General features: G+C 69.3%; 35 protein-coding genes. 20 read left to right on the forward strand and 15 right to left on the reverse strand.

What is annotated here, in order from left to right:
* Nucleotides 1-302: 302 nt before the first annotated feature.
* From EOINJALH_RS21010 to glpD, 7 genes are all read right to left on the reverse strand, one after another.
* Complete coding sequence (locus EOINJALH_RS21010; RefSeq protein ID WP_088283732.1) at nt 303-2,111, reverse strand: ABC transporter substrate-binding protein; 1,809 nt, start codon at nt 2,109-2,111, stop codon at nt 303-305.
* Between the two features lie 100 nt (nt 2,112-2,211).
* Nucleotides 2,212-2,520, reverse strand: coding sequence for a DUF2160 domain-containing protein (locus tag EOINJALH_RS21015; RefSeq protein ID WP_088283734.1), 309 nt, complete (start codon nt 2,518-2,520; stop codon nt 2,212-2,214).
* Nucleotides 2,521-2,539: 19 nt separating this feature from the next.
* On the reverse strand, nt 2,540-3,349 hold the full coding sequence (locus EOINJALH_RS21020) for a carbohydrate ABC transporter permease (protein ID WP_088283736.1): 810 nt from the start codon (nt 3,347-3,349) through the stop codon (nt 2,540-2,542).
* A 71-nt stretch (nt 3,350-3,420) separates the two neighbouring features.
* Entirely contained in the window at nt 3,421-4,305 is an 885-nt protein-coding gene (locus EOINJALH_RS21025) for a carbohydrate ABC transporter permease (RefSeq protein ID WP_088283738.1), read from the reverse strand.
* On the reverse strand, nt 4,302-5,357 hold the full coding sequence (locus tag EOINJALH_RS21030; protein WP_088283740.1) for an ABC transporter ATP-binding protein: 1,056 nt from the start codon (nt 5,355-5,357) through the stop codon (nt 4,302-4,304). Before EOINJALH_RS21030 ends, EOINJALH_RS21025 begins: the two co-directional genes overlap by 4 nt.
* Before the next feature lies 1 nt (nt 5,358).
* Nucleotides 5,359-6,405 carry an ABC transporter ATP-binding protein gene (locus tag EOINJALH_RS21035; protein ID WP_088283742.1) on the reverse strand — a complete coding sequence of 349 codons (1,047 nt, stop codon included), beginning with the start codon at nt 6,403-6,405 and terminating at the stop codon, nt 5,359-5,361.
* Complete coding sequence (gene glpD, locus EOINJALH_RS21040) at nt 6,396-8,003, reverse strand: glycerol-3-phosphate dehydrogenase (RefSeq protein ID WP_199873448.1); 1,608 nt, start codon at nt 8,001-8,003, stop codon at nt 6,396-6,398. Before glpD ends, EOINJALH_RS21035 begins: the two co-directional genes overlap by 10 nt.
* 303 nt (nt 8,004-8,306) lie before the next feature.
* Here glpD and EOINJALH_RS21045 point away from each other — a divergent pair, with 303 nt between their 5' ends.
* The 4 genes from EOINJALH_RS21045 to EOINJALH_RS21060 all read left to right on the forward strand — a co-directional run bounded on the left by EOINJALH_RS21045 (nt 8,307) and on the right by EOINJALH_RS21060 (nt 11,497).
* On the forward strand, nt 8,307-9,113 hold the full coding sequence (locus tag EOINJALH_RS21045) for a DeoR/GlpR family DNA-binding transcription regulator (RefSeq protein WP_088283746.1): 807 nt from the start codon (nt 8,307-8,309) through the stop codon (nt 9,111-9,113).
* On the forward strand, nt 9,110-10,603 hold the full coding sequence (gene glpK / locus EOINJALH_RS21050) for a glycerol kinase GlpK (protein ID WP_088283748.1): 1,494 nt from the start codon (nt 9,110-9,112) through the stop codon (nt 10,601-10,603). The genes EOINJALH_RS21045 and glpK overlap by 4 nt, the downstream gene beginning before the upstream one ends.
* A gap of 269 nt (nt 10,604-10,872) precedes the next feature.
* On the forward strand, nt 10,873-11,283 hold the full coding sequence (locus EOINJALH_RS31350) for a hypothetical protein (protein WP_144290114.1): 411 nt from the start codon (nt 10,873-10,875) through the stop codon (nt 11,281-11,283).
* Between the two features lie 13 nt (nt 11,284-11,296).
* Entirely contained in the window at nt 11,297-11,497 is a 201-nt protein-coding gene (locus EOINJALH_RS21060; RefSeq protein ID WP_088283752.1) for a hypothetical protein, read from the forward strand.
* A 228-nt stretch (nt 11,498-11,725) separates the two neighbouring features.
* On the opposite strand, the gene EOINJALH_RS31910 is transcribed toward EOINJALH_RS21060, so the two are convergent.
* The 3 genes from EOINJALH_RS31910 to EOINJALH_RS31355 all read right to left on the reverse strand — a co-directional run bounded on the left by EOINJALH_RS31910 (nt 11,726) and on the right by EOINJALH_RS31355 (nt 13,756).
* On the reverse strand, nt 11,726-11,902 hold the full coding sequence (locus tag EOINJALH_RS31910) for a hypothetical protein (protein ID WP_158219841.1): 177 nt from the start codon (nt 11,900-11,902) through the stop codon (nt 11,726-11,728).
* Nucleotides 11,903-12,001: 99 nt separating this feature from the next.
* Nucleotides 12,002-13,231, reverse strand: coding sequence for an NAD(P)/FAD-dependent oxidoreductase (locus EOINJALH_RS21065; RefSeq protein WP_088283754.1), 1,230 nt, complete (start codon nt 13,229-13,231; stop codon nt 12,002-12,004).
* Nucleotides 13,232-13,519: 288 nt separating this feature from the next.
* Complete coding sequence (locus tag EOINJALH_RS31355) at nt 13,520-13,756, reverse strand: substrate-binding domain-containing protein (RefSeq protein ID WP_404872784.1); 237 nt, start codon at nt 13,754-13,756, stop codon at nt 13,520-13,522.
* A 211-nt stretch (nt 13,757-13,967) separates the two neighbouring features.
* On the opposite strand from EOINJALH_RS31355, the gene EOINJALH_RS21075 reads away from it, so the two are divergent.
* The 7 genes from EOINJALH_RS21075 (at nt 13,968) to EOINJALH_RS21105 (ending at nt 22,654) form a co-directional block, all read left to right on the forward strand.
* Complete coding sequence (locus EOINJALH_RS21075; RefSeq protein ID WP_088283758.1) at nt 13,968-14,906, forward strand: LysR substrate-binding domain-containing protein; 939 nt, start codon at nt 13,968-13,970, stop codon at nt 14,904-14,906.
* A 106-nt stretch (nt 14,907-15,012) separates the two neighbouring features.
* Entirely contained in the window at nt 15,013-16,020 is a 1,008-nt protein-coding gene (locus EOINJALH_RS21080; protein ID WP_088283761.1) for a D-cysteine desulfhydrase, read from the forward strand.
* Nucleotides 16,021-16,108: 88 nt separating this feature from the next.
* Nucleotides 16,109-17,722, forward strand: a complete 1,614-nt coding sequence (locus EOINJALH_RS21085; RefSeq protein ID WP_088283763.1) for an ABC transporter substrate-binding protein — start codon at nt 16,109-16,111, stop codon at nt 17,720-17,722.
* 46 nt (nt 17,723-17,768) lie between these two features.
* A complete protein-coding gene (locus tag EOINJALH_RS21090; RefSeq protein ID WP_088283765.1) occupies nt 17,769-18,752 on the forward strand; it encodes an ABC transporter permease in 984 nt (327 codons plus the stop codon).
* 10 nt (nt 18,753-18,762) lie between these two features.
* Nucleotides 18,763-19,590: an ABC transporter permease gene (locus tag EOINJALH_RS21095; protein ID WP_088283767.1), complete on the forward strand. Its 828-nt coding sequence runs from the start codon at nt 18,763-18,765 to the stop codon at nt 19,588-19,590.
* On the forward strand, nt 19,587-21,248 hold the full coding sequence (locus tag EOINJALH_RS21100; RefSeq protein ID WP_088283768.1) for an ABC transporter ATP-binding protein: 1,662 nt from the start codon (nt 19,587-19,589) through the stop codon (nt 21,246-21,248). Before EOINJALH_RS21095 ends, EOINJALH_RS21100 begins: the two co-directional genes overlap by 4 nt.
* Nucleotides 21,245-22,654: an amidase gene (locus EOINJALH_RS21105; protein ID WP_088283770.1), complete on the forward strand. Its 1,410-nt coding sequence runs from the start codon at nt 21,245-21,247 to the stop codon at nt 22,652-22,654. The genes EOINJALH_RS21100 and EOINJALH_RS21105 overlap by 4 nt, the downstream gene beginning before the upstream one ends.
* Nucleotides 22,655-22,783: 129 nt before the next feature.
* Here the strand turns inward: EOINJALH_RS21105 and truD are convergent, their stop codons facing one another.
* Both truD and EOINJALH_RS21115 read right to left on the reverse strand, forming a co-directional pair.
* Entirely contained in the window at nt 22,784-23,797 is a 1,014-nt protein-coding gene (gene truD / locus EOINJALH_RS21110) for a tRNA pseudouridine(13) synthase TruD (protein WP_088283772.1), read from the reverse strand.
* A gap of 278 nt (nt 23,798-24,075) precedes the next feature.
* A complete protein-coding gene (locus tag EOINJALH_RS21115) occupies nt 24,076-24,972 on the reverse strand; it encodes an AraC family transcriptional regulator (protein WP_088283774.1) in 897 nt (298 codons plus the stop codon).
* 137 nt (nt 24,973-25,109) lie between these two features.
* On the opposite strand from EOINJALH_RS21115, the gene EOINJALH_RS21120 reads away from it, so the two are divergent.
* The 7 genes from EOINJALH_RS21120 to EOINJALH_RS21150 all read left to right on the forward strand — a co-directional run bounded on the left by EOINJALH_RS21120 (nt 25,110) and on the right by EOINJALH_RS21150 (nt 36,075).
* Nucleotides 25,110-26,780, forward strand: coding sequence for an alpha-amylase family glycosyl hydrolase (locus EOINJALH_RS21120; protein ID WP_088283776.1), 1,671 nt, complete (start codon nt 25,110-25,112; stop codon nt 26,778-26,780).
* Between the two features lie 72 nt (nt 26,781-26,852).
* Nucleotides 26,853-27,677: a phytanoyl-CoA dioxygenase family protein gene (locus tag EOINJALH_RS21125; RefSeq protein ID WP_088283778.1), complete on the forward strand. Its 825-nt coding sequence runs from the start codon at nt 26,853-26,855 to the stop codon at nt 27,675-27,677.
* Nucleotides 27,678-27,688: 11 nt separating this feature from the next.
* A complete protein-coding gene (locus EOINJALH_RS21130) occupies nt 27,689-28,849 on the forward strand; it encodes an alcohol dehydrogenase catalytic domain-containing protein (RefSeq protein WP_199873447.1) in 1,161 nt (386 codons plus the stop codon).
* Nucleotides 28,850-28,874: 25 nt separating this feature from the next.
* A complete protein-coding gene (locus EOINJALH_RS21135) occupies nt 28,875-29,687 on the forward strand; it encodes an alpha/beta hydrolase family protein (RefSeq protein ID WP_088283781.1) in 813 nt (270 codons plus the stop codon).
* On the forward strand, nt 29,684-31,897 hold the full coding sequence (locus EOINJALH_RS21140) for a GH92 family glycosyl hydrolase (RefSeq protein ID WP_088283783.1): 2,214 nt from the start codon (nt 29,684-29,686) through the stop codon (nt 31,895-31,897). Before EOINJALH_RS21135 ends, EOINJALH_RS21140 begins: the two co-directional genes overlap by 4 nt.
* Nucleotides 31,894-34,536, forward strand: a complete 2,643-nt coding sequence (locus tag EOINJALH_RS21145; RefSeq protein WP_088283785.1) for an alpha-amylase family glycosyl hydrolase — start codon at nt 31,894-31,896, stop codon at nt 34,534-34,536. Before EOINJALH_RS21140 ends, EOINJALH_RS21145 begins: the two co-directional genes overlap by 4 nt.
* Nucleotides 34,537-34,545: 9 nt before the next feature.
* Complete coding sequence (locus EOINJALH_RS21150) at nt 34,546-36,075, forward strand: MFS transporter (RefSeq protein WP_088283787.1); 1,530 nt, start codon at nt 34,546-34,548, stop codon at nt 36,073-36,075.
* A 396-nt stretch (nt 36,076-36,471) separates the two neighbouring features.
* Here the strand turns inward: EOINJALH_RS21150 and EOINJALH_RS21155 are convergent, their stop codons facing one another.
* Nucleotides 36,472-37,320, reverse strand: a complete 849-nt coding sequence (locus EOINJALH_RS21155; protein WP_158219842.1) for an AraC family transcriptional regulator — start codon at nt 37,318-37,320, stop codon at nt 36,472-36,474.
* Here EOINJALH_RS21155 and EOINJALH_RS21160 point away from each other — a divergent pair.
* Both EOINJALH_RS21160 and EOINJALH_RS21165 read left to right on the forward strand, forming a co-directional pair.
* Nucleotides 37,319-37,747, forward strand: a complete 429-nt coding sequence (locus EOINJALH_RS21160) for a DUF4345 family protein (RefSeq protein ID WP_088283799.1) — start codon at nt 37,319-37,321, stop codon at nt 37,745-37,747. The genes EOINJALH_RS21155 and EOINJALH_RS21160 overlap by 2 nt on opposite strands.
* 8 nt (nt 37,748-37,755) lie before the next feature.
* Complete coding sequence (locus tag EOINJALH_RS21165; protein WP_088283791.1) at nt 37,756-38,142, forward strand: phosphopantetheine adenylyltransferase; 387 nt, start codon at nt 37,756-37,758, stop codon at nt 38,140-38,142.
* A gap of 352 nt (nt 38,143-38,494) precedes the next feature.
* On the opposite strand, the gene EOINJALH_RS21170 is transcribed toward EOINJALH_RS21165, so the two are convergent.
* Nucleotides 38,495-40,336, reverse strand: a complete 1,842-nt coding sequence (locus EOINJALH_RS21170) for an alpha-amylase family glycosyl hydrolase (RefSeq protein ID WP_088283792.1) — start codon at nt 40,334-40,336, stop codon at nt 38,495-38,497.
* A 95-nt stretch (nt 40,337-40,431) separates the two neighbouring features.
* Nucleotides 40,432-41,538 carry a poly(3-hydroxybutyrate) depolymerase gene (locus EOINJALH_RS21175; RefSeq protein WP_144290117.1) on the reverse strand — a complete coding sequence of 369 codons (1,107 nt, stop codon included), beginning with the start codon at nt 41,536-41,538 and terminating at the stop codon, nt 40,432-40,434.
* Nucleotides 41,539-41,884 lie beyond the last annotated feature (346 nt).

The raw sequence follows: 41,884 nt of genomic DNA on the forward strand, positions 1-41,884 counted from the left end.
CATGGGGGCGGGGCGTGGGGCCCTGATTATCGACAGCGCGCGGCGCCGAGCCGGAATCACAGGTCGGACACGACGACCGCATCGCCCTGAGCGCCCATAAAAAAGCCGCTTGCGGCCGGGGCCAGGCAAGCGGCTAACTCCATCACGGAGGACACAAGGTGAACGGGCCGGCCCGCACAGGGGCCGGCGGGAACCGGTGCCACAGGCCCGAGGCCGGGACCGCGGCGTCCGGTCAGGCCGGCCCGAGGCCGGGACCGCGGCGTCCGGTCAGGCCGGCCCGCGGTGGGGCCGGCCGGAGACGGTCAGCGCACCTTGCCCGCCTTCCACGCGTCGACCAGGGTCTGGTAGGCGATGGTCTCGCCCTTCGGCTTCTCGTTGGCGAGCTTGGCCCACGGGGCGGCCTTGTCGCTGAGGTGCTTCTTGGGGTCTTCCTTCGGGTTGAGCTTGGGCGCGCAACGGGCCATGCCGGCGCGCTCGAGGCGGGCCATCACGTCGTCCATCTCGCCGGCCAGCGTGTCCATGGCCTTCTGCGGCGTCATCTCGCCCGTGACCGCCTGCGCCACGTTCTTCCACCACAGCTGCGCCAGCTTCGGGTAGTCGGGCACGTTGGTGCCGGTGGGCGTCCAGGCCACGCGGGCCGGGCTGCGGTAGAACTCGACCAGGCCACCCAGCTTGGGCGCCATGTCGGTCATGGCCTGGCTCTGGATGTCGCTCTCGCGGATCGGCGTCAGGCCGACGATGGTCTTCTTCAGGCTCACCGTCTTGCTGGTGACGAACTGCGCGTACAGCCAGGCCGCGGCGGTGCGGTTGGCGTCGTGGCCTTCGAAGAAGGTCCAGGAGCCCACGTCCTGGTAGCCGTTCTGCATGCCCTGCTTCCAGTACGGGCCGTTCGGGCCGGGGGCCATGCGCCACTTCGGCGTGCCGTCGTCGTTGACCACCGGCAGGCCGGGCTTGACCATGTCGGCGGTGAAGGCGGTGTACCAGAAGATCTGCTGCGCGATCTGGCCCTGCGCCGGCACCGGACCGGCCTCGCCGAAGGTCATGCCGGTGGCTTCCTTCGGGGCGAACTTCTTCATCCAGTCGACGTACTTGGTCAGCGCATAGACGGCCGCCGGCGAGTTGGTGGCGCCGCCGCGCGACACGCTGGCGCCCAGCGGCGTGCAGCCGTCGGCCGAGGCGCGGATGCCCCACTCGTCCACCGGCTTGCCGTTGGGGATGCCGATGTCGGCGGTGCCGGCCATCGACAGCCAGGCGTCGGTGAAGCGCCAGCCCAGCGACGGATCCTTCTTGCCGTAGTCCATGTGGCCATAGATGGGCTTGCCGTCGATTTCCTTCACGTCGTTGGTGAAGAAGGCGGCGATGTCCTCGTAGGCGCTCCAGTTCAGCGGCACGCCCAGGTCGTAGCCGTACTTCTTCTTGAACTTTTCCTTCAGGTCGTCACGGGCGAACAGGTCGGCGCGGAACCAGTACAGGTTGGCGAACTGCTGGTCGGGCAACTGGTACAGCTTGCCGTCGGGCGCGGTGGTGAAGCTGGTGCCGATGAAGTCCTTCAGGTCCAGCCCGGGGTTGGTGTAGTCCTTGCCCGCACCGACCATGTAGTCGGTGAGGTTCATGATCTTGCCGTAGCGGTAATGCGTGCCGATCAGGTCCGAGTCGCTGATCCAGCCGTCGTAGATCGACTTGCCCGACTGCATGCTGGTCTGCAGCTTCTCGACCACGTCGCCTTCCTGGATCAGGTCGTGCTTGACGGTGATGCCGGTGATCTCGGTGAAGGCCTTGGCCAGCGTCTTGCTCTCGTACTCGTGCGTGGTGATGGTCTCGGAGACCACCGAGATCTCGGTCACGCCCGCGGCCTTGAGCTTGGCGGCGGCGTCGGCAAACCACTTCAGCTCGGCGGCCTGCTGGTCCTTGCTGAGCGTGGACGGCGTGAACTCGCTGTCGATCCACTTCTTGGCGGCGGTTTCACCTGGGCTGGCGGCCGGTGCGGCGGCGGCCACCGAGGCAGCGGCCGAGGCCGCCGGCGGGGCTGCCTTGGCCGGTTCTTCCTTCTTGCCACAGGCTGCCAGGGTCAGCACCACGGCAGCGGCGAGCGCGGTATAGCGCAGTTTCATTGTGTGTCTCCTCTTCGATCGCGTGCTTCCCCGTGTGCGGTTGGGTGGACCACGGCCCCGGGGAAGCGTCGGGCCGGATTCACGGACTTCGAAAAAGGGGCTACCCGCGTCGCATGACAAACGCCAGCAGCAGCATGGACAGCACGAAGCTGATCCACACGCTGGGCTCCTGCGACAACGAGAACCATTCGGCGAACGACTTCGACAGGCCGACGAAGGCCAGGTTGACATAGGCCGCGCCGAGCAGGCCGATGAACAGCCTGTCGCCGCGCGTGGTGGCGATGGGCAGAAAACCCTTGCGCATGACGGTGGGCGACTTGATCTCCCAGATCGTCATGCCGACCAGCATCAGCGCGATGCACGTGAAGAACACGGCCACCGGCAGCGTCCAGACCATCCAGGCGAACATGCGCGATTCTCCTTTGGCGCTAGACCCGGCCCATCGCGAAACCCTTCGCGATGTAGTGGCGAACGAACCAGATGACGATGGCGCCGGGCACGATGGTCAGCGTGCCGGCGGCGGCCAGCGTGGCCCAGTCCATGCCGGAGGCACTGACGGTGCGCGTCATCGTGGCGACGATGGGCTTGGCGTTGACGCTGGTCAGCGTGCGCGCCAGCAGCAGCTCGACCCAGCTGAACATGAAGCAGAAGAACGCCGCCACGCCCACGCCGGCCTTGATCAGCGGCAGGAAGATGGTGACGAAGAAGCGCGGGAAGGTGTAGCCGTCGATGTACGCCGTCTCGTCGATCTCGCGCGGGATGCCGCTCATGAAGCCTTCGAGGATCCACACCGCCAGCGGCACGTTGAACAGCAGGTGCGCCAGCGCCACTGCGATGTGCGTGTCCATCAGCCCCACGGTGGTGTACAGCTGGAAGAAGGGCAGCAGGAACACCGCCGGCGGTGTCATGCGGTTGGTCAGCAGCCAGAAGAACACGTGCTTGTCGCCCAGGAAGCTGTAGCGCGAGAACGCATAGGCCGCCGGCAGCGCCACGGTGAGCGAGATCACCGTGTTGATGGCCACGTAGATCAGGCTGTTGATGTAGCCCGAGTACCACGACGGGTCGGTGAAGATGCGGTGGTAGTTGGCCCAGGTGAACTGCTGCGGCAGCAGCGTGAAGCTGGCGAGGATCTCCTCGTTGGTCTTGAAGCTCATGTTGACCATCCAGTAGATGGGCAACACCGCGAACACCAGGTAGGCGACGAGGAAGATCGTCCGCTTCTGAAACCGCTTATCCATGACAGCCCCCTACGCGCTGCGCGCGGTCCCCCCGAGGGGGAGCGCCTGCCTTGAGGCGGCTCGGCGGCAGGCTATCCATGTCCGGCCTCCGCCTTGTCGCCGGTGCCCACGCGCTGCATCCAGTTGTAGAGCACGAAGCACAGCAGCAGGATGATCAGGAAGTAGATCAGCGAGAAGGCCGCCGCGGGGCCGAGGTCGAACTGGCCCACCGCCTTCTGCGTGAGGTACTGGCTGAGGAAGGTGGTGGCATTGCCGGGGCCGCCGCCGGTGAGCACGAAGGGCTCGGTGTAGATCATGAAGCTGTCCATGAAGCGCAGCAGCACCGCGATCATCAGCACGCCGCGCATCTTGGGCAGCTGGATGTAGCGGAACACCGCGAACTTGCTGGCGCCGTCGATGCGCGCCGCCTGGTAGTAGGCGTCGGGGATCGAGCGCAGGCCGGCAAAGCACAGCAGCGCCACCAGCGGCGTCCAGTGCCACACGTCCATCACCAGCACGGTGAGCCAGGCGTCGCGCGCATTGCCGGTGTAGCTGTAGTCGATGCCCAGGCCCTTGAGCGAGGCGCCGAGCAGGCCGATGTCGGCGCGGCCGAAGATCTGCCAGATGGTGCCGACCACGTTCCACGGGATCAGCAGTGAGAGCGCCACCACCACCAGCACCGCGCTCGACTTCCAGCCGCTGGCCGGCATCGACAGCGCCAGCGCGATGCCCAGCGGGATTTCCACCGCCAGCACCGCCAGCGAGAAGGTGATCTGCCGCAGCAGCGCGGCGTGCAGGTCGCCGTCGCGCATCACCGCGCTGAACCACTCGGTGCCGACGAAGACGCGGCGCTCGGGCGAGATGATGTCCTGCACCGAGTAGTTCACCACCGTCATCAGCGGCAGCACGGCCGAGAAGGCCACGCAGATGAACACCGGCAGCACCAGCCACCAGGCCTTTTGGTTGACGGGCTTCATGCGGTCACCTTGTCGATGAGGGTGTCGTCGGCGGCGTAATAGCAGGTGTGCGGACCGACCAGCCCCAGCCACACGGCCTCGCCGGCCTGCGGGGCGCGGGCCTCGGCGTTCAGGCGCAGCCGCACGGTGTGGGTGTCGGCCCCCTGGCCCACCTGCGCCGTCACCAGCCAGTAGGTGCCGATGTCCTGCGCCTGCAGCACCCGCGCCGGCAGCGCGCCGGCATCGCCCTCGCGCGCCAGCGTGACGTACTCGGGGCGCACACCCAGCGTGGCCGCGCCGGTGGGCGACGCCGGCCACAACGACGCGGGCAGGAAGTTCATGCCCGGCGAACCGATGAAATGGCCGACGAAGCGGTGCTGCGGCCGCTCGAACAGCGCATCGGCCGATCCCACCTGCACCGCGCGGCCGCGCGTCATCACCACCACCTGCTCGGCGAAGGTGAGCGCCTCGACCTGGTCGTGGGTGACGTAGATCAGCGTCAGGCGCAGCTCGTGGTGGATCTGCTTGAGCTTGCGGCGCAGCTGCCACTTGAGGTGCGGGTCGATCACCGTGAGCGGCTCGTCGAACAGCACCGCGCTGACGTCCTCGCGCACCAGGCCGCGGCCCAGGCTGATCTTCTGCTTGGCGTCGGCGGCCAGGCCGGCGGCGCGCTGGTCGAGCTGGGCGCTCAGCTCCAGCATCTCGGCCACCTGGCCGACGCGGGCCTTGATCTTGTCGGCGGAGACACCGCGGTTGCGCAGCGGAAAGGCCAGGTTCTCGGCCACCGTCATCGTGTCGTAGATGACCGGGAACTGGAACACCTGCGCGATGTTGCGCTGCTGCGGCGTCTTGTGCGTCATGTCCTCGCCGCCGAAACGCACCGTGCCCTGCGAGGGCTGCACCAGGCCGGAGATGAGGTTGAGCATGGTCGTCTTGCCACAGCCCGAGGGCCCCAGCAAGGCGTAGGCGCCGCCGTCGTCGAAGCTCATCTTCAGCGGCAGCAGCGCGTAGTCGCTGTCCTGCTGCGGATTCGGCTTGTAGCTGTGCGCGAGGTCGAGGTCGATGCGGGCCATCTCAGTTGACCTTTCGCATCGGTGCGGTGACGAGCTGGCCGTCCGCGCCAAAGACGTACACCTGCGCGGGATCGAGGTGCAGCGTGATCGATGCGCCCAGGTCGAAGAAGTGCACGCCGGTGAGCTGCGCGACCAGTTCGCCCGCCGCGGTGGACACGTGCACGAAGGTGTCGGACCCCGAAATCTCGGCCAGTTCCACCTTGCCAGGCAGCGCGAGGTCGCCGGGCCGCGGGTACACGCGCAGCGCGCTAGCGCGCAGGCCGATGGTGGCGTCGGGCGCGGCCACCGACGCTGGCAGGCCCAGGCGCAGCGCGCCGCCGCTGACCAGGTTCATCGGCGGATCGCTGAAGGCGCTGGCCACGCGCAGGCTGGCCGGACGGTGGAACACCTCCGACGTGGGGCCGTACTGCAACAGCTGGCCGGCGTCCATCACCGCCGTCCAGCCGCCCAGCAGCAGCGCCTCGGTGGGCTCGGTGGTGGCATAGACCACGGTGGAACTGCCGGCGGCGAACAGCGCCGAGAGCTCGTCGCGCAACTCTTCGCGCAGCTTGTAGTCGAGGTTGACCAGTGGCTCGTCCAGCAGCATCAGCGGTGCGTCCTTGGCCAGCGCGCGGGCCAGGGCCACGCGCTGCTGCTGGCCGCCCGACAGCTCGGCCGGCAGGCGCTGCAGGAAGGGCTCGATGTGCAGCCGCTCGGCCAGCGCCTGCACGCGCTGCGCGATGGCCGCCTTGTCGAGGCCGCCGCGCAGCTTCAGCGGCGAGGCGATGTTGTCGGCCACCGTCATCGACGGGTAGTTGATGAACTGCTGGTAGACCATGGCCACGTTGCGCTGGCGCACCGGCATGCCGGTGACGTCCTGGCCGTCCACATGGACACGGCCGCGCGTGGGCACGTCCAGCCCGGCCATCAGCCGCATCAGCGTGGTCTTGCCCGCCTGCGTGGCGCCGAGCAGCACGCTCACCGTGCCGGGCTGCAGCGCCAGGTCGAGCGGGTACAGGTGCGTGAACGCCCCCACCTTGTGCTCGATGCGGGCCAGCTTCAATTCCATGCCGTCTCCGATGTCGTTGTCGTCGCCACTTCGGGGTGGCGATCGGACCACCACTGTGCCACGCGTTGGCGTTGCGCGGTGTCAAGGTGCAGGCCCAGCTTGCTGCGGCGCCACAGCACGTCGTCGGCGCTGCGCGCCCATTCGTGCTGGAACAGGTGGTCCAGTTCGGCCTCGTAGAGACCCGGCACGACCTCGTCGCCGAACGATGCGCCCGGTGCACCGGCCTGGGCCAGCAGCAGCTCGATGCGGCTGCCGTAGGCCCGCGCCCAGCGGTGCAGCAGCGCGCGGTCGACCTGCGGATGTTGCCGGGCCAGCGCCTCGACGAAGCGCGCGAAATCTTCGTCGGGCCGGCGCGCGGCACCGATCCAGGCCGACAGGTCGCCGCCGGGCAGCAGCGCGGTCTCGGTCCAGGCCGGGCGGCGTTCGCCCAGGCGGCCCAGCAGCGCGTCGGTGGCCTCCTCGGCCAGCTTGCGGAAGGTGGTGATCTTGCCGCCCCACACGGTGAGCATCGGCGCCTGGTCGGCGCTGGCGCCGGTGTCGAATTCGAGCAGGTAGTCGCGCGTCACCGCAGAAGCGTCGCCCGATTCGTCGTCCAGCAGCGGGCGCACGCCGGTGTAGCGCCACACCACGTCTGCGGGCGTGACCGCCTTGGCGAAGTAGCGGCTGGCTTGCGCGCACAGGTAGGCCACCTCGTCGTCGTCGACGCGGGCGCTGCCGGGCTCGCCGTGCACCTCCACATCGGTGGTGCCGATGAGCGTGAAGCGGCCCTCGTACGGGATGGCGAAGATGATGCGTTTGTCGGGGTTCTGGAAGATGTAGGCGTGGTCGTGCTCGAAGATCCGCGGCACCACGATGTGGCTGCCCTTGACCAGCCGCAGCGAGCGCGAGCCCGGCCGCTGCACCTGGTCGCGCAGGAACGCCGCCGCCCACGGCCCGGCCGCATTGACCAGCGCGCGGGCCTGCACGGTGACCGGCGCGCCGCCCTGCGGCTGCAGCCGCGCACGCCAGCCGCCGGCCACGCGCTCGGCGCCGACGCAGGGGCAGCGGGTCATCACCGTGGCGCCGTGCGCCGCGGCGTCGACGGCGTTGAGCACCACCAGGCGCGCATCGTCCACCCAGCCGTCGCTGTAGACGAAACCGCGGGTGAAGTCGGCCTTCAGCGGCACGCCCAGCGGGCTGGCGCGCAGGGCCACCGCCCCCGAGGCCGGCAGCCATTCGCGCTTGGCCAGGTGGTCGTACAGGAACAGGCCGATGCGGATCATCCACACCGGCCGCATCGACGGATCGTGCGGCATCACGAAGCGCAGCGGCCACATGATGTGCGGCGCGCTGCGCAGCAGCCGCTCGCGCTCGGCCAGCGCCTTGCGCACCAGGCCGAATTCGTAGTACTCCAGGTAGCGCAGGCCGCCGTGGATGAGCTTGGTGGACGACGACGAGGTGTGCGCGGCCAGGTCGTCCTGCTCGCACAGCAGCACCTTCAGGCCGCGGCCGGCCAGGTCTCGTGCGATGCCGGCCCCGTTGATGCCGCCGCCGACCACCAGCACGTCCGTCGAGATCACCGACTCGCCCGAGGCGGTGGCACCCGGCGCCGACGCCACGGGCCCGCGTGCAGCGGCAGGATCGGACGGCGCAGTGCCGCCCGCGGTGGGCTGGGTCAAGCGATGTCTCCTGGCGGGGTCGCGGCGTTCGGGACAACCCGATGCCACTGTTCGTTTTGCGTCTCAGTTTGTTCGAACAACGTTCGCTGCTGTTCGAAAAATGTTCGCTTGTGTTCTTTTTATCCCATTCGGCGCGAAAACACAATCCTGAACACCCGGATGCCGCGCCATCGAACATCGGCTACCCTGGCAGCACGATGGCCCCAGGCGCACCCCACGCCGCCGCCACTTCCACCCTCAGCGATGAGCGCGCCCACCCCCAACCCGCGCCAGGCCGGCGTGCTGCAGACCGTGCGCGAGCACGGCACCGCCACCGTCGAGGCGCTGGCCGAGCGCTTCGGCGTGACGCTGCAAACCGTGCGGCGCGACGTGAAGATGCTGTCCGACGCCGGCCTGCTGGCGCGCTTCCACGGTGGCGTGCGCCTGCCCGGCAGCACCATCGAGAACATCGCCTACCGCCAGCGCCAGGCCCTGCACGAGGACGCCAAGCGCCGCATCGCCCGCGCGGTGGCGCGCGCGGTGCCCGACGGCTGCAGCCTGGTCATCAACATCGGCACCACCACCGAGGCCATCGCCCGCGAGCTGCTGCACCACAAGGGCCTGCGCGTCATCACCAACAACCTCAACGTGGCGGCGATGCTGAGCGACAACCCCGACTGCGAGGTGATCGTGGCCGGCGGCGTGGTGCGCCAGCGCGACCGCGGCATCGTCGGCGAGGCCACGGTGGAGTTCATCAGCCAGTTCCGCGTCGACATCGGCCTGATCGGCATCTCGGGCATCGAGGCCGACGGCAGCCTTCGCGACTTCGACTTCCGCGAGGTCAAGGTGGCGCAGGCCATCATCCGCTGCAGCCGCCAGCTCTGGCTGGCCGCCGACCACAGCAAGTTCAACCGCCCCGCGATGGTGGAGGTGGGCCGGCTGGACCAGGTGGACACGCTCTTCACCGACAGCCCGCCGCCCGCCCCCTTCGACACGCTGCTGGCCGAGGCCGGCGTCACCCGCGTGGTGGCCGACGACGCCCGCGCCGCCGACCCAGGAGACCCCCCATGACCTACCTGCTCGCCCTCGACCAGGGCACCTCCAGCTCGCGCAGCATCGTCTTCGACGACAGCGGCCGCATCGTGGCGATGGCTCAGCGCGAGTTCCGCCAGATCTACCCGCAGCCCGGCTGGGTGGAGCACGACCCCGAGGAACTCTGGCAGACCCAGCTGGCCACTGCGCGCGAGGCGCTGGCCAACGCCGGCCTGGCGGCGCGCGACATCGCCGCCATCGGCATCACCAACCAGCGCGAGACCACGGTGGTGTGGAACCGCCGCACCGGCCAGGCCATCCACAACGCCATCGTCTGGCAAGACCGCCGCGGCGAGCCGCTGTGCGCGCAGCTGCGCGAGCAGGGCCACGCCGACCAGATCCGCCGCAGCACCGGGCTGGTGGTGGACGCGTACTTCTCGGGGACGAAGATCCGCTGGATCCTCGACCACGTGGCCGGCGCGCACCTGGCCGCCGCGCAGGGCGAGCTGGCCTTCGGCACCGTCGACAGCTGGCTGCTGTGGAAGCTGACCGGCGGCCGCGTGCACGCCACCGACGTGAGCAACGCCTCGCGCACCATGCTGTTCGACGTGCGCCACAACGTGTGGGACCACGAACTGCTGAAGCTGCTGCACGTGCCCGACAGCCTGCTGCCGCAGGTGCACCCGTCCAGCCATGTCTTCGGCGAATGCGATGCCGCGCTGCTGGGCGCGCCGATCCCGATCGCCGGCATCGCCGGCGACCAGCAGAGCGCGCTGTTCGGCCAGGCCTGCTTCAAGGCGGGCCTCGCGAAGAACACCTACGGCACCGGCTGCTTCATGCTGATGCACACCGGCCCGCGCTTCGACCTGTCCACCAACGGCCTGCTCACCACCAGCGCCGCGCAAGCCACGGCCACGCCCGAGTACGCCTTTGAAGGCAGCGTGTTCATCGGCGGCGCGGTGGTGCAGTGGCTGCGCGACGGGCTGCGCGCGATCAGCTCCAGCAGCCAGGTGCAGTCCCTGGCCGAGAGCGTGCCCGACGCCGGCGGCGTGATGTTCGTGCCGGCCTTCACCGGCCTGGGCGCGCCCTACTGGAACGTCGACGCCCGCGGCGCCATCGTCGGCCTGACCCGCGGCAGCACCGTGGCCCACATCGCCCGCGCGGCGCTGGAGAGCATCGCCTTCCAGAGCGCGGCGCTGCTGCTGGCGATGAGCCGCGACGCCCAGGCCAACGGCGGCGCCCCGGTGACCGAGCTGCGCGTGGACGGCGGCGCCTGTGTCAACGACCTGCTGATGCAGTTCCAGGCCGACCTGCTCGGCATCCCCGTGGTGCGGCCCCGGGTGATCGAGACCACCGCACTGGGCGCCGCCTACCTGGCCGGACTGGCCACCGGCGTGTACCGCGGGCTGGACGAGCTGTCGGCACAGTGGCAGGTGGAACGGCGCTTCCTGCCGACGATGGACCGTGGCCGCGCCCAGGCCCTGATGGCGCAGTGGGAGCATGCGGTGCGGCAGGCGGTGGCGGGCTGAGGTCCTCACCTGGCCGGCAGCGCCACCCGATGGCTGCTGCACGGGGCGCGCCGGTGGGCGCCCGCGGACGACCCAGTCGAGTCATCCAGCCTCCAGGATTGACGACCGCGAAGCAGTCAACCATGTTGAAGTCGAGGCCTGCGCGCAAGGGCTGCCAGCTGCCGCATCGATGCCATCTGCAGGATCGCTATCCTCCTGCGCAGCGGTCGGTGCGCATCGGCGACGCAAATTGCGCTTGCATTTGCCTCAGAAGTGACTAATATGGCCCAATGCTGCAGTGCAGCAATTTGGTTCTTGAGTCACTTGACCGGGGAGCGTCTGGCGTGCTGAATGCTGAACGATGCTTGGCGCCAACCGGGGCTGGCTTCGATGGTCCGACGAGGCGCCAATGGCCGGAACGGGCCGGCGCGCCGGGCGCCTCGTCGCAGGCGTTGCGAGTCGGCCTCGAAGATTTGCTCGGCGACTTGTGGCATGCGCGCCGTCAAGGCGACATGGGCCGGTTGGCCCTTCTGCTGTACTGCGAGGTGCGGCGGTGGGCGCGTCTGGCCGGCGAACAGGCGCTGGCGCAGCAGGCCTCTGCGCTGATGGTTGAGGGTCCGTTGACCGGCCGGGAAGAATTCCTGGCGAAGGTCGATCGGCTCATCGGCGAACTTGAAGCTGCGCACCGGCGGCAGGTCTGAGCGGACAAGCATCGTGGCCTACTACGCAAGCGTCGTTCTCGAGAACAAGGCATCAGCCACCGAGCGCCACGAAGACCTCGACACCGCTCGGCGCTGGATCGAAGAGGAGCGTCGGTCGAAGCCCAAACTGTTCCAGTTCGGACAGATCATCGAGGCTACCCCGGCGCGGCCCGTCGTCGCCTCCTGCAACGCCAACGGGTGGAACCCGACGTGACAACATCCTGCGCAACGGGCGTCGTCACGGTCAGCGGCCTTTGAAGGTCGGCCAGTCGCTGGCCCACTTGCCAGTCGATTCCGAATCGCCATGAACCGGCCTTTCGCGGGTGCGGAATTTGGCCGGGTGTGTGAGATCACGAACTGCCGCTTCGCAGAAGCTAAACAAGAGAAGCATTGCTCGCCGTCCGGCCGCTTTGGAGCGACCCGGCTGGCAGGTTTGGGTCGGTCACTGCCGACCGCGCACGCCGCCTCTTCGGTCGCTCAACTTGGGAGTCAGCTTTTCGGCGGTGAGATCGCTCACCCCGCTGTCGCTGGCCGACCCTCCGCTGGCGTCGACCCAGTGGGTCTGGCTGCCGCAAACCTGCCCTTCGATCGGCAGCAGCATGATCTCCAGCGGCGACATGACCAGGTGCGTGGTGCCGTCGCGCCACGGGGTCTTGAGCTTGGGCGCCGACTGGGCTGGGCGTGTCGACGAGTACGCCGGGCCTTTCCCGTGGGCCGTCTACAGCAGCCTGATGGCCTTGAGATCGGGCAGCTTACTGAAGTCGGCCAGCGACATCAGCTGCGGCAGGGCCAGCTGGCGCCAGCTCTGCCACAGCCGGCCCGCCGCGGCTGGCAACGAGGTCAGCACGCCGCCGGGTGTCATCTGCGCCATGAACACCTGGTAGACGCCTTCCTTCGCGCCCGCCAGCACCTTGCTGGCAACCACGGTGCGGCCCGCGACCAGGTAAGTCTGCAGGTCACCGAACGTGATCAGCACGGGCTTGGGCGCCGGCTTGAAGGCCTTGAGTGCGCGCCCGGCCAGGAAGCGCGTGCCATTGGCCGCGGCGAGCGCACCCATGTCGATGGCGTTGTAGGCCTGCTTGCCGACGGGCTGCGGCAGCAGCGCCGCATCGCCGACGACGAAGACGTTGTCGAAGTGGCGACTCTGCAGCGTGGGATGCACATCCGCCCAGATTTGGGGTGGCGGCGCCAGGCCCGAGTCGCGCAGCAGCGCTTGCGGTGCCAGCCCGGCCGTCCACAGCGTGAGCTCGGAACGCAGCCGCGTGCCATCGGCCAGGCGCACGCCCTTGGCCGACACGCTGGCGATCGTCGTGCTGGTACGGAAGCTCACCGCATACGGTTCGCACAGGTGGCGCAGGTCGGCATCCAGTGATGCCGGCAGGCCTGGCAGCAGCCGGGCGCTGGCCTCGATCAGGTCGATGGACAGGCCAGCATCGTCGCGGTGGCGACGCAGGATCTCACCCAGCGCCTCGATGCCCGAGAGGCCACCGCCGGCGATCACGATGCGCAACGGTTTGCCCTCCCGCAAGAGCCTGTCCAGCCGGTGCTCGATCGCCAAGCCGTCGGCGACGCTGCGGAACGGCATGGCGTGGCGGGCCACGCCCGGGACGTGGTGCGTGTTCCACAGCGCGCCCACCGCCACGATGCAGGCATCGAAGTCCAGTTCGCGGCCGCCGGCCGTGGCCAGCCGGCCCTGCGCCGGCTGCAGCACGGTCACGCGGTCGCGCAGGAAGCGGTGGCCCGCCTGCTTCACGATGGCAGTGCGGTCCAGACGCAGCCCCTGCGGCGTCTTCACGCTCGACAGGATCTCGTGGATGCCGGGCGCCCACTCGAAGTGCCGGGACGGGTCGATGACCGTCACGGCATGCCGCCGCGACAACTTGATCGCAGCTGTCAGGCCGGCGAAGTTGCCGCCGACGATCACGATGCGCTTGCGCTGGTCGGTCATGGGGTTGCGTTTTCAGGCCTCGGGGATGGTGCGAAGTATGGTGGAGCGCGAAGCAGCGGCACGTGCGCCAGCGGTCATGGGAGTTGACTGCCGGTCCGCGTCCACCCAATGCACCCCGCCGCCGCGCCCGCCGGCGTGGACCGATGGCCCGCGTTCGCCCGCTCGTCAGCTCACCCCGACGCAACGAGCCCGACGGTGTCGATGGACACTGCGGAGGCGTCAGCAATGCAGCGCGTGCGCTCCTCGGTGCAAGGCCTCTTCACAAGCAAGCAAGCCGTCGGGGCGCGCTCAACGCCCGACGGGTTGAGCACTGCTCACGTTGGCTGCCCGGCGCGCATCCCAGCCCCATCTGGCAAAGATCTTCTGCCCCTCAGCGGACTTGAGGTATTCGACAAAGGCGGCGGCTTGCGGCTCGGTCTTGCCTTTGCGCGTCAGCACGACACCGGTGTCGCGGTAGATGCGAAGGCGCTGATGGCGCAGTGGGAGCATGCGGTGCGGCAGGCGGTGGCCGGCTGAGATCCTCACCTGGTCGGCGGCGCCACTCGATGGCTGACGCAGGCCGCCTGCGTCAAGCAGGGCAGCAGTGGTGGGGTCGGGATGTCAACGGTGCGCCGAAACTGGCGCGATCCTTGCTGGCCACCAGATACTGTCCGCGGCGCGCCAGGCCGAGTCATCGCTGGACGAACCGGCGCTGCGAGCAGCCACCGCGGCCAGGTGCCGCGAACGAGGAGCGTGAATGGAAGCCAAATGGCTCGAAGACTTTCTCAGTGTGGCCCGCACCGGCAGCTTCTCGCTGTCGGCCGCCGAACGCCACATCACGCAATCGGCCTTCAGCCGCCGCATCAAGTCGTTGGAGCAGTGGGTGGGGGTGGCGCTGATCGACCGCTCGTCCTACCCCACGCGCCTCACCGCGGCGGGATTGCGTTTCCAGGCGGCGGCACGCGAGGCCACCGCAACCTTGCTGAACACGCGGCAGGACCTGCGCCAGGCCGCGCGTGCAGACCGACGGCTGTTGCGCATCGCCATTCAGCATTCGCTGGCCAGCGGCTTCCTGGCACGCTGGCTGGCCACCCTGCCGCTGGCCCGCGACGACCTGCTGACGCAGGTGCGGGCCGACAACCTGCACGACTGCGTGCGTGATCTGGAGGAGGGCTGCGTCGATCTGCTCGTCTGCTACACCCACCCTGGGCTGCCGCTGCAACTCAGCACCGAGCGCTACCCGTCGCTGACGCTGGCCCGGGACGTGCTCACCCCCGTATCCAGGCCTGGCGCCGATGGCCGCCCGACGCATGCCTTGCGGCCGGGCGCCGCTGCTGCCGTGCCCTGGCTGAGCTACAGCGCCGACGCCCAACTCGGCCGGATGGCGGCGCTGGCACTCGACACGGCCGAGCCGCCCCTGGCCGTGCACCCGGTGTTCGAGAGCGCGCTGGTCGAAGCCCTGCGCGCCACGGCACTGGAGGGGCTGGGCGTGGCCTGGCTGCCCGGCAGCCTGATCGCCGATGACCTGAACCACAAGCGGCTGGTGCGGGCCGGTCCGGCGTCGCTGGACGTGCCTTTGCGCGTCCGGGTCTTTGCAGAGCGGTCGCTGCTCAACGGGCGGCTGCAGGGGCTGTGGGACTGCGCGCGGCGGCTGGCCGAAGACGCGCCCGAGGTGCAAGCCGCGGCGGATCTATGAACGCCATGCATAGAGTGCGCCGCAAAGTCATTGGACCGCGATGCCATGCCGGGCCTACCGTCGGCATCCCTACGCCAACCCCTGGTGGCTGTCAGCTGGAACCCCGATGAACCTGCAAGATTTCCCGCGCGTCCGACTCGGACACTGGCCCACGCCGCTGGAGCCCATGAAGGGCCTGGCCGGCCGACTGAACGCTGCCCGTCTTTTCATCAAGCGTGACGACTGCACCGGGCTGGCCACCGGCGGCAGCAAGACACGCAAGCTCGAATTTCTCGTCGGCGAAGCCATGCGCCAGGGCGCTGACACGCTGCTCACCCATGGCGCGGTGCAGTCCAACCACGTGCGCCAGACGGCCGCCGCCGCCGCCTTCATGGGCCTGGCCTGCGAGGCCATCCTGGAAGAGCGGGTTCAGGATGCACCGGCCGCGTACCACGAGTCGGGCAACGTGCTGTTGGACCAGCTGTTCGGCATCCAGTTGCACCGGGTACCCGGCGGCACGGCCATGGATGCCGCGCTGGAGGCTTTGGCGCAGAAGCTGCGGCAGCAAGGCCGCAAACCCTACGTCATTCCTGGCGGCGGCTCCAATGCGCTGGGCTCGCTGGGTTACGTCGACTGCGTGCTCGAACTGCAGCGGCAATGTGAAGCCATGGGCCTGCGCAAACCGCATCTGGTGCATGCCACCGGCAGTGCAGGCACGCAGGCCGGCCTGGTGGCGGGCATCCACGCCTTGGGCCTGGACTGGCCCGTCACCGGCATCGGCGTCAGGGCGCCGCGCGAGGCCCAGGAAACCCGTGTGCATGACCTGGCGGTGCGCGTGCTGAACCTGCTGGGCGTGACCCGACCCCTGCCGCGCGAACGGGTCGTGGCCGACGACCGTTTCATCGGCGCGGGCTACGGCATACCGACCGATTCGATGATCGAAGCCGTGACCCTGCTGGCCCGCACCGAAGGCATCCTGGCCGACCCGGTTTACACCGGCAAAGGGCTGGCGGGCCTGCTGGAGATGGTGCGCACCGGTCGCTTCCACAGCGACGAGGACGTGATCTTCGTGCACACCGGCGGCTCGGCCGGGCTGTTCGGCTACGTCTCGGCCTTTGCCAAGGCCAGCGCTTGAGCCCGACCCCGTCTGCTTCGCCGCAACGCAGCGCGGTACGGCCGATCCACGCACGCCATTCCAACCCGCTTCACGCTGGAGTAATCCGATGACACCCCTGCACAGCCTGCCCCGCGGCCTGGCGATCACCGCCGCTGCCGTGGTCTTGACTCTCTCCCAGCCCACGTGGGCCCAGGGCAGCCCGCAAAAGGGCGGCACGCTGGTGATGGTGGTGCAACCCGAACCGCCGACGCTGGCCTCCTACCAAAGCACCGCCGGCCCTGTGGGTCAGGTGGCCACCAAGGTCTACGAGGGTCTGCTCGAGTACGACTTCCAGCTCAAGCCAACACCCAGCCTGGCCCAGTCGTGGACCGTCAGTGCCGACGGCAAGACAGTCACCTTCAAGCTGCTGCCCGGCGTGAAGTTCCATGACGGCCAGCCCTTCACCAGCGCCGACGTGCAGTTCAGCGTGATGGACGTGCTGAAGAAAGTGCACCCGCGCGGTGTGAACACCTTCCGCTCGGTGACCGCGGTAGAGACGCCCGACCCGATGACGGCCGTGTTCCGCCTCAGCGAGCCGGCGCCGTACATGATGATGGCGCTGTCGTCCTACGAGTCGCCGATGCTGCCCAAGCATGTCTTCGGCACCGGCGACATCACGCGCCACCCCAACGCCAACCTGCCGGTGGGCACCGGCCCGTTCAAGTTCGTGGAATGGCAGAAGGGCCAGTTCATGCGCTTTGACCGCAACCCCGACTACCGCAAGCCGGGGTTGCCGCACCTGGACCGGCTGGTGGCCCGTTTCATCGCCGACACGGGCACGCGCTCGGCCGCGATGGAGACGCAAGAGGTGCACATGGGGGGCTTCAACGCCATCCCCCCGGTCGACGTGAAACGGCTGCAGGCCTTGCCGCACATCGCCGTCACGGCCAAGGGCTATGAGATGCAGTCGCCCATCGTGCAGCTCGACTTCAACACCACCAAGCCACCCTTCGACGACGTGAAGGTGCGGCAAGCCGTGGCCTACGCCATGGACCGCAAGTTTGTGCTCGACAACATCTGGTTCGGCTTCGGCCGGCCGGCCACCGGGCCCATCAGCTCCAACTTCAAGGCCAACGGCCTGTACACCGCGGACGTGAAGAACTACAACGTTCCCGGCGGCCTGGACATGGCCAACAAGCTGCTGGACGAGGCCGGCAAGAAGCGCGGCGCCGACGGTGTGCGCTTCGAGATCACCCACGACGTCACGCCCTACGGTGAGGAGTGGCGGCGCTTCGGTGAGTACACCCAGCAGCAGCTGGGCAAGATCGGCATCAAGGTGACGCTGCGCGTTGAGGACGTGCCGGGCTGGCTGCGCCGCGTGTACACCAACTACGACTTCCAGCTCACCAGCAACTGGATCCAGACTCTGGCCGACCCGTCCATCGGCGTGCACCGCCTCTACCATTCCGGCTCCATCAAGCCCGGCACGGTGTTCGTCAACGACTCGCGCTGGAGCACCAAGGAAACCGACGAGCTGATGGACAAGGGCAACGTCGAGTTCGACCCCAAGAAGCGTGCCGCGCTCTACCACGAGCTGCAAAAGCGCGTGGTCGAAGCCAGCCCCCTGGTGTTCATGCACGAGCTGGACTTCGTGACGGTGCACAACAAGCGGGTGAACAACTTCCCGCTCAGCCCGCTGGGCCTGTACTCGTCGATGGACCAGGTCTGGCTCGCCAAGTGACGCGGCGCTGAAACCAGCCCTGACGCAACACCTGGAATTCGCCGCGATGCCCGGGCAACAGAGTCTGGCCTATGCCCTGCGCCGTTTGGCGCAGGCGGTGCCGACCGTGCTGGTCATCGCTGCCATGAACTTCCTGGTGCTGCAGCTGGCCCCCGGCGACGCGGCCGAGGTGCTGGCCGGCGAGGCGGGCTCGGCGACGCCGGAGTTCATGGCCCAGCTGCGCAAGAACTTCGGCCTGGACCAGCCGCTGGGGATGCAGCTGCTGCTGTACATCAAGCAGCTGATCACCCTCGACCTGGGCTACTCCTTCCGCCACAGCATGCCGGTGATCGAGTTGATCGGGTCGCGGCTGTTCCCGACGCTGCTGTTGATGGTCACCGTGCTGCTGATTTCGGTGGGTGTGGGCACCTTGCTCGGCGCCTTCGCCGCGCGCAACCTCAACCGCTGGCAGGACAACGTGATCTCGATGCTCACCGTGCTGGCCTATGCCACGCCGGTGTTCTGGGCCGGCTTGATGTTGATCGTGGTGTTCTCCATCAAGTTGGGCTGGTTTCCGACCAGCGGCATGCAAGAGGTGGCGGCCTTCCATGAGGGGGCCGCCAAGGTGCGCGACATCGCGCACCATCTGGTGCTGCCGGCGGTCACGCTGACCATGTTCTACCTGGCGTTGTATGCGCGGCTGATGCGTGCTTCCGTGCTCGAGCAGTTCTCGATGGACTACGTCGTCACGGCCCGCGCCAAGGGACTGACCGAACCCCAGATCGCCCGCCGCCACGTGCTGCGCAACGCCGTGCTGCCCGTGCTGACGATGGCTGGCGTGCAGGTGGGTGGTCTGCTGGGCGGAGCCGTGGTGGTCGAAACCGTCTTCGCCTGGCCCGGCCTGGGCCTGCTGGCCTACGAATCGCTGTTTGCGCGCGACCTGAACCTGCTGCTGGGCATCTTCTTCATCTGCACCTGCCTGGTGGTGGTGGTCAATCTGGTGGTCGACGTGGCCTATTCACTGCTCGATCCGCGCATCGAGCTGCGCTGACGGTTCCCCCATGAAGAGCGGCATCCTGCGTTTCCTGCGGCACCGCCCCGCCGTGGCCGGGCTGGCCTTGCTGCTGGCCGTGGTGCTGGCCGCGGCGCTGGCCGGGGTGATCTACCCCGGCGACCCGTTCAGCATCGTCGGCAAGCCGTTCCAGCCGCCGCTCAGCGAGCATCTGCTGGGCACCGACTCGCTGGGCCGTGACCTCGCCGCCGGCCTCTTGCACGGAGCGCGCACGACCTTGCTGGTGGGCGTGGTGGCCACCGTCATTGCCAGCGTCGTGGGCATCACGATCGGCGGCCTGGCCGGCTACTTCGGCGGCCGGCTGGACAGCTTGCTCATGCGCTTCACCGAGCTCTTCCAGACCATCCCGTTCTTTCTCTTCGCGATCCTGCTGGTGGCGGTGCTGGGCGCGTCCATCCGCAGCGTGATCTTCGCCATCGCGGTGGTCTCGTGGCCACCGATGGCGCGCCTGGTGCGCGGTGAATTCATGGCCATGCGCAACCGCGAGTTTGTGCAGGCTTGCGTGTCGCTGGGCATGGGTCACACCCGCATCATCCTCGTCCACATCCTGCCCAACACGCTGTCGTCGATCATCGTCACCGGCTCGCTGATGGTGGCCACGGCCATCCTCATCGAGTCGGGGCTGTCGTTCCTGGGGCTGTCCGACGCCAACACCATGAGCTGGGGATTCATCATCGGCTCGGGCCGCACAGTGCTGCGCACGGCGTGGTGGATTTGCGCCGCGCCGGGGCTGGCCATCCTGCTGACGGTGATGGCCATCAACCTGGTCGGCGACGGCCTGAACGACGCGCTCAACCCGCGCTTGCGCTCGCTGTGAACGCCGACGCCCCCCTGTTGCGCATCCAGGGCCTGAGCGTGAGCCTGCCGGCCAGTGCCGACCGCCGCCACGCGGTGGAGGACCTGAGCCTGGACCTCTGGCGCAACGAGATCCTGTGCGTGGTGGGTGAATCCGGCTCGGGCAAATCGGTGATGTCGCGTGCCGTGCTGGGCCTGTTCCCTTCGCGCCATGTGCAGCCCAGCGCCGGGCGCATCCTGTTCGAGGGCGAAGACCTGCTGCAGGCCACGCCCGAGCGGCTGCGCGACCTGCGCGGCAACCGCATCGCGATGATCTTCCAGGAGCCGATGACGGCGCTGAACCCGGTGCTGCGCATCGGTGCGCAGATCGACGAGGTGCTGGAGATCCACCGCTCTGGCGATGGTGCAGCGCGCCGCGAGCGTGTGCTCGAACTGCTGGCTGCGGTGAACCTGCCCGATCCACAGCAGATCCTGTCGGCCTACCCGCACCAGCTGTCGGGCGGCCAGCGCCAGCGCGCGATGATTGCGATGGCGCTGGCGCTGGAGCCCGACATCCTGATCGCCGATGAGCCGACCACGGCGCTGGACGTGACGACGCAGGCGCAGATCCTGCTGCTGATCCGTGAGCTGCAGCGCAAGAAGGGCATGGGGGTGATCTTCGTCACCCACGACTTCGGCGTCGTGGCCGAGATCGCCGACCGCATCGCCGTCATGCAGCACGGCCACCTGGTCGAACAAGGACCGGCCGAACAGGTGCTGAACCGACCCCAGGCCGACTACACCCGCTCGCTGCTGGCCGCCGTGCCCAGCCTGACGCCGGGACCGAAGCGCGACTTCAGCGCACAACCGGTGGTGCTGAGCGTCAACGCCTTGAGCAAGAGCTACCGCAGCGGCGGCGGCCTCTTCGGAGGCAAGGGCCGCAGCGTGGATGCGCTTTCGGCGGTGAGCTTCAGCGTGCGGCGTGGCGAGACCGTGGGCATCGTCGGCGAGTCGGGCTCGGGCAAGTCGACGGCGGCGCGCTGCATTGCGCGGCTGATCAACGCCGACAGCGGCCAGATCTTGGTCGAGGGTGCCGACATCGCCCCGCTGAGCGTCCGCGCTCTGCGGCCCGTGCGGCGGCGGATGCAGATGGTGTTTCAAGACCCGTTCGGCTCGCTCAACCCGCGGCGCACCGTGGGGCAGTTGATCGCCGAGGGGCCGATCGTGCACGGATTGAGCGAGGTCTCGGCCCATGCGCGTGCACTCGAGTTGCTGGATCTGGTCGGGCTGGAGCGGCGCGCGGCGGCGCGCTACCCGCACGAGTTTTCCGGCGGGCAGCGCCAACGCATCGGACTGGCGCGCGCGCTCGCGCTCGAGCCCGCCATCCTGGTGGCCGACGAGCCGGTGTCGGCGCTGGATGTGTCGGTGCAGGACCAGGTGCTGCGGCTGCTGGCTGACATCCGCAACCGCCTGGGGCTGACGGTGCTGTTCATCACCCACGATCTGCGCGTGGCCAGCCAGGTCTGCGACAGCATCGTCGTCATGCACAAGGGCCGTGTCGTCGAAAGCGGGCCGGTGGCCGATGTGTATGCCCGCCCGGCGCACGCCTACACCCAGGCGTTGCTGGCCGCCGTACCGGGCAGGCATTGGAGCCACGACAACGAAGCCCGGTTGGCGACGGCGCCGTCACCGACACCATGACCCTGCCCACCGCCCCCGCCGCACCAGGCCTGCAGGCGGTGGCCCTGGCCCTGCTTGAGAAGCGCACCAGCGCCGTCGAACTCACGCAGGCCGCGCTGGCGCGCATCACCGCCCTGGAGCCCCGGCTGCAGGCCTTCATGCACCTGGACGCGGCCCGCGCCATCGCGCATGCGCAGGCCATCGACGGGCTGCGTGCCGCTGGCGTGAACCTGGGTCCGCTGATGGGCATGCCGGTGGCCGTGAAGGACCTCTTCAGCGTGGGCGGCATGCCCACCACCGCCGGCAGCCGACTGGAAGTGCAGGATCTCGTGCCGCCCCAGGGCAGCTTCGTGGATGCGTTGCTGCGCGCCGGCTGCATCATCCTGGGCAAGACCCGCACCACCGAATTTGCGCTGGGTGGCTTCAACCTCAGCCGCCCACCGCCGTGGAACCCCTGTGACGTGCAGCAGCCGCGCATGACCGGCGGCTCCAGCCATGGCTCGGCCGTGGCGATGGCCGCGGGGCTGGCGGGCTTCACGGTCGGCAGCGACACGGGGGGGTCGGTGCGCTGGCCGGCCGCCTTGTGCGGCGTCGTCGGCTACAAGGCCAGCAGCAGTCACTGGCCAGGCGACGGCGTGTTCCCGCTGTCACCCGAGCTGGACAGCATTGGCCTGTTCACGCGCAGCGCCCATGACGCCGCCCTGGTGCACGCAGCGCTGGGCGGCCACGCCCTGCGGCCACCGTCTTCTGTCCAGGCGCTGACGCTGGCGGTGCCGACGGTGCACTTCATGGACCAGCTCGACGAGCCCGTGCTGCACTGCTTCGAAGCCGCCGTTGCGCGCCTGCGCGCTGCCGGCGCCCGCGTCGTGGCCGCTGAAACGCCAGAGGCCGGCGAGATCGACGAGATCTTTCGCAGCCTGGTACCGGCAGACCTGCTGGCCTTTCTGGGGCGTGACCGCGTGACGGCGCAGTTCGACCGGCTCGATGCCGTGGCGGCCGACCGACTGCAGGTTTCGTTCGAGGTGCGGGCTGACGACTACGCGAAGATGCTCGCGCGCCGCCGCGAGGTGCAGCGCCTGGTGGCCGAGCGCTCGGTCGGTATCGATGCCTGGCTCACGCCCACCGTGCCCATGCTGCCGCAGCCGACCGCCCAGTTCCGCAGCGTGGCTGACGTGGCGGCCTGGAACCGCCGGGCCACGCGGAACACGCGGCCCGGCAACCTGTTCGGGCAGTGCGGGATCTCGTTACCGATCCAGCACCTGGGCGCAGACCATCCCGGCCAAGCCAGCGACGCTGCCTTGCCTGTCGGTCTGCAACTGTGTGCGGCACCCGGCCAGGATCGGGAGCTGCTGACCATGGCTTGCGCGATAGAGGATCTGTTGGGTCGTCCGTCCGCCCCGATACTGGATCCGCTGGCTGGTCAGTGAACAGACTTGATCAAGTGGCGCGCGGCTGGCAGAACCGTCGCGCAGAGCCCGTGTTGGCGACTCTGCGCTTTCGATCCGCAACCCAGCACGCCGTGGCCAGTGGCCAAACCCACCCAGTTGAGAACACCGTCATTCGACCGCCGCAGACTCGTTCTCTGTGTGCCGGTCAGGCTCCGTGGTGCGGAGGATCTCGTTCAGAACGGAAGTGGCGTAGTTTCCGGCGGGCAAGGAGAAGGTGAGCACCAGTTGATTGGCTTGCAGCCATTCCCATGACATGTCTGCCGGCCTGGCCACCAGGGCGCGGCGATCCTGATCCAGACCGGCGTGTTCCATGCCGTCGCACAAGGTGGCGTGACGTTCAGCCACGCCGAGTTCCAGGGCCTGCGCTTGATCGGTGGTGGTCACGCGGCCCCGTCCCCAGAGCGGTCCGGTGGGCCGGCCCGCCTCGTCCATCACGTCGCCGGGCAGGGTCTTGCCCCAGAGTCCCTGCTGAATGCGCAGCGCCAGGACTTCATTGAAGACGAACGAGCGCACCGCCGACAGGTAGATGCCCTTCTTCTTCGGGTTGCGCACGCGTATTTCGCGCGCCAGCATGGCCCTGCCCTGCTCGACGTTGCCGCCCTCAAAGCCGAAGCGCTGAGCACCGAAGTAGTTGGGCACGCCTTGTGACGCAACGGCCTTCAGATTGGCCTCGATGGCGTCGCGGTCGCCGGTCACGTCACGCAGCACGATTCGGAATCGGTTGCCCTGCAGATCCCCGGGGCGCAGCTTTTTCACGTGGCGGCTCTGACTCAGAACCTTGAACTCCGGGTGCTGAAGCTGGGTCAGGTCGGGCGTCTCGCCCTTGGGCAGGTAGATGCTGAACCACTGACGGGTGATGGCGTAGCGGTCCTTGAGGCCGGCATAGCCCACGTCTCGTTCCTGCACGCTGGCGGCCTCGGCCAGCTGCTGGGCGACGAAGGCGGTGTTGGCACCGTTCTTTTCGATGTCCAGCCAGAGGTGTTCGCCCTCACCGGAGGGCAGCTGCAGCGGCAGCTCGGTCACGATGAAATCCTCGTTGAGGAGTTTCAGGGTGGCCGTGGCGCCGCTGGCCGGAAAAGCGTTGGGCCACTGCGGCAAAGCCGTGTATCGAGCGTCGGTCATGATCGGTCTGACGGCACCAGCCGTAGTTAGGGGGACAGGCCGTCCAACCGACCAGGGGCAGTCCAAGCGGTGATTCTCTCCCGACCCGCATGCCTTGGCGAGCGCCAACAGATGCGACTTCAATGAGAACCGTTGCGCGCTGCGACAGGCGGCTTGCGGGCAGCGAAGTCAACTCACGGACCCGGCCAGTTGCCGCCGTTTGCCAACGGTCGATCCATGGAATCCCCTCCGCGAGACCTGCCTCGGCACGTGCGAGGGGTGGTTTTTCTCACCACCACTCATGGGCCGTCCTCACTGGGCTGGCGACCCCGCATCGCGTCGACGCGGCCTGCGCGAAAGTCCCGTGGTGCCATGCCGTAGCGCCGCCGGAACTGCTCGCCGAAGTTGGACAGCGTCGGGAAACCGCAGGCCTGCGCGATCTGCGCGATGGGTTCGCGGCCCTGCATCAGGCGCAGGGCCGCCCAGCCGCAGCGTGCGTCGTTCACGTAGGCGGTGAAGCTCTTGCCCACCTCGCGCCGAAAGAAGCGGCCGAAGGCCGCCGGGCTGACATGCGCCACCGCAGCGGCGTTCTCCACGGACAGTTTGTCGGCCAGATGCGCTTCGATCCAGCTGAGCACGCGGTCGGCGCGCTGGGGGCTGGGCCCTGCCCGCAGCGCAGCCGTGTGGGTTGCCAGCAGGGGCGCCGACAGCTCGCGCAGCTCGGCGGCGCCTGCCAGCAAACAGCCCAGCACCTCGATGAACACCGCCACGCGGCGTTGCGCCGTTGCGCCAGGCAAGCGGCCGAGCAGGCTCTGCACCTCGGCGCGTGTGCCGCCCAGCACCTCCACGCCCGCAGCGGCCTGCACCAACAGCGGCGCGACCGCCTTGAGCTCAGGGAGCCCGCAGCGCAGGAGCCAGTCGGGAGGAAACTGCAGCACCGTCGCCGCGCAGCCCTGAGGCGATTGCACGCCCCGGCTGGCCCACAGGTGCGGGGTCTCGCTGCCCACCAGCACGAGATCACCGTCGAAGAAGGGCTCCACGCTGTCGCCCACCCAGCGCAGGCCCTGCCCGCGCTCGATCCAGGTCAACTCGAAGTGCCCATGGCGGTGCAGGCCGCCGCGGAAGGCGGGGAGTTCGAGGTGCATGCAACGCAGCGACTCCTCGGCGTGGTGGATCGACTCGCGGGCAATCCTCATGGTCGGTCAAGGGCTTAGGGGGCACAGGGCTTACCCGGGGCCTGAAGGTATGAAAACCGATATTTCAGGCGCGCCGGCAGGATGATTTGCCCGTCGGGCGCCGCGAGACTACCGGTTTTCAGCAGGGATGATCGCCGATGAGCAGTGACTGGTGGCGAGGTGCCACCCTCTACCAGATCTACCCGCGCAGCTTCGCGGACGCCAACGGCGACGGCGTCGGCGACCTGGCCGGCGCGACGGCGAAGCTGCCTTATGTCGCCGGGCTGGGTGTCGACGGCATCTGGCTCTCGCCCTTCTTCACGAGCCCGATGCGCGACTTCGGCTACGACGTGGCCGACCACCTGGGCGTCGACCCGCTGTTCGGCACCGGGACCGACTTCGACGCCTTGCTGGCCGACGCCCACCGCCTGGGCCTGAAGGTGGTCATCGACCAGGTGTGGAGCCACACCGCCGCCGAGCACCCGTGGTTCGAGGAGAGCCGCACCAGCCGCGACAACGCCAAGGCCGACTGGTACGTGTGGGCCGATGCGAAGCCCGACGGCAGCCCACCCAACAACTGGCAAAGCTGGATGGGCGGCCCGGCCTGGCGCTGGGAACCGCGGCGACGGCAGTACCACCTGCACAACTTCCTGCCGCAGATGCCCGACCTGAACTTCCACTGCCCGGCGGTGCAGGACGCGGTGCTGGGCATCGCGCGGCACTGGCTGGAACGCGGCGTGGACGGCTTCCGCCTGGACACCGCCAACCTCTACTTCCACAGCCGCGGCCTGCAGGACAACCCACCGTTGCCCGAAGGGCGACGCGGTGATGCACCGGTGCTGATGCAGCAGCACGTGCACAACGCCGACCAGCCCGAGGCGCCGGCCTTTTTCGAGCGGCTGCGCGCGGTGATGGAGGGTCACGGCGCTCGCATGGCCGTGGCCGAGATCGGCGGCGCCGAGCCCCTGCCAACGATGGTGGGCTACACGCAGGGCGCAAGCCGGCTGCACACGGCGTATTCGTTCGCCTTCCTGGGCGAACGGCCCAGCGCCGCGCAGGTGCTGCGCCACCTGGCGCCTTGGGGCCAGGGCGCCGGCCGCGAGGCCTGGCCGAGCTGGGCCTTCTCGAACCACGACGCGCCGCGCGTGGCCTCGCGCTGGGGTGGTGGCGCGGCGGGCGCCTTCGCCTTCGGGGGCCAGGCCGATGCCGGGCGCGTCGACGCCGGGGCCACGCCCATCACCTGGCTGGCCCTGCTGCTGGCGCTGCGCGGCACCGTTTTCCTGTACCAGGGCGAGGAACTGGGCCTGCCGCAAAGCACGCTGGCCCATGAAGACCTGCGCGACCCCTACGGCCTGGCCAACTGGCCGCTGAACCCGGGCCGCGATGGCTGCCGCACGCCCTTGCCGTGGCAGGCCGATGCGGCGCAGCTCGGCTTCAGCCGCGCCGCGCGCACCTGGCTGCCGGTGGACCCGGCTCACGCACCGCTGGCCGTCGACCGGCAAGAGGCCGACCCCGCCTCGACCCTGCACGCCACGCGACGGCTGCTGGCTCTGCGGCGCGCGCACCCCGCGCTGCGCCTGGGCGACCTGGAAGCCCTGGTGGCCGAAGGCGACGTGCTGGTGCTGCGCCGAGAGCACACCGATGCCAGCGGCGCCGATGCGCTGCTGCTGGCCTTCAACCTGGGCGCCAGCCCTGCCACGGTGCCGCTGCCCGCGGCCAGCGCCTCGGCCCCCGGTGCTGCGCCGCTGTTCACGCACGCGGGTGCGGTGCTGCAGGGGCCGCAACTGCACCTGCCGCCGGGCGCGGTGCTGTTCACGCGGCTGGCCTGAGCGCGCGCCCGGTCACGCCTTTCGCTTCCTTCCAGACACCCTGCCAACGCCATGCAGACGACAACCCGCCCGATGAACGACACCACCACCCTCTGGCCCGATCTCGACAGCCCCTATGCCCTTGACCCGGCGCAGGTCGACGCCTTCCGCCGCGATGGCTGCATCAAGCTCAAGCAGGTGCTGTCGCCCGACACGCTGGCCCACTTCGGGCGCGAGATCACGCGGCTGACCATCGACCTGAACACCGAAAACCGCCCGCTGGCCGAGCGCAGCACCTACGACCGCGCCTTCCTGCAGGTGATGAACCTGTGGGAGCACAGCGCGCTGGCGGCGCGCTTCGTGATGGGCCAGCGGCTGGCGCGCCTCGCGGCCGATCTGCTTGAAGTGCGCGGCGTGCGCCTGTACCACGACCAGAGCCTGTACAAGGAACCCGGCGGCGGCATCACGCCGGCGCACGCCGACCAGTACTACTGGCCCCTGGCCAGCGACCGCACCATCACCGCGTGGATCCCGCTGCAGGCGGTGCCCACCGAGATGGGCCCGCTGGGCTTCTACGCCGGCAGCCAGGGCGTGGCCTTCGGGCGCGACCTGGGCATCAGCGACGAGAGCGAAGCGCGCATCAGCGAAAACATGGCCCGCCACGGCTTCCCCTTCGAAGTGGGGCCCTTCGAGCTGGGCGAGGTGAGCTTCCACCTGGGCTGGACCTTCCACAAGGCCGGCCCCAACACCGGCACGCAGCCGCGCTCGGTGATGACGGTGATCTACATGGACGCCGACATGCACCTGCTGCCCGCGCTCAACGCCATCCAGGCCAACGACCGAGACCAGTGGTGCCCCGGTGCGCGCGAGGGCGAAGTCATCGCCACGCGCAAGAACCCGGTCATCTGGTCGCGTTGAACGCGCACCGCATGGCTGCTCCCGAGCCGAAGAACGCCGCACCCACCCTGCAGGGCGACGCCGCCATCGGCGACGGCCACGGCGGCTTCGTCATCGAGCCGGTGTCGGTGCGCGCGCCTGCGGCCGGCGAGGTGCGCGTGCGCCTGACGGCCGCCGGCATCTGCCACACCGACCACGCGTCACTTCGATGGCCCGGCCCGCTGGTGCTGGGGCACGAAGGCGCGGGCGTGGTCGACAGCGTGGGGCCGGGCGTGGCCGCGTTGCACCCGCAGCTGCGCCCCGGGCAGCCGGTGCTGCTGAACTGGGCCATCCCCTGTGGCCGCTGCCCGCAGTGCCAGCGCGGGCGCGGCTCGCTGTGCGAGCGCACGCATGGCGTCGACACCACGCTGGGCCACAGCGCGCCGGCCCCGGGCCACACGCTGTGGCGCGGGCAGCCGGTGGAACGGTCGTTCAAGCTGGGCACCTTCGCCGAACACGCGCTGGTGCGTGCCGAGGCGCTGACCGTGCTGCCCGCGCAACTGCCCGCACGCCACGCCTGCATCCTGGGCTGCGGCGTGATGACGGGCGTGGGCGCGGCCGTCAACGTGGCGCAGGTGCAGCCCGGCGACACGGTGGCCGTGGTGGGCTGCGGCGGCGTGGGCCTGAGCGTGGTGCAGGGCGCGCGGCTGGCGGGCGCGGCCCGCATCGTCGCCATCGACCGCCGGCCCGCGGCCTTGCAGCGTGCCGTGGCGCTGGGGGCCACGCACACGCTGGAGCCCGCGGCCGACCACCTCAACGCAGAACAGCAGGGCGACCAGCTGGCCGCCGCCGTGCGCGCGCTGACCGAAGGCCGCGGCGCCGACCACGCCTTCGAGGCCACGGGCGTGGCCGCGCTGGCCTTCCTGCCGCTGAAGCTGTGCCGCCACGGCGGCAATGCCGTGCAGCTCAGCGGTGCGCACGGCCCGGTGAGCGTGGAGATGCCGCAGTTCTGGTGGGACAAGCGCTACCTGGTGCCGCTGTATGGGGGTTGCCTGCCCGAACGCGACTTCCCGCGCCTGTTCGACTGGGCTGCGCGCGGCGAACTGCAACTGGACAGCCTGGTCACGCACACCTACCGTCTGGACGACCTGGCGCAGGCGCTGGACGACATGCTCGCCGGTCGCAGCGCCAAGGGCGTGATCGTCTTCGATTGACTTGCACCACAGGCGCACCCCATCGATGTTCCGAACCCTCGAAGTCTCCGACCCGGCCCTGACGCCACCCGGCCTGCGTTTCGTCACCGTCAAGAGCGCGGCGCTGGGCCAGCGTGCCGACCTGCTGCTGTTCGTGCCGCCGCAGGCCGCAGCCGGGCGTGACGTGCCGCTGGTCGTGCTGCTGCACGGCGTCTACGGCTCGCACTGGGCCTGGGCCTTTCAAGGCGGTGCACATGTCACCGCACAACGGCTCATCGACGAAGGTGCCGTCCCGCCCCTGGTGCTGGCCATGCCCAGCGACGGCCTGTGGGGCGATGGCTCGGGCTACGTGCCCCATGCCGGACAGGACTTCGAGCGCTGGATCGTCGACGAGGTGCCAGCCGCCGCGCGCGAGGCCTGCAGCGCGTGCAGCGAGTCTTCGCCACTGTGCATCGCCGGCCTGAGCATGGGCGGCTTCGCAGCCCTGCGGCTGGCCGGCCGGCACCCGCAGCGCTTCGTGGCGGCGGCCGGGCATTCGTCGGTGACCGAGGCCGCGCAGCTCGACGCGCTCATGGCCGAAACCCGCACCGGCTGGGCCGCTGCGCCGGCCGACACCAGCGTCATCGCCTCGCTCCGCGAAGCCGAGGCACCGCTGCCTGCACTGCGGTTCGACTGCGGGCGCGACGACCCCTTCATCGATGGCAACCGCCGGCTGCACGTCGAACTGCAGGCCGCCGGCATCGCGCACGACTACGCCGAGCACGACGGCGGCCACGGCTGGGCCTATTGGGCGCAGCACCTCGACGACACGCTGCGCTTCTTCGGCCAGGCCCTCACGACGCGGACCCCGACACCATGAACCGGTCGGCGCTGAACCCGTTGGCAATGACCCCCAAGCGCTGGCTGTTGGCGCTGGCCCTGGCTGCCACGGCGGGCACCGCCGCAGGCCGCGGCGACCTCACGCGCCATGTCGACCCCTTCATCGGCACCGACGGCACCGGCCACGTCACGCCGGCGGCCATGGTGCCCTTCGGCATGGTGGCCCCCGGGCCGGACAACGCCGACCGCGGCTGGAGCTACAGCAGCGGCTACCAGTACCGTGCGCCGCGCATCCTGGGCTTTTCCAACACGCACATCAGCGGCGCAGGCATCCCGGAGCTGGGCGACGTGCTGCTGATGCCCGCCGCCGGCACACGCTGGACAGCCCAGAGCACCGACTTCTCGGCCGCGCCCGACAAGCAGACCGAAAGCGCCCGCCCCGGCGTCTACCGCGTCACGCTGCCAGGCCACGGCGTGCGCGTGGAGCTGACCACCACGCAGCGCGTGGCCGTGCACCGCTACACCTTCACGCAGGCCGGCCGCGTGCAGGTGCTGGTGGACCTGCAGCACGGCCTGCTGTTCGGCAACGGGCCGCGCGTCACGCAGGCCACGTCCAACCTGGACGTTGCACGTGGCGAGCTGACCGGCACCACGCACGCGAAGAACTGGGTCGAGCGCGAGGCCTCGTTCATCGTGCGCTTCGACCGGCCCATCGCGCGCGTGACGCCGCTGCCGCCGCGCGAAGGCGATCGCGCTGCGCGCTACCTGCTCGACTTCGACCTCGGCACCGGCCACGTACTGCACGCCCGCGTGGCCCTGTCCACGGTGGACGTGGACGGCGCGCGCCGCAACCTGGCGGTTGACGAGGCCAAGCCCTTCGACGCCGTGCGCGCTGCGGCCGACGCGCAGTGGCAGCGGCTGCTGTCACGCATCGAGATCGACGCCGACGCGCGCTTCAAGACGATCTTCTACTCAGCCCTGTACCGCACGCTGCTGCACCCCAGCGACATCGCCGATGCCGACGGCCGCGTGCGCGGCCCCACGGGCCAGGTGATGGCTGCACCGGGCGGCGTGTACTACAGCACCCTCAGCCTGTGGGACACCTTCCGCGGCGTGCACCCGCTGTTTACGCTGCTGGTGCCCGAGCGCGTGCCCGGCTTCATCAACACGATGCTGGCCCACCACCGTGCGCAGGGCTACCTGCCGCTGTGGACGGCCTGGGGTCGCGAGACGCACACGATGATCGGCAACCCGGCGCTGCCGGTGATTGCCGACGCGGTGGCCAAGGGCTTTCACCGGCAGGGCGCGGGCTTCGACCTGCAAGCCGCGCTGCAGGCGATGGTCGAGACCTCCACGCTGCCGCGGCCGAACGCGCCCGAGTGGGCGCAGCGCAGCTGGGACGTTTACGAGCAGTTCGGCCACATCCCGCTGGACAAGATCAGCAACGAGTCGGTGAGCAAGACGCTGGAGCTCGGCATCGGCGACGACGCTGTGGCGCGCGTGGCGCGCGCGGCGGGCCGCCTTGACGTGGCCGAGCGCTTCGCGCGCCGCGCCCAGGGCTGGCGCAAGCTGTGGGACGTGCAGACGCAGATGATGCGCGGCAAGGACAGCGCCGGCCGCTGGCGCGAGCCCTTCGACCCGCTGGTGCCCACCAGCCCGATGAACAACCCGGGTGACTACACCGAGGCCAACGCCTGGCAGTACACGCTGACGCCGGCGCTGCACGACCCGGCCGGCCTGGTGGCGCAGATGGGCGGCGCCGCGGCCTTCGAGGCCTGGCTCGACCGCTTCTTCAGCGTGCAGGCGCCCGGCGATCACAAGCACCTGGGGCAGGAGGCCCTGATCGGCCAGTACGCCCACGGCAACGAACCCAGCCACCACATCGCCTACCTCTACGCGTGGACAGCCTCGCCCGAGAAAGGCCAGGCGCTCGTACGCCGCATCGTGCGCAGCTTCTACGGCAGCGGCCCCGACGGCATCGTCGGCAACGACGACTGCGGGCAGATGAGCGCCTGGCTGGTGCTGTCCACGCTGGGCTTGTACCCGGTGGTGCCGGCCTCGGGCACGTATGTGGCCGGCGCGACGCTGGTGCGCCGCGCCACGCTGATGCGGGCCGACGGCACGCGGCTCGTCATCGTGCCCGGACGGCGCCCCGGCGTGTGGCTGGACGGGCAGCGCATGGACCCGAAGGCGCTGCCTCACGCCGCGCTGCTGCAGGCGCGACGGCTGGAAGTGGGGCCTGCGCGATGAGCGGGCATCTGTCGTGGCGCCTGGCCCTGCACGCTTGCACCCTGCTGCTGGCTGCGCTGGCGTTGCCCGCCGTCGCGCAGCCGCGTGGCCTGAAGCTGCACGTGCCCTCGCCCGACTGGCGCGACCAGGTCATCTACTTTGTGCTGACCGACCGCTTCGACGACGGCAACCCGCGCAACAACGAACAGGGGCTGGGCGAACACAACCCGCGCGAAGGGCACATGTACAGCGGCGGCGACATCGAAGGCATCCGCCGCCGGCTCGACTACGTGCAGGCCCTGGGCGCCACCGCCGTGTGGCTGACGCCGCCGGTGCTCAACCAGTGGCACGACACCACGCACGGCTTCTGGGGCTACCACGGCTACTGGGCCAGCCACTTCAAGCGCATGGACCCGCACGTCGGCACGCTGGCCGACTACCAGCGCCTGTCGGATGCGCTGCACCGCCGCGGCATGTACCTGGTGCAGGACGTGGTGGTGAACCACACCGCCAACTTCTTCAGCTATGGCCCAGGCTGGCGTGCCGACGACCCGGCGGCCGACTTCCGGCCCAACACGGGTTCGCGTCCCGTGCCGCGGCCGCTGCAGACGCCCTTCCACCTGAACGATCCCCGCCGCGCCAATGACCGCCGCGCCGGCATCTACCACTGGACGCCGGAGATCCGCGACGTCACCGTGCGCGACGAGGAGCTGAACTTCCAGACCTCGGGCCTGGACGACCTGAACACCGAGAACCCGCGCGTGCGCCGCGCCCTGCGCGACAGCTTCGGCCACTGGGTGCGCGAGGTCGGCGTGGACGCCTTCCGCATCGATACCGCGTACCACGTGCCGCCCGAGTTCTTCGAGGACTTCCTCTACGCCCAAGACCCGCAAGCCCCGGGTGTGGCCCATGTGGCGCGGCGCACCGGGCGGCGTGACTTCCTGGCCTTCGGCGAAGGCTTCGGCATCGATCCCCCGGGCCAGACCCGATACACCCGCAAGCTGGAGAGCTACATCCGCGGCGAGGACGGCCGCCAGCGCCTGGGCGGCATGCTCAACTTCCCGCTCTACGCGGGCCTGGTGGACGTGTTCGCGCGCGGCCGGGCGCCGGTTGAACTGCAGCGCCGGGTGCAGGACATGGTGGCCGCCGACGCGCGCGGCATCGACCCGCGGCGCCTGCCCAGCTTCATCGACAACCACGACGTCGACCGCTGGCTGGCCGTCAGCGGCGAGCCGGCGATGAAGCAGGCGCTGCTGGCGATGATGACGCTGCCCGGCATCCCGGTGCTGTACTACGGCACCGAGCAGGGGCTGGTGGCGCAGCGCGCGTCGATGTTCGCCGGCGGATGGGGCTCGGGGGGGCGCGACCGCTTCGACACCCAGGCCCCGCTGTTCCGCTACACGCAGGCGGCGGTGGCGCTGCGCAAAGCCCACCGCGGCTTCTCGCGCGCGCTGCCGCAGCCGCTGCAGGCCGGCGGCGCCGGACCGGGCGTGCTGGCCTGGCGCAACGTGCATGAGGGGCAGTCGCGCATCGTGCTGTTCAACACCGCCGACGCGCCGCGCTTCGTCGACAACCTGGAGGTCGGCCCGCCGCAGGCGAGGCTGCGGCGCCTGTTCGACATCCATGCCGACACGCCCGCGGCCCTGCCCCCTGAACTGCAGGTCAACGCGCAGGGCCGCGTGCACCTGAGCCTGCCGCCCCGCAGCGGCACGGTGTGGGCGGTGGAAGCAGCGCCGACCGCGACGCCGCCTGCGACCACGCTGCGCCCGCAGTTCGACGCGTTGCCCACCGAAGCGGTGCAGGGTGACTTCGACATCACCGGCCGAGCACCGCCCGGCGCGGCCATGGAAGTGATCGTCGATGGTGATGCCGATCGCGCCCAGCGTGTGGTGGCGGGGCCCGACGGGCGTTTCAGTGTCCGCATCGACACCCGCCGCATGACCGACCCGACGCTGCTGCACCGCCTGGTGCTGCGCGCCAGCGGCACGGCCGCCGATGCGGGGGTCAGCGAGGCCGCCACCTTCCGCGTGGCGCTGCCCTGGCGGGTGCTGGCCGACGTGCCGCAGGGTGAAGCCACCGGCGGCGGCCCTCAGGGCCGCTATGTCTACCCCACGCACGAGAGCTACACCCGGCAGATGGACCTGCGCCGCACGCGCGTGCTGTCCGCCGGCGGCGCCTTGCGCATCGAATTGGAGATGGCCGACCTGACGCGCGTCTGGGGGCCGGCCAACGGCTTCGACCACGTGGCCTTCTCGGTCTTCATCGAACTGCCCGGCCGCAGTGGCGGCGCCCGTGCGATGCCGGGACAGGATGCCGAGCTGCCCGAGGGCATGCGCTGGCACCTGCGCTTGCGCGCGCACGGCTGGAGCAACGCGCTCTTCGGCCCCGAAGGTGCAGACACCAACGCCGACGGCCGCAGCATCACGCCCGCCGCCGAGATCGACACCGACGCCGCCCGGCGCACCGTGCGCTTGACCATCCCCAGCGAATCCCTGGGCGACCCGGCCAGCCTGAGCGGCGCCCGCGTCTTCGTCAGCACCTGGGACTGGGACGGCGGCTGGCGCCCGCTGGCGCCAGCGGCGGGCAGCTTCACCGTGGGTGGTGGCGACCCGGCGGCGCCCAAGGTGTGGAGCGCCAGCCCCGTGATCCGTCTGCCCTGAAAGCCCCCGATGCTCGATGCCCAGAAGCGCCTGTCCACCGGCTTCCTCGTCCTGCTGAGCCTGCCCACCGCGGCCGTCGGCTTTGCCCTGTCGTCGGGCATCGCCACCACGACCTGGCTGCTGAGCACGCGCTACAACCTGCACCTGGAGAACATCGCGCTCATCTGGCTGATGGGGCCGCTGATGGGGCTGCTGGTGCAGCCCCTCGTCGGGGCGCTGAGCGACCGCACCTGGCTGATGAAGGGCCGCCGGCGACCCTATCTGCTGGCTGGCGGCGTGGCGGGCGCGGCCTCGACCTACGCCATGCTGGCACTGGACAGCATCGCCATGGCCACCGGCCTGAGCCTGATGGCGGTGGCGGTGCTGGTGGCCCTGGTGGCCGACCTCGCCACCAACGTCACCTTCAATCCGGCACGCTCGCTGGTGGCCGACCTCACACCCGAGGGGCCGGCCCGCGTGCGCGGCTATGCCTGGATGCAGACGGTGTCGGGCGTGCTGGGCATCAGCGCGTACCTGATCTCGATCTTCTTCGGCAACCTCGCCCTGGTGCTGGTCACCGTGGCCGTGGTCTTCTTCCTGACGCTGCTGCCGCTGCTGTTCATCGAGGAGACGCCTCCTGCAGCCATGGCGGCCGTGGCAGCACCTGCGGCAGCCAGCGCTGATGGCGCGGCGCGGCGGGCCACCGGCATGGCCGCCTTCAAGGCGCTGTGGCCGATGGTCGGCTTCCTGGTCTACGGCGTGTTCGTCGCCGTTGACAAGCTCGTCTTCGGCGACGCGCTGGCGGCCTGGGCCGTGCCCCTGTTCCTGGCGACGGTGGGGCTGACGCTGCTGTGGGGCATCGCCATCGTCTGGCAGGGCCGCAGGCGGCCTTCGCCCCAGAACCGGCTGTGCACCATGCTGGTGGGGCACGGCTTCGCATGGCTGGGCGTGCAGAGCATGTTCGTGATGAGCTTCTTCTACGTGCGCGACTTCGTGGTGCCGCCGGCGGGTGCTTCGGTGCTGGCCGATGGGCTGTACCACCTGGCGAACAGCGCCGCGGCGACCACCGCCACGACGGCCGGCGACACCGCGGGCCGCATCCTGTCGATGGGCTTCCTGCTGCTGAACCTGGTGGGCGCAGCGCTGCCCGTGCTGGTGCTCAAGCCGCTGTGCCTGCGCTTCGGCAAGGTCCGTGTGCACCGCAGCGCCATGGGCCTGATGGCCGCCGCCTATGCCTTCATCGTGCTGACGCCGACGAACGAGGCCTTCTACTACCTGGGCATGCTGCTGTGCGGCATCGGCTGGTCGTCGCTGATTTCCATCGTCTTCGCGATCTATTCGGAATCCGTCGACTCCCGCGAGATGGGCGTCAGCATGGGCGTGTTCAACTCCAGCCTGGTGCTGCCGGCCCTGGTGGTGCCCGGGCTGCTGAAGCTGTCGGATGCCCTTGATCAGCACCGCTGGGTGTTCGCGCTGTTCGCTGTCTGCCTGGCGCTGTCGTTCGCCTTCTGGTGCGCTGTGTCTGAGCGTGAGACCGCCTGTGCAGGGCCCGTTGACTGAAGATTCATCTCCACGCGCTGGGTTGCCTGCAGGCAGCGGTGCGCAGCAGGCGCACGCTCGAGGTCCACCCTGTCACACCTGCCGAAGTGGAAGCGCTGTCTGGGCGTGCCCTGGGCTGCCGTTCCCTGGCGCCTGACCTTGGCGTGCACGTCTCGATCCGATTCAACGGGTGTTCGAGCCCATGCAAAACCAGCTTCGGGCGTGTCAGTGTCCGCGTCGTGGCGTCCCCGCCGACCTACAGGAGACGTCCGCCTCTCTGACTTCGTTGCCACACAGCGGTCGCTTGGCCTCGCAAATGCACCCGCAGGAAGTTCAGCAGCCGGCAGCACGCGCGGGCTCAGACGAGGAGGCACCCGCCGTCGGCTTCTCCGATCCCTTCAGCACTGCTCCGCTTGCTCAGGCGGCTCGGGCCGCATTGGCCTCGGGTTGGCTGATGTGCTCGTACGCAGACAGCACCTCATCTTCAGACACGTCGATCGTCACCCCGAACGCCAGCAGGTCGCTGGCCGTCAGGCCGAACATTCGCTTGAACGTGCTGCTCAGGTGCGCCGAACTCGAGAACCCGGCGGCGTGGGCGGCGTCGGTCAAGGTTCCGCCGACAGCGACCGTGCGCATCACGGTGGCCATGCGCCGCCACAGACGATAGCGGCGGAACGGCAGGCCAAGCTCCGCGTCGAAGCGTGCCCGGAAGCGCGACGGTGACAGGCAGGCCAGCGCGGCAGCGTCCTGCAAACGGCCGAAGGCGTCAGGCCGGCGTTCGATCTCGCGCACGACGCGGGCGATGCGTGCATCCCGCGGGCGGTGGGGCCTCAGCCCGAAGGCAGCGAAGGCCTCGTCGAGGCCGACCCGTTGACCCGCCAGCCGCAGCCGCTCACGGCCGCTCAGCAGGTCGTTCTGGGACAGCGGGTGCCGACGGTCGGTGAGCGGGTCCAGGTAAAGGAAGGCCATCGGCCCGAGGCTCTTCAGGTGATGCAGCGTCTCCGACGGGATGACGCTGATGACCTCCGAGCGCCACGGCGACCAGCCCCCTGACTTCGCCCAGGTCCGCAACTCGAAGGGCTGCCGCAGAGACACCGCGATCGTCGTCGCCACGTTCAGGTGCGGCGACAGGTCCAGCCCCGGGCCAACGTACAGCGCGCGCGCCGGACCCGCCCAGATGCGCGCAAGGACAGGCGAATCTTGAAAGCCCGAGGCGACCTGCTCCGACACGATGACGGCATCAAGTTCGCTGTGGCTGCGCTCCATGCAAGACCTTCCAATCCTCATCGCGATCGCCGGATTCACCGTCATGGGCATCGGCGCGATCGCCAAGCCGGCCTTGGTGACGGCCCAGTTCGGTATTCTGGAACTCACGCTGACGAGCCGCAACGAGGTTCGCGCTGTCGATCGCGGCTTCGGCGTCTTCATGGCGCTCGCGCTGCTGGCGGCCCTTCGGCAACCTGAACTGCGCGACTGCATCCTCTTCGCCGTGGCCGCGGCGCTCGGTGGCATGGCCGCCGGCCGATCGGATCGATGCTGGGATCGGCCGCCTGGGGGGCGCGCCAACGGCGGGCGCCTGACGCTGGCAGAGCAGTGCCGTTACGCCATGCAGACCGTGGTTGCCCAGCCCCACACCGCCCCCTTGAACCGGCGCAACTGCCCCACTGCCCGACAGCAATTGAATCAACCCTGAGGAAAGCCATGAAATACGTCTCCATCGTCGCCCTGCTCGTGGCAGGCATCATTCACCTGCTGCCCGTCCCCGGCGTCATGGGGGTGAGCACCCTGGCACGGCTCTACGGGATCCAGGTGAATGACCCGAACACGGCCGTCCTGCTGCAGCACCGGGCGCTTCTGTTCGGCGTGCTGGGTGTGCTGATGCTCAGCGCCATCGCGCTGCCCTGGCTGCGCGTCACGGTGCTGACAGTTGCGCTCTTCAGCGCGGCCAGCTTCATCGTCGTTGCGATGGCGGTGGGCGGGTACAACTCGGCCATCGGCAAGGTGGTGGTCGCCGACGTTGTGGCCTCGGTGCTGCTGGCGGCCGGGCTTGCGGCAGAGCTTTGGCTGATCGGCAGGAAGACGACCTAGGGAACCGAGCCGACTCCCCTGTCTCCCGGACGAGAGCGACTTCGAGCGGGGGCGTCGGCCGGCGTCGGGCAACACGCGAATCGGCCTGGTGGTGACGGCGACAAGCTGCCGAAGCTGACCGGATGGCAGCCATCGGTCACGGTCCGATGATGGTCGCGACCCGGCTTTCACGGACGTCTGCTGTGAGGCACGGCAGTCGCATGCCACACGCCAAGGCCCTGCAATGACCGAGTTGCTGCAAATTGACCTGGCCCTCATTCTGCGCGACTTGCACCAGGCGCGCGCGCAAGGCCATGTGAGCAGGCTTGCGCTGCTTGCGAGGTCCGCAGGCGTCCGATGGGCTGGTCGTGCGTCAGTCAGGCCCGCAGACAACGCAGCCCGCGGCGGGCAAGTCGAGCCAGACGGCACTGCGCCCTGCGACGAGAACGACGGTGAGCGAGGTACCGACCAGCGCTGGATCCGACGCGTAGCGGCAGACGAGCCGGCGGCCGGGCGGCGACAGACCGGCGTCGACGTTGACCCAGGCGGCGCGGGCACCGCCTGAATCGGTGTTGATGGCGCACAGCCATTCCTGATCGAGGAAGAGCCTCGACCAGGCCACGACCGAGCGGATCTGCCCGCCCACCATCGCGGGCAAGCCGAAGCTGTGGCCGTCGCCGGAGATCTCGCGCAGGTACTGTCGACCACGGCGCAGCGCCAGGCTGCTGCGGCGGACGGCCAGCAGCGCCGCGACGCTGCGAAAGAGCGGCAGGGTTTCGTCGAAGGCATGGCGGTCCGTCGAGCGAAAGGCACCGAAGTCGCCGCCGAACATGGTCTCGCGAATGTAGCGATCGTTGTCTCCCGCGCCGTCGAAGCCTTGCTCGCTGCCGTAGTAGATGCACGGGATGCCGAGCGTCAGCGCGTTCAGAACCATGGCGTTCAGCGCGAACGGCGCACCCCCGTCGGCGGCGAAGCGCGCCTTGTGCGGCCCCTTCCTCACCTGGTCATGGTCGTCGTACAGCGTGACGACCTTGTCGCGGAACCAGACGTGGCTGTCCTTGCCGAGCTCGTAGGAATTGCGGAAGAGGTCGAAGTAGTCCGAAGGATTCCGATGGCCCTTGGCGAGGTATTCGAGCTTGTCCGGGATGTCGTCGATGCCAAGGGCGGCGTCCAGGCCCGTGGCCTCGCGCAGCGCGAAAGCGTTGCCGCGTCCTCCGGTGATCTCGCCGATCAGGATGAAGTGCTCCTTGCCGATCGACTGGGCGAATTCGTGGATGCAGGCGGTGAAGTAGCGCACGGCTCCCGGGTCCATGTGCTTGACCGTGTCGATGCGAAAGCCGTCGATATCGGCGAACGCAATCCAGTACTGGTACGCCCGCACCAGTGCTCGCAACGCAGGCGACACCGCGTAGTGGTCGATGGACCCCACCCCAAGGTGCACATCCTTCAAGTCGAGAAAGTCGCCTTCCAGGAACTCGGGGGCGTAGTCCCAGTTGTCGATGCGGCCCTTGCGGGTGAAGGCGTCGGCCTGCTGCAACTCACGCGGCCAGACGGCTGCGTCGGGGTCGGCGGTGGTCTGCGGAAACGGAAGCGTGGCGCCGCCCGCCGCGTCCCTCCACCCTTTGACCTCATAGGCGCCGCCATCCCAACGCGGGTCAAAACCGCTGTCTGTGGGGTAGCGGTCCGGGTCGTAGTCGAACACCGGACCGGTGTGGTTCAGGATGATGTCGAGGATGACGTGGATGCCATGGGCGTGCGCCGTGGCGACCAGGTCACGCAGATCATCGGATGAGCCGAAGCGCGGCTCGACGGCAAGAAAGTCCTGCACGCCGTAGCCGTGATACGACTCGGCCCACGGAGGCTGCTTGAACACCGGGCTCACCCAGATCGCCGTGATGCCCAGCCGTGCGAGGTAGCCGATCTTGCTCGTCGCCCCTTTCAGCGTGCCGCCAACGAAGCGCCCCCCGGCGTCGCGCCAGGCCGCGGCGGCGGCACCGCTTCCGACTGCACTGTCGAAGTCGTTCGGCGCAAAGTAGCGCACCGTGCCGGGCCCAGTGACCAGGAAGCCATCGTTGCCGACGTAGTCGGTCTCCCTGCCGTCCGAGAATCGGTCGAGCATGAAGAAGTAGAGCGTCTGGTCCTCCCAGGCTGCGGGCGACGGGTGAAAGTGCCTGTTCGTCAGCAGCGCAAAGTCGATGTCGAATACCGATTGCATGGTGGCCCTTCCCAGTTATGTGCAAATGCGCCCCGCCGTGGTGCGCCCAGGTGTTCAAGGCCGCCGCAGTCGGCGTGCTCGTCGAAGCCTGTTGTCTAGCGTTGCAGTGCGGCAACCATCGCGCGCACCGCAAGCATTTGCGGTGCCATGTTCGTGACCTGCCGGCTGATGAAAGCGACCGGCTGCGTGTACCCCCAGAAATCCCAGCAGCCTCGGGGGTTGTTTTGGTAGGCGACCAGCGGATTGCCGGTGTCTGTCGGTTGCACTTGTGGGTAGAGCACGACGATTCGGCTGCCAGCTGCCCAGCGGTTGTAGCCGGCCTCGCGTGCAAAGCGGTCACCGACGGTGCCACCCTGCTCATCGTCGGACTCCCGCGCCTGTCTGCAACCATGGAACACGACGTGCAGTCGACAGGCCGCGCCAGCGGCGGTGCACGCGTTCGGCACGTAGACGTAGCCCGTATCGCCAAGGCCGGTATCGCCCAGGCCTGCCGCGTACATCCGCTGGTCGAATTCGAGCAACTGCCCGGCATCGGTCGGCGCGCTGGCCACCGAGCGCGGATACAGCCACTTGAGCAGCTCGCCGGCAGCGTCGAGCGGGCAGTCGGTGAGAAATGGATACGCCGATTCCGTACAGGCCACTGCACCCGCTGGTTTTGGCAACACCGGCAGTCCGTGGCCGGCGCCGGCGATGCGCCGGTGGCGCAGCTTTGAGCGAGGCAGCTTCATCTGCGCCACATAGAACAGTTCGACGGCCTTGACGTTGGCGGCCGGCACGGTCTTGTCATTGCCGCCCGAGAACAGCCAGACGCGTTGAGCCTTCAGGTTCTTGAGCGGGTCGATCTGTTCGACCGCGGCCTTCCCGCGGGCTCGGTTGGCGCTTTGGAATGCAAGCACCGAAGGCGTTGGCGTGCTGCACCACGGAGGAAAGACACAGGAGCAGCGGGTGGTGGCCTGTTGCGGGTCGCCCAGCGCACAATCGTAGGGCCCCCCAGCCAGCACACCGACCCCCTGGACGCTGGCAGAGAACGCGACGGCAAACTGCGCCGCCATGTAGCCGCCGGACGAGAGTCCAGAGACAGTGACCTTCGCATCGACGCCGAGCGACGGCAAGGGCGGGGCAGCGTTGCTGCTGCAGCACCAGAGCAGCAGCACAGCGAAGCGCAGGATCCAGGAACTCCGTGTGGCCGGCGGTACGTTCATGCGGTCTCCTTTTGCGGCGGCTATGAGTTGGGGTTGCGGTTGCGGTTGCGGCACGGCGCGCCAGCGCAGTCGCGGCCCATCGCCGCTGCGTGCAAGTTGTCTGCCCGATTCGCTCTCTGACGGGCTGAATCCGTCATGACGAGGCGCAAACCTCATCCGCATTGAGGATGCCGCTCATGGCGCCGATGCCACTGCCACTGCCGGCGCTGCGTCGTGTCCCCCGGCCCGAGCGGGCGCCGTGAGCCGTGGCTCTGCCGTGGGGGCCGCTGCCATGGGTGGGCGGATCTGTTGCCAGACCGGCGGGCGCTCGATGATCTTGACGATCGGCGAGGGCGACCCGACAACT

The organism is Ideonella sp. A 288, assembly GCF_002198735.1.
Taxonomy (GTDB): domain Bacteria; phylum Pseudomonadota; class Gammaproteobacteria; order Burkholderiales; family Burkholderiaceae_C; genus Pseudaquabacterium.

What these genes read in the sequence shown, in the direction of transcription:
- EOINJALH_RS21010 (WP_088283732.1), bottom strand. Translation starts at nt 2,111, where the DNA reads ATGAAACTGCGCTATACCGCGCTCGCCGCTGCCGTGGTGCTGACCCTG.
- EOINJALH_RS21015 (WP_088283734.1), bottom strand. Translation starts at nt 2,520, where the DNA reads ATGTTCGCCTGGATGGTCTGGACGCTGCCGGTGGCCGTGTTCTTCACG.
- EOINJALH_RS21020 (WP_088283736.1), bottom strand. Translation starts at nt 3,349, where the DNA reads ATGGATAAGCGGTTTCAGAAGCGGACGATCTTCCTCGTCGCCTACCTG.
- EOINJALH_RS21025 (WP_088283738.1), bottom strand. Translation starts at nt 4,305, where the DNA reads ATGAAGCCCGTCAACCAAAAGGCCTGGTGGCTGGTGCTGCCGGTGTTC.
- EOINJALH_RS21030 (WP_088283740.1), bottom strand. Translation starts at nt 5,357, where the DNA reads ATGGCCCGCATCGACCTCGACCTCGCGCACAGCTACAAGCCGAATCCG.
- EOINJALH_RS21035 (WP_088283742.1), bottom strand. Translation starts at nt 6,405, where the DNA reads ATGGAATTGAAGCTGGCCCGCATCGAGCACAAGGTGGGGGCGTTCACG.
- EOINJALH_RS21045 (WP_088283746.1), top strand. Translation starts at nt 8,307, where the DNA reads ATGAGCGCGCCCACCCCCAACCCGCGCCAGGCCGGCGTGCTGCAGACC.
- glpK (WP_088283748.1), top strand. Translation starts at nt 9,110, where the DNA reads ATGACCTACCTGCTCGCCCTCGACCAGGGCACCTCCAGCTCGCGCAGC.
- EOINJALH_RS31350 (WP_144290114.1), top strand. Translation starts at nt 10,873, where the DNA reads ATGCTGCAGTGCAGCAATTTGGTTCTTGAGTCACTTGACCGGGGAGCG.
- EOINJALH_RS31910 (WP_158219841.1), bottom strand. Translation starts at nt 11,902, where the DNA reads ATGTCGCCGCTGGAGATCATGCTGCTGCCGATCGAAGGGCAGGTTTGC.
- EOINJALH_RS21065 (WP_088283754.1), bottom strand. Translation starts at nt 13,231, where the DNA reads ATGACCGACCAGCGCAAGCGCATCGTGATCGTCGGCGGCAACTTCGCC.
- EOINJALH_RS21075 (WP_088283758.1), top strand. Translation starts at nt 13,968, where the DNA reads ATGGAAGCCAAATGGCTCGAAGACTTTCTCAGTGTGGCCCGCACCGGC.
- EOINJALH_RS21080 (WP_088283761.1), top strand. Translation starts at nt 15,013, where the DNA reads ATGAACCTGCAAGATTTCCCGCGCGTCCGACTCGGACACTGGCCCACG.
- EOINJALH_RS21085 (WP_088283763.1), top strand. Translation starts at nt 16,109, where the DNA reads ATGACACCCCTGCACAGCCTGCCCCGCGGCCTGGCGATCACCGCCGCT.
- EOINJALH_RS21090 (WP_088283765.1), top strand. Translation starts at nt 17,769, where the DNA reads ATGCCCGGGCAACAGAGTCTGGCCTATGCCCTGCGCCGTTTGGCGCAG.
- EOINJALH_RS21095 (WP_088283767.1), top strand. Translation starts at nt 18,763, where the DNA reads ATGAAGAGCGGCATCCTGCGTTTCCTGCGGCACCGCCCCGCCGTGGCC.
- EOINJALH_RS21105 (WP_088283770.1), top strand. Translation starts at nt 21,245, where the DNA reads ATGACCCTGCCCACCGCCCCCGCCGCACCAGGCCTGCAGGCGGTGGCC.
- truD (WP_088283772.1), bottom strand. Translation starts at nt 23,797, where the DNA reads ATGACCGACGCTCGATACACGGCTTTGCCGCAGTGGCCCAACGCTTTT.
- EOINJALH_RS21115 (WP_088283774.1), bottom strand. Translation starts at nt 24,972, where the DNA reads ATGAGGATTGCCCGCGAGTCGATCCACCACGCCGAGGAGTCGCTGCGT.
- EOINJALH_RS21120 (WP_088283776.1), top strand. Translation starts at nt 25,110, where the DNA reads ATGAGCAGTGACTGGTGGCGAGGTGCCACCCTCTACCAGATCTACCCG.
- EOINJALH_RS21125 (WP_088283778.1), top strand. Translation starts at nt 26,853, where the DNA reads ATGAACGACACCACCACCCTCTGGCCCGATCTCGACAGCCCCTATGCC.
- EOINJALH_RS21130 (WP_199873447.1), top strand. Translation starts at nt 27,689, where the DNA reads ATGGCTGCTCCCGAGCCGAAGAACGCCGCACCCACCCTGCAGGGCGAC.
- EOINJALH_RS21135 (WP_088283781.1), top strand. Translation starts at nt 28,875, where the DNA reads ATGTTCCGAACCCTCGAAGTCTCCGACCCGGCCCTGACGCCACCCGGC.
- EOINJALH_RS21140 (WP_088283783.1), top strand. Translation starts at nt 29,684, where the DNA reads ATGAACCGGTCGGCGCTGAACCCGTTGGCAATGACCCCCAAGCGCTGG.
- EOINJALH_RS21145 (WP_088283785.1), top strand. Translation starts at nt 31,894, where the DNA reads ATGAGCGGGCATCTGTCGTGGCGCCTGGCCCTGCACGCTTGCACCCTG.
- EOINJALH_RS21150 (WP_088283787.1), top strand. Translation starts at nt 34,546, where the DNA reads ATGCTCGATGCCCAGAAGCGCCTGTCCACCGGCTTCCTCGTCCTGCTG.
- EOINJALH_RS21160 (WP_088283799.1), top strand. Translation starts at nt 37,319, where the DNA reads ATGCAAGACCTTCCAATCCTCATCGCGATCGCCGGATTCACCGTCATG.
- EOINJALH_RS21155 (WP_158219842.1), bottom strand. Translation starts at nt 37,320, where the DNA reads ATGGAGCGCAGCCACAGCGAACTTGATGCCGTCATCGTGTCGGAGCAG.
- EOINJALH_RS21165 (WP_088283791.1), top strand. Translation starts at nt 37,756, where the DNA reads ATGAAATACGTCTCCATCGTCGCCCTGCTCGTGGCAGGCATCATTCAC.
- EOINJALH_RS21170 (WP_088283792.1), bottom strand. Translation starts at nt 40,336, where the DNA reads ATGCAATCGGTATTCGACATCGACTTTGCGCTGCTGACGAACAGGCAC.
- EOINJALH_RS21175 (WP_144290117.1), bottom strand. Translation starts at nt 41,538, where the DNA reads ATGAACGTACCGCCGGCCACACGGAGTTCCTGGATCCTGCGCTTCGCT.